The sequence below is a fragment of the Streptomyces sp. NPDC043861 genome, assembly GCF_056435905.1.
Genome location: NZ_JBWKDP010000011.1, coordinates 211,651 through 269,321, shown reverse-complemented (window position 1 = coordinate 269,321; position 57,671 = coordinate 211,651). Strand labels below are relative to the sequence as shown.

The 57,671-nt window shown below is 70.1% G+C and carries 45 protein-coding genes; 14 read left to right on the top strand and 31 right to left on the bottom strand.

Annotation, left to right across the window (positions count from 1 at the left end; translation table 11 throughout):
• Positions 1 to 124: 124 nt before the first annotated feature.
• Both AC068D_RS25075 and AC068D_RS25070 read right to left on the bottom strand, forming a co-directional pair.
• Positions 125 to 1,225, bottom strand: coding sequence for a branched-chain amino acid aminotransferase (locus AC068D_RS25075; protein ID WP_478825286.1), 1,101 nt, complete (start codon positions 1,223 to 1,225; stop codon positions 125 to 127).
• A gap of 269 nt (positions 1,226 to 1,494) precedes the next feature.
• Positions 1,495 to 2,553: a 3-isopropylmalate dehydrogenase gene (locus AC068D_RS25070; RefSeq protein WP_478825285.1), complete on the bottom strand. Its 1,059-nt coding sequence runs from the start codon at positions 2,551 to 2,553 to the stop codon at positions 1,495 to 1,497.
• Between the two features lie 168 nt (positions 2,554 to 2,721).
• Between AC068D_RS25070 and AC068D_RS25065 the strand changes: the two genes are divergently transcribed.
• Positions 2,722 to 4,326 carry a purple acid phosphatase family protein gene (locus tag AC068D_RS25065; protein ID WP_478825284.1) on the top strand — a complete coding sequence of 535 codons (1,605 nt, stop codon included), beginning with the start codon at positions 2,722 to 2,724 and terminating at the stop codon, positions 4,324 to 4,326.
• A gap of 348 nt (positions 4,327 to 4,674) precedes the next feature.
• Here the strand turns inward: AC068D_RS25065 and AC068D_RS25060 are convergent, their stop codons facing one another.
• Complete coding sequence (locus tag AC068D_RS25060) at positions 4,675 to 4,806, bottom strand: hypothetical protein (RefSeq protein ID WP_478825283.1); 132 nt, start codon at positions 4,804 to 4,806, stop codon at positions 4,675 to 4,677.
• Positions 4,807 to 5,002: 196 nt separating this feature from the next.
• On the bottom strand, positions 5,003 to 5,962 hold the full coding sequence (locus AC068D_RS25055) for a LysR family transcriptional regulator (RefSeq protein ID WP_478825282.1): 960 nt from the start codon (positions 5,960 to 5,962) through the stop codon (positions 5,003 to 5,005).
• Positions 5,963 to 6,063: 101 nt separating this feature from the next.
• Between AC068D_RS25055 and AC068D_RS25050 the strand changes: the two genes are divergently transcribed.
• Genes AC068D_RS25050 through AC068D_RS25040 form a run of 3 tightly spaced genes read left to right on the top strand, consistent with a single transcriptional unit; the run spans position 6,064 to position 8,187 of the window.
• A complete protein-coding gene (locus tag AC068D_RS25050; RefSeq protein ID WP_478825281.1) occupies positions 6,064 to 7,068 on the top strand; it encodes an NADP-dependent oxidoreductase in 1,005 nt (334 codons plus the stop codon).
• Positions 7,069 to 7,117: 49 nt separating this feature from the next.
• Entirely contained in the window at positions 7,118 to 7,456 is a 339-nt protein-coding gene (locus AC068D_RS25045; protein WP_478825280.1) for a PadR family transcriptional regulator, read from the top strand.
• On the top strand, positions 7,453 to 8,187 hold the full coding sequence (locus tag AC068D_RS25040; RefSeq protein WP_478825279.1) for a hypothetical protein: 735 nt from the start codon (positions 7,453 to 7,455) through the stop codon (positions 8,185 to 8,187). The genes AC068D_RS25045 and AC068D_RS25040 overlap by 4 nt, the downstream gene beginning before the upstream one ends.
• A 232-nt stretch (positions 8,188 to 8,419) precedes the next feature.
• On the opposite strand, the gene AC068D_RS25035 is transcribed toward AC068D_RS25040, so the two are convergent.
• From AC068D_RS25035 to AC068D_RS25025, 3 genes are all read right to left on the bottom strand, one after another.
• The gene (locus AC068D_RS25035) at positions 8,420 to 8,659 is read right to left on the bottom strand and encodes a hypothetical protein (RefSeq protein ID WP_478825278.1); all 240 of its coding nucleotides are present in this window, start codon (positions 8,657 to 8,659) and stop codon (positions 8,420 to 8,422) included.
• A gap of 148 nt (positions 8,660 to 8,807) precedes the next feature.
• Entirely contained in the window at positions 8,808 to 10,439 is a 1,632-nt protein-coding gene (pruA, locus tag AC068D_RS25030) for an L-glutamate gamma-semialdehyde dehydrogenase (protein ID WP_478825277.1), read from the bottom strand.
• 56 nt (positions 10,440 to 10,495) lie between these two features.
• Complete coding sequence (locus AC068D_RS25025) at positions 10,496 to 11,422, bottom strand: proline dehydrogenase family protein (RefSeq protein ID WP_478825323.1); 927 nt, start codon at positions 11,420 to 11,422, stop codon at positions 10,496 to 10,498.
• A gap of 183 nt (positions 11,423 to 11,605) precedes the next feature.
• Between AC068D_RS25025 and AC068D_RS25020 the strand changes: the two genes are divergently transcribed.
• Positions 11,606 to 12,787, top strand: a complete 1,182-nt coding sequence (locus AC068D_RS25020; RefSeq protein ID WP_478825276.1) for a PucR family transcriptional regulator — start codon at positions 11,606 to 11,608, stop codon at positions 12,785 to 12,787.
• Positions 12,788 to 12,907: 120 nt separating this feature from the next.
• On the opposite strand, the gene AC068D_RS25015 is transcribed toward AC068D_RS25020, so the two are convergent.
• The gene (locus tag AC068D_RS25015) at positions 12,908 to 13,753 is read right to left on the bottom strand and encodes a GNAT family N-acetyltransferase (protein ID WP_478825275.1); all 846 of its coding nucleotides are present in this window, start codon (positions 13,751 to 13,753) and stop codon (positions 12,908 to 12,910) included.
• A gap of 36 nt (positions 13,754 to 13,789) precedes the next feature.
• A complete protein-coding gene (locus AC068D_RS25010; RefSeq protein ID WP_478825274.1) occupies positions 13,790 to 14,395 on the bottom strand; it encodes a TetR/AcrR family transcriptional regulator in 606 nt (201 codons plus the stop codon).
• A gap of 96 nt (positions 14,396 to 14,491) precedes the next feature.
• On the opposite strand from AC068D_RS25010, the gene AC068D_RS25005 reads away from it, so the two are divergent.
• Complete coding sequence (locus AC068D_RS25005; protein ID WP_478825273.1) at positions 14,492 to 16,060, top strand: MFS transporter; 1,569 nt, start codon at positions 14,492 to 14,494, stop codon at positions 16,058 to 16,060.
• A gap of 66 nt (positions 16,061 to 16,126) precedes the next feature.
• On the opposite strand, the gene serA is transcribed toward AC068D_RS25005, so the two are convergent.
• The 6 genes from serA to AC068D_RS24975 all read right to left on the bottom strand — a co-directional run bounded on the left by serA (position 16,127) and on the right by AC068D_RS24975 (position 25,911).
• A complete protein-coding gene (serA, locus tag AC068D_RS25000; RefSeq protein WP_478825272.1) occupies positions 16,127 to 17,728 on the bottom strand; it encodes a phosphoglycerate dehydrogenase in 1,602 nt (533 codons plus the stop codon).
• Positions 17,729 to 17,962: 234 nt separating this feature from the next.
• Positions 17,963 to 18,964 carry a ketol-acid reductoisomerase gene (gene ilvC / locus AC068D_RS24995; RefSeq protein WP_478825271.1) on the bottom strand — a complete coding sequence of 334 codons (1,002 nt, stop codon included), beginning with the start codon at positions 18,962 to 18,964 and terminating at the stop codon, positions 17,963 to 17,965.
• A 109-nt stretch (positions 18,965 to 19,073) separates the two neighbouring features.
• On the bottom strand, positions 19,074 to 19,598 hold the full coding sequence (gene ilvN / locus AC068D_RS24990) for an acetolactate synthase small subunit (RefSeq protein ID WP_019889675.1): 525 nt from the start codon (positions 19,596 to 19,598) through the stop codon (positions 19,074 to 19,076).
• A 35-nt stretch (positions 19,599 to 19,633) separates the two neighbouring features.
• Entirely contained in the window at positions 19,634 to 21,520 is a 1,887-nt protein-coding gene (locus AC068D_RS24985) for an acetolactate synthase large subunit (RefSeq protein ID WP_478825270.1), read from the bottom strand.
• Between the two features lie 214 nt (positions 21,521 to 21,734).
• Positions 21,735 to 24,614 carry a putative bifunctional diguanylate cyclase/phosphodiesterase gene (locus AC068D_RS24980; protein WP_478825269.1) on the bottom strand — a complete coding sequence of 960 codons (2,880 nt, stop codon included), beginning with the start codon at positions 24,612 to 24,614 and terminating at the stop codon, positions 21,735 to 21,737.
• A 358-nt stretch (positions 24,615 to 24,972) separates the two neighbouring features.
• Positions 24,973 to 25,911, bottom strand: a complete 939-nt coding sequence (locus AC068D_RS24975) for a 2-hydroxyacid dehydrogenase (RefSeq protein ID WP_478825322.1) — start codon at positions 25,909 to 25,911, stop codon at positions 24,973 to 24,975.
• Positions 25,912 to 26,001: 90 nt separating this feature from the next.
• Between AC068D_RS24975 and AC068D_RS24970 the strand changes: the two genes are divergently transcribed.
• The 3 genes from AC068D_RS24970 to AC068D_RS24960 all read left to right on the top strand — a co-directional run bounded on the left by AC068D_RS24970 (position 26,002) and on the right by AC068D_RS24960 (position 28,752).
• Positions 26,002 to 27,018 carry an aldo/keto reductase gene (locus tag AC068D_RS24970; RefSeq protein ID WP_478825268.1) on the top strand — a complete coding sequence of 339 codons (1,017 nt, stop codon included), beginning with the start codon at positions 26,002 to 26,004 and terminating at the stop codon, positions 27,016 to 27,018.
• 382 nt (positions 27,019 to 27,400) lie between these two features.
• Positions 27,401 to 28,561: a PQQ-dependent sugar dehydrogenase gene (locus AC068D_RS24965; protein WP_478825267.1), complete on the top strand. Its 1,161-nt coding sequence runs from the start codon at positions 27,401 to 27,403 to the stop codon at positions 28,559 to 28,561.
• A 14-nt stretch (positions 28,562 to 28,575) separates the two neighbouring features.
• Positions 28,576 to 28,752 carry a DUF6191 domain-containing protein gene (locus tag AC068D_RS24960; protein WP_478825266.1) on the top strand — a complete coding sequence of 59 codons (177 nt, stop codon included), beginning with the start codon at positions 28,576 to 28,578 and terminating at the stop codon, positions 28,750 to 28,752.
• Positions 28,753 to 28,822: 70 nt separating this feature from the next.
• Here AC068D_RS24960 and AC068D_RS24955 read toward each other — a convergent pair whose 3' ends face one another.
• The 5 genes from AC068D_RS24955 to AC068D_RS24935 form a co-directional block, all read right to left on the bottom strand.
• Entirely contained in the window at positions 28,823 to 31,906 is a 3,084-nt protein-coding gene (locus AC068D_RS24955; protein WP_478825321.1) for a helix-turn-helix transcriptional regulator, read from the bottom strand.
• 133 nt (positions 31,907 to 32,039) lie between these two features.
• Complete coding sequence (locus AC068D_RS24950) at positions 32,040 to 32,201, bottom strand: hypothetical protein (protein ID WP_478825265.1); 162 nt, start codon at positions 32,199 to 32,201, stop codon at positions 32,040 to 32,042.
• 180 nt (positions 32,202 to 32,381) lie between these two features.
• Positions 32,382 to 32,945 carry a GNAT family N-acetyltransferase gene (locus AC068D_RS24945; protein ID WP_478825264.1) on the bottom strand — a complete coding sequence of 188 codons (564 nt, stop codon included), beginning with the start codon at positions 32,943 to 32,945 and terminating at the stop codon, positions 32,382 to 32,384.
• 56 nt (positions 32,946 to 33,001) lie between these two features.
• On the bottom strand, positions 33,002 to 35,536 hold the full coding sequence (locus AC068D_RS24940) for an MMPL family transporter (protein ID WP_478825263.1): 2,535 nt from the start codon (positions 35,534 to 35,536) through the stop codon (positions 33,002 to 33,004).
• Positions 35,537 to 35,739: 203 nt separating this feature from the next.
• On the bottom strand, positions 35,740 to 37,836 hold the full coding sequence (locus tag AC068D_RS24935) for a phosphocholine-specific phospholipase C (RefSeq protein ID WP_478825262.1): 2,097 nt from the start codon (positions 37,834 to 37,836) through the stop codon (positions 35,740 to 35,742).
• A gap of 304 nt (positions 37,837 to 38,140) precedes the next feature.
• On the opposite strand from AC068D_RS24935, the gene AC068D_RS24930 reads away from it, so the two are divergent.
• Positions 38,141 to 38,953 carry a TY-Chap domain-containing protein gene (locus AC068D_RS24930; protein ID WP_478825261.1) on the top strand — a complete coding sequence of 271 codons (813 nt, stop codon included), beginning with the start codon at positions 38,141 to 38,143 and terminating at the stop codon, positions 38,951 to 38,953.
• Between the two features lie 229 nt (positions 38,954 to 39,182).
• Here AC068D_RS24930 and AC068D_RS24925 read toward each other — a convergent pair whose 3' ends face one another.
• A complete protein-coding gene (locus tag AC068D_RS24925) occupies positions 39,183 to 39,590 on the bottom strand; it encodes a hypothetical protein (RefSeq protein WP_478825260.1) in 408 nt (135 codons plus the stop codon).
• Positions 39,591 to 40,340: 750 nt separating this feature from the next.
• Here AC068D_RS24925 and AC068D_RS24920 point away from each other — a divergent pair.
• From AC068D_RS24920 to AC068D_RS24910, 3 genes are all read left to right on the top strand, one after another.
• On the top strand, positions 40,341 to 41,663 hold the full coding sequence (locus AC068D_RS24920) for an MFS transporter (protein WP_478825259.1): 1,323 nt from the start codon (positions 40,341 to 40,343) through the stop codon (positions 41,661 to 41,663).
• Positions 41,660 to 42,622 (top strand): ATP-grasp domain-containing protein, encoded by a 963-nt coding sequence (locus AC068D_RS24915; protein WP_478825258.1) that lies wholly within the window; start codon positions 41,660 to 41,662, stop codon positions 42,620 to 42,622. Before AC068D_RS24920 ends, AC068D_RS24915 begins: the two co-directional genes overlap by 4 nt.
• 201 nt (positions 42,623 to 42,823) lie before the next feature.
• Entirely contained in the window at positions 42,824 to 43,183 is a 360-nt protein-coding gene (locus AC068D_RS24910) for a peptidase inhibitor family I36 protein (protein ID WP_478825257.1), read from the top strand.
• Between the two features lie 218 nt (positions 43,184 to 43,401).
• Here the strand turns inward: AC068D_RS24910 and gatB are convergent, their stop codons facing one another.
• From gatB to mnmA, 10 genes are all read right to left on the bottom strand, one after another.
• A complete protein-coding gene (gene gatB, locus AC068D_RS24905) occupies positions 43,402 to 44,916 on the bottom strand; it encodes an Asp-tRNA(Asn)/Glu-tRNA(Gln) amidotransferase subunit GatB (RefSeq protein WP_478825256.1) in 1,515 nt (504 codons plus the stop codon).
• 15 nt (positions 44,917 to 44,931) lie between these two features.
• The gene (locus AC068D_RS24900) at positions 44,932 to 45,171 is read right to left on the bottom strand and encodes a hypothetical protein (protein ID WP_478825255.1); all 240 of its coding nucleotides are present in this window, start codon (positions 45,169 to 45,171) and stop codon (positions 44,932 to 44,934) included.
• The gene (gene gatA / locus AC068D_RS24895; protein ID WP_478825254.1) at positions 45,168 to 46,667 is read right to left on the bottom strand and encodes an Asp-tRNA(Asn)/Glu-tRNA(Gln) amidotransferase subunit GatA; all 1,500 of its coding nucleotides are present in this window, start codon (positions 46,665 to 46,667) and stop codon (positions 45,168 to 45,170) included. The genes AC068D_RS24900 and gatA overlap by 4 nt, the downstream gene beginning before the upstream one ends.
• Positions 46,668 to 46,674: 7 nt before the next feature.
• On the bottom strand, positions 46,675 to 46,971 hold the full coding sequence (gatC, locus tag AC068D_RS24890; protein WP_478825253.1) for an Asp-tRNA(Asn)/Glu-tRNA(Gln) amidotransferase subunit GatC: 297 nt from the start codon (positions 46,969 to 46,971) through the stop codon (positions 46,675 to 46,677).
• A gap of 1,126 nt (positions 46,972 to 48,097) precedes the next feature.
• Entirely contained in the window at positions 48,098 to 50,218 is a 2,121-nt protein-coding gene (locus tag AC068D_RS24885) for a putative bifunctional diguanylate cyclase/phosphodiesterase (RefSeq protein WP_478825252.1), read from the bottom strand.
• Between the two features lie 242 nt (positions 50,219 to 50,460).
• Positions 50,461 to 52,644, bottom strand: coding sequence for an NAD-dependent DNA ligase LigA (ligA, locus tag AC068D_RS24880; RefSeq protein WP_478825251.1), 2,184 nt, complete (start codon positions 52,642 to 52,644; stop codon positions 50,461 to 50,463).
• Positions 52,645 to 52,679: 35 nt separating this feature from the next.
• Positions 52,680 to 53,672: a methionine synthase gene (locus tag AC068D_RS24875; protein WP_478825250.1), complete on the bottom strand. Its 993-nt coding sequence runs from the start codon at positions 53,670 to 53,672 to the stop codon at positions 52,680 to 52,682.
• Positions 53,669 to 54,358 (bottom strand): SDR family oxidoreductase, encoded by a 690-nt coding sequence (locus tag AC068D_RS24870; protein WP_478825249.1) that lies wholly within the window; start codon positions 54,356 to 54,358, stop codon positions 53,669 to 53,671. Before AC068D_RS24870 ends, AC068D_RS24875 begins: the two co-directional genes overlap by 4 nt.
• A gap of 16 nt (positions 54,359 to 54,374) precedes the next feature.
• Positions 54,375 to 54,914, bottom strand: coding sequence for an LOG family protein (locus AC068D_RS24865; protein WP_478825248.1), 540 nt, complete (start codon positions 54,912 to 54,914; stop codon positions 54,375 to 54,377).
• A gap of 569 nt (positions 54,915 to 55,483) precedes the next feature.
• Positions 55,484 to 56,608, bottom strand: a complete 1,125-nt coding sequence (gene mnmA, locus AC068D_RS24860) for a tRNA 2-thiouridine(34) synthase MnmA (RefSeq protein WP_478825247.1) — start codon at positions 56,606 to 56,608, stop codon at positions 55,484 to 55,486.
• Between the two features lie 93 nt (positions 56,609 to 56,701).
• Between mnmA and AC068D_RS24855 the strand changes: the two genes are divergently transcribed.
• Entirely contained in the window at positions 56,702 to 57,424 is a 723-nt protein-coding gene (locus AC068D_RS24855; protein ID WP_478825246.1) for an N-acetylmuramoyl-L-alanine amidase, read from the top strand.
• Positions 57,425 to 57,671: the final 247 nt, after the last annotated feature.

Below are 57,671 nucleotides of genomic sequence, written 5' to 3'. Positions count from 1 at the left end.
CACAGCCTGTCGCAGTCAACCGGGTGGGGCGCCCGTACGGGGGCGATCCCGGGATTCCTCGGCCCGGCGGGCCTTGGGGAGACCCCGCGCACCGGACGCCACGGGCCTCCGGCAGACCCTCCGGTCAGTGCAGGGGCATGCCGAGCTCACGCATCCAGCCGTGGACGTCGTCGGCCTTGCCCGTCTGGATGTCCAGCAGCGCCTTGCGCAGCTCCATGGTGACCTTGCCGGGCTGTCCGTCCGCCTGGGTCCACTCGGCGCCGGCGGACTTGACCGTACCGATCGGGGTGATGACGGCCGCGGTGCCGCAGGCGAAGACCTCGTGCAGCGTGCCGTTCTCGGTGTCGCGCTTCCAGTCATCGATGGAGACCCGGCCCTCCTCGGCCTCGTAGCCGAGGTCGCGGGCGAGCTTCAGCAGCGAGTCACGGGTGATACCGGCGAGGAGCGAGCCGGTGAGCTCGGGCGTGATGATCTTGTTGCCGTACACGAAGTACAGGTTCATGCCACCCAGTTCCTCGACCCACTTGTGCTCCACGGCGTCGAGGTAGGCAACCTGGGCGCAGCCCTGCTCCGCCGCCTCGGCCTGGGCGAGCAGGGACGCGGCGTAGTTGCCGCCCGTCTTGGCGAAGCCGATGCCGCCGGGCACGGCACGCACGTAGTTCTCGGAGAGCCAGATCGAGACGGGCTTCACGCCGCCCGGGAAGTAGGGTCCGGCGGGCGACGCGATGACCAGGAACAGGTACTCGTTGGCCGGCTTCACACCCAGACCGACCTCGGTCGCGATCATGAACGGACGCAGATAGAGCGACGCCTCGCCGCCGTGCGCCGGGACCCAGTCCTTGTCCTGCTGGACCAGGGCGTCACAGGCCGCGATGAAGGTCTCGACAGGGAGCTCCGGCATGGCCAGGCGGCGGGCGGAGATCTGGAAGCGCTTGGCGTTGGCGTCGGGCCGGAAGGTCGCGACCGAGCCGTCGGGCATGCGGTAGGCCTTAAGCCCCTCGAAGATCTCCTGCGCGTAGTGGAGCGTCATGTTCGCCGGGTCGATGGAGAGCGGCGCGTAAGGCGTGAGCTGGGCGTCGTGCCAGCCACGGCCCTCGGTCCATTTGATCGTCACCATGTGGTCGGTGAAGTGGCGGCCGAATCCGGGGTTGGCCAGGATCGCCTCGCGCTCCGCGGTGGCCAGCGGGTTCGAGGAGGGCTTGAGCTCGATCGTGGTCGTCGTCATGTCTGCGTGTCCTTCACCGTGTGTTTGTGACGGACCGCTTTCACGTCTGCTTCCGGAACACCAGTACGTCCATACGTCAATACGTCTGTACTAGGACGTCCGAGCTTCCCCGCAAGGTGCGGCCCCACGCTCGATTATCGCAGTGCGTGGGGACCGGAGCAGAACAGCGTGAGTGCGGCCCATGGCTTGATGGTGGCACCCGGAGGCCGCACAGGTGAAGCCGCCGGGTCGTGTGGCCCGGCGGCTTCGAGGTTTCGAGAGTCGACGGGTCAGCCCGCTACTCGTACGGCGAGTGCATCGCCGATCTCGTCGGTGGTACGGGTGGCGCCTCCCGCCGAGCCCGGCGCACCGCGCTCCGCCAGGTCGGCGGCGACGGCGTCCTCGATCCGGGCGGCCTCGGCCTCGTAGCCGAGATGCCGCAGCAGGAGCGCGACGGACAGGATCGTCGCCGTCGGGTCGGCCTTGCCCTGGCCCGCGATGTCGGGCGCGGAACCGTGGACGGGCTCGAACATGGACGGGAACTCTCCCGTCGGGTTGATGTTGCCGGAAGCGGCCAGACCGATGCCGCCGGTCACGGCAGCGGCGAGGTCGGTGAGGATGTCACCGAAGAGGTTGTCGGTGACGATCACGTCGAAGCGCTCCGGCTGGGTGACGAAGAAGATCGTCGCGGCATCGACGTGCAGATAGTCGGTGGTCACCTCGGGGTACTCCTGGCCGACCCTGTCGAAGATGCCCTTCCACAGGTGGCCCGCGTACACGAGGACGTTGTTCTTGTGCACCAGCGTCAGCTTCTTGCGGGAGCGGGAGTTGGCCCGCTCGAACGCGTCACGGACGACACGCTCGACGCCGTACGCGGTGTTCACGCTGACCTCGGTGGCGACCTCGGCGGGCGTTCCGGTGCGCAGCGAACCGCCGTTGCCGGTGTACGGACCCTCGGTGCCCTCGCGGACGACGACAAAGTCGATGTCCGGACGACCGGCCAGCGGGGTCGCGGTGTTCGGGAAGAGCTTCGACGGACGCAGATTGACGTAGTGGTCGAAGGCGAAGCGGAGCTTGAGCAGCAGTCCGCGCTCCAGGACACCGGACGGTACGGACGGATCGCCGATCGCGCCGAGCAGGATCGCGTCATGGTTCTTGAGGGAGTCGAGCTCCGCATCCGGGAGGGTCTCTCCGGTGCGGTGCCAGCGCCTGGCGCCGAGGTCGTACTCCTTGGTCTCCAGCTTCACATCCTCAGGAAGCACGGCCGAGAGGACCTTGAGGCCCTGTGCCACGACCTCCTGACCGATGCCGTCACCGGGAATCACTGCGAGATCAATGCTGCGAGACATACCGGAACCGTACTCCGCGTCCCAGCGCCTGACACGCACCGTCCACCATACGGACGGCGCCAGCACGGGCGTACGGACGGAATGTGCGGAGGCCTGCACTCAATTTCGTTGAAATCTGTTCATCCGAAGTCTGGCCGGGGGCCGTAAGTTACTGGCAAGTTTCCCCGCATGACCGAAGACACCCCACGGGTCGGGATCCCCGAGCGGCTCGCGCATGGCATGAGCATGCCCGAACAGCACGAGTATCTGCGTGCCCGGCACGCCCGCCCCAGGGTCTCCCGGCGCGGCGCGCTGACCGGCGGGCTGGCGGGCGGCCTCGCCGCTGCCGGCGGCGGGCTGCTCGCCGGCCGGGCGAGCGCGGCCACGGCCTCCCCCACACTCGTCACCGCGACCGCCACGGCCGAGGTCGACGGCTCGTTCGTCGCCCCGTTCGGCCGCCATCTGGCCTTCGGCGCCGACCCGAGGACCCAGATGCGGATCTCCTGGCAGGTGCCGTTCGCGGTGCAGCGGCCGTATGTGCGCATCGGACTGAAGCCATGGGAGCTCAGCAGGAAGATCGAGGCCGAGGTGCGCCCGCTGCACACGCCGTCGCTCTCGCGGAAACTGCCGGCGGTCGACCAGTACTACCTGCATGCGGGCCTGGACGGACTGAAGCCGGGAACGACGTACTACTACGGCGTCGGCCACGACGGCTTCGACCCGGCGGACGCCTCCCGGATGTCGACGATCGGCTCGTTCCGCACGGCGCCGGCAACGCCGGAGAGGTTCGTCTTCACCGCCTTCGGCGACCAGGGCGTGAGCTATGACGCCCTGGCGAACGACCAGTTGATCCTCGGTCAGAACCCTTCCTTCCATCTGCACGCGGGCGACATCTGCTACGCCGACACCAGCGGGCACGGCAAGGAATCGGACACCTACGACGCGCGAGTGTGGGACCAGTTCCTCGCCCAGACGGAGAGCGTCGCCTCACGAGTGCCGTGGATGGTCACCACCGGCAACCACGACATGGAGGCCTGGTACTCACCGAACGGTTACGGCGGCCAGTCCGCGCGCTGGTCGCTCCCCGGGAACGGCCCGGATGCCAGGAGCGCTCCGGGGATCTACTCGTTCGTGTACGGCAATGTGGGCGTCGTCGCGCTGGACGCCAACGACGTCTCGTACGAGATCCCCGCCAACAAGGGCTACACGGACGGCGCGCAGACCGCATGGCTGGACAAGCGCCTCGGTGAGCTGCGCACCCGGCCCGAGGTCGACTTCGTGGTCGTCTTCTTCCACCACTGCATGTACTCGACGTCGACGCACGCCTCGGACGGCGGTCCGCGGGACGCATGGCTGCCGCTCTTCACCAAGCATCAGGTGGACCTGGTGATCAACGGACACAACCATGTCTACGAGCGAACGGACGCCATCAAGGGCGGCGAGGTCGGCAAGCCGGTGCCGGTCGGGGCGACGACCGACCCGACACGGGACGGCATCGTGTACGTCACGGCGGGCGGCGCCGGCGCAGGCCTGTACGGCTTCGGGCTCGGGGTGAAGGACAGCTACGAGGGCAACGTCCACGACCACGACCACATCGTGACGTTCCACTGGACCAAGCTGCGGCTGCCCGACCCGGACACGGTCGAATGGTCGCGCGTCCGGTACACCGGCTTCTCCTTCCTCGCAGTGGAGGTGGAGACCGGCGCGACTCCGAAGCTGAAGGTCTCAGCGCTCGCCGAGAGCGGCCAACGCATCGACTGCTTCGAGGTCACACGCTCCGCCCAGGGGCGGTGACCGGCGAGCACTGCCGAGAAACCCGCCTGCGCCGGTGCGGTGGATCGTCTCCGGAGGGGCCGGCGAGCACCGGAGCACCCGGGTGACCCGACAGCGCGGCGAGGTGCGGTGCTCGTAGCGCGGTCGGGTCGGGCGAGATCCGGTGGAGACGGCCCGGGGTCTTTCGTTCGGATCGGGCCGGATCGGTGAGCCGGGTCCGGTGCGTGCGATCGCGAGGCGGAGGAAGGAGCCCACGCGGGGCGACTCACGACAACGCTGCGAGCGTGCGTGCCGGGGCACACGAGCCCGGCAAGATCCAGAGAGAGGCCCTGTAGCTGTCCGGGCGATGTTCTCGGGCCCGGACAGGACCTAGTGGCCGGTCTCGCCGCCGTTGTCCCTGCGGTCGAGGGCTCGCTGCAGTGCGGCGGCGGCGTTCTTGCGGTCGGACTCAGTCGTGCGGGGCGTATGACGGACGCGGCGGCGGAGGGTCGTCTCGGACATGGTGTCGACTCCTTGAGATGAGGTGCCACGCGGCCGTTCGGCCGCATGACGTATCTGCGAGGGGCCGGAAGGGGCGGGGAGCGGGCCGCAGGGGTTGCCTGCCTGGGGGCACCGGCTCACGACCGCCATTCGCTTGATCGAGCGAGACGTTCGGCTTCTACAACGCTAAGGGAGCCCGGCCGCTCTGTCTCTACAATTAGTCGGACTTCCTACTATCTGAGACGCGATCTTGAAGCGTCATCGGCGACAACGCCCTGAGCTCACGGATCAGCGCGCGCACGGCGAGGGTTCTGCCCTGCTCCGGTGTGGTGACGTAGCCCACCGAGCGGGTCGGACGCTCCGGTCCGAGATCGGTGATCCCCACGGTGTCCGGTGCTCCGATCAGCGACAGCCGAGGCATGATCGCCATGCCGAATCCCCTGCTGACCATCGAGAGCACTGCTCCGTCGTCCTCGGCCACGACGGTGGCCTTCGGCAGCCATTCCTGCTCCGCCCACCACGCGCGCGTGTACGAGCTGCAGTTCTCCATCCAGTCGACGAGCGGCAGCGAGCGCGGAGCCGGATGCCCGGCCGGGTGCACCAGGGCGTATCCCTCCTCCACCAGCACTCCCCCGACCAGCTCCGGTGGTACCGGCGAGCTCGTCCCGATGGTCGCGATGCCGAGGTCGGCACGTCCGTCCGCGACCTCACCCGCCGTGCCGCGACCCACCTCGCGTACCACCCGCACTTCGGGCACGACGCCGGGATGCCTGCGTGTGAGCCGCTCCAGCGCGGGCGGCAGCAGATGCAGAGCCGCACTGCGGAAGGCCGCGATCCGCAGCGGCCCGGCCACTTCGTTCCCCGCCGTGCCCCGCACCTCGGCCGCCATGCTGTCCAGCAGCCGGAGGATGCGCCGGGCGTGTGCCACGGCGCGCAGTCCCGCGGCGGTCGGGCGTGCGCCGTGCCGCCCGCGCTCGAACAGCACGGCCCCCAGCTTGCGTTCGCTGCCGCGGACCGAGTGGGAGACCGCCGACTGGGTCATGCCGAGCGCGGCCCCGGCGGCCGAGAAGCCACGTTCACCCTCGACGGCGACCAGGATCCGCAGCGCACGGACGTCCACGTCCACGTCGACGGGTGCGGCTGCGGCTGCGGCTGCGGGCGGCGCCTGTTCGGACATCGGGTCTCTCACCTCGTTGTATGCGGGCCGTTCATGGATACGGCCGTTCCATCGACGCAACGCACTGCCCGGTGTTCCGGTTCCGTCCTACGGTCCCGATCATGACGAACGAGACCTCGCTCACCGTGCAGCAGACCGCCCGCCCGACCGGCTTTCCGACCGCCGGTCAGTTCACCTTCGTGGAGGGCCCCGTACCGCAGCCCGCCCCCGGCACCGCACTGGTGGAGAACCTCCACTGGTCCGTGGACCCGTACCACCGCGGAATGATGAACGGGGATTTCGCGCTGCACACCCCGCTGGAGGGACGCAGCATCGGCCGCGTCCTCGCCTCTCGCGCCCCCGGCCTGAAGGACGGCGATCTGGTCTTCCATCGCAAGGGCTGGCGCACGCACGCGCTGGTGACACTCGGCGAGGACGGCACAAGGAAGATCCGCTCGTACGAAGGTGTCCCGCTCGCCGCCCACTTGGGCATCCTCGGCGGAACGGGTCTCACCGCCTACGCCGCCCTCACCAGGACCCTGCGGCTGCAGGAGGGCGACGACCTGTTCGTCTCGGCGGCCGCGGGCGGCGTCGGCACCGCTGCCGGCCGGATCGCGCGGCTGCTGGGCGCCAGCCGGATCGTGGGCAGTGCGGGCTCCGCGGCCAAGGTCGGGTACCTCACCGAGCAGGTGGGTTACGACGCCGCCTTCGACTACCACCAGGGACCGGTCGCCGACCTGCTGGCGAAGGCGGCCCCGGACGGCATCGACGCCTACGTGGACAACGTCGGCGGGGACCACCTGGAAGGGGCGATCGGTTCGCTGCGGGAATTCGGGCGGATCGCCTGGGTGGGCGCCGTGGCCCAGTACAACAGCACCGAGCCGCCGTCGGCACCGCGCAATCTCTTCGACGTGGTCCGGAAGTCGCTGCGACTGGAGGGCGTGCTGGTACGCCACCACATCGATGTGCAGGAGGAGTTCGAGGACTTCCTCGTCCCGCATCTGCAGAGCGGGCGGATCGGGAGCGACACGACGGTGGTGGAGGGCTTCGAACGGATCGTGGACGCGTTCCTCGGGATGCTCCGAGGAGAGAACACCGGAAAGATGCTGGTGTCCCTACCCAGCTAGTTTAGCTAGATAGGTTGCATTCCTATCTAGGTGGTGCTGGAATACAGACATGGCCACAGACCGCAGATCCAGCTGGCTCAAAGGCGTCCTCGACCTGCTCGTCCTGTCCTGCCTGACGGGGGGCGAGAGCTACGGCTACGAAATCTCCAAGGCTCTCGCCGAGGCAGGACTCGGACAGATCAAGGGCGGGACGCTCTATCCCGTGCTCAACCGGCTCGAGGAAGCCGGGCTGGTGGTGGGCGAGTTCAGGGCCGCGGAGCGCGGACCGGGGCGCCGTTACTACCGGCTGACCGCGCACGGGCAAGAGCACCTCGCCGCCGAGAGCGAGGCCTGGCTGGGCTTCCACACCACCGTCAGAACCATGCTGTCCACAGGGGGAACACGATGACCACCACCGAAGGCTCGACCTACTTCGCCGAGCTGGCCGGCGCCCTGCGGGCCGCAGGGGTGCCGGAGGGCCAGACCGATGCCACCGTCGCCGAGCTCAGGGCCCATCTGGACGAGACGGGGGCCACCGCCGAGGAGGAGTTCGGCCCCGTGGCCGAGTTCGCCGCGCAGCTGGGCGGGCGGGCGACGCAGGGCGCCGCGACGGAGCCGGCGGAGGAGGCGGAGACCTGGATCTGGACCGCCGACATCAACAATGACCTCCGGCTTCTCGCGATCCACGGCGACCAGGGCTGGGAGGTGGAACGACTCGACGGCATCGGCCGGTTCGTGTGCCGCCGAGAGCCGGGTTCCGCACTCCGCTGGGAGTACCGCCGGGAGATCGTGGGCGGCAGGAGACGTGCCCAGGTGCTCGCACGGCTGTCCCCGGAGGGTTGGGAGCTGTGCGGCCAGTGGATGTTCTACGCGTATTTCAAGCGCACGAAGGCGGCCAGCACGGGACCGGCGGCGGCTCTGGACACGCTGCCCCCGGCACCTCGGCGCACCTACTTCTTCAGCCGCGGGATGCAGGCGCTGCTCGGCGTCTGGGCGCTGAGCGTGGTCGCCCTCCTGGTCATGGTTCTCACCGGGACGTACGACGTCCCCTGGTACGCCTCCGTGGCCTGCGCGGCGACCGGGGGAGCTGCTGCGGGCTTCGGGCTGAAGCGTGACCTCGCCAGGGGAAGCGAGGACTGAGGCCCAGGCGTGCGAGGCCCGGGATCAGGGCTCGACCGGGCCGGGCCGGGCAGCGGGCTGCGGCCCCCGGCTCCCTCGGAGCACGTCCCGTCGCGCCGGTCGAAGAGCAGCGCGACGGCGACGGATCGGGAAGGACGTGACGTCAACCGGGCGGAGGTACGGGGAAGCCTTTTCGTACGGGAGGCGGCCCGGGCCGCCCGTGCTCAGCGCCTCGGTCCGGCGTCGCCGGCCCTCAGGCCTTGGTGGTCTTCTCGAGCTGCCGGGTAACTCGCCCCACCCACTCGGTGAACTCCTCCCGGTGGTGCCCCTCGCCTCCGCACAATGCGGCGACCTGCGGATCCGTGATCCGGTCCGGTCCCCCCTTGTCCAGCAGCCGGTGCAGCTCCTTCATGACCGAAGCGAGCCGCTGCGCATCGGGGTGGTCGATCGCGTCGACCCCGTGGCCGGGGCCGAGTGTCGTGGAACCAGGCATGTTGTCCCTCCTCGGCGCGGGCCCCCCTTCCCCAGCAGCGTAAGCCCGGCCGGCGGCACCCGCCGGACGTGAGCCGCCCCCGGCCGGAAGTGGGGGTACCGGCGGGGGGCGGGGTTCACGGGACGGGCCCTCGGGCCCGGGGCGGGCGTCAGCCCATGTGCGGGTAGCCGTAGTCCGTCGGCGCGACCAGCGTCTCCTTGATCGCGCGGGTCAGCGTCCAGCGCATCAGGTTCTGCGGGGCACCGGCCTTGTCGTTCGTGCCGGAGGCGCGGCCCCCGCCGAAGGGCTGCTGGCCGACGACGGCGCCGGTCGACTTGTCGTTGATGTAGAAGTTGCCCGCGGCGTAGCGGAGCTTGTCCATCGCGTCGGCCGCGGCGGCACGGTCACCGGCGATGATCGAGCCGGTCAGGGCGTATGCCGACACGGACTCCATCTGCGCCAGCATCTCGTCGTACTTGTCGTCCTCGTAGACGTGGACGGCGAGGATCGGGCCGAAGTACTCGGTCGTGAAGACCTCGTTCTCCGCGTCGGTGCACTCGATGACGGTCGGACGGACGAAGTAGCCGACCGAGTCGTCGTAGCTACCACCTGCGACGATCGTGCAGGTCGAGTCCTCCTTCGCACGGTCGATCGCGGCCTTGTTCTTGGCGAAGGCACGCTCGTCGATGACGGCGCCGATGAAGTTCGTCAGGTCGGTGACATCACCCATCCTGATGCCGTCGACCTCGGCGGCGAACTCCTCCTTGAAGCCCGAGTTCCAGATGGAGGCCGGGATGTACGCACGCGAGGACGCGGAGCACTTCTGGCCCTGGAACTCGAAGGAGCCGCGGGTCAGCGCGGTCTTCAGAACGGCACGGTCGGCGCTCGGGTGGGCGACGACGAAGTCCTTGCCACCGGTCTCGCCGACGATGCGCGGGTAGGAACGGTACTTCTCGATGTTGTTGCCGACCGTCTTCCACAGGTGCTGGAAGGTCCTGGTCGAGCCGGTGAAGTGGATACCGGCCAGGTCGGGGTGGTTCAGGGCCACCTCGGAGACGGCGATGCCGTCGCCGGTCACCAGGTTGATGACGCCCTTGGGCAGACCGGCCTCCTCCAGCAGCTGCATGAGCAGCACGGCGGCGTGGGTCTGCGTAGGGGACGGCTTCCAGACCACCACGTTGCCCATGAGGGCGGGGGCGGTGGGCAGGTTGCCGGCGATCGCGGTGAAGTTGAACGGCGTGATCGCGTAGACGAAGCCCTCCAGCGGGCGGTGGTCCAGTCGGTTCCACACACCCGGGGAGTTGGCCGGCGGCTGCTCGGCCAGGATCTGGCGGGCGTAGGCGACATTGAAGCGCCAGAAGTCGACGAGCTCGCACGGGGTGTCGATCTCGGCCTGCTGGGCGGTCTTGGACTGGCCCAGCATGGTGGAGGCCGCGAGCGTCTCGCGCCACGGGCCGGCCAGCAGCTCGGCGGCGCGCAGGATGATCGCGGCGCGGTCGTCGAAGGACATCGCGCGCCATGCGGGAGCGGCGGCCAGGGCGGCGTCGACCGCGTCCTGCGCGTCCTGACGGGTGGCGCCGGCGAAGGTGCCGATGACGGCCCGGTGGTTGTGCGGCTGCACGACGTCGACGCGCTCGCCGCCGCCCATGCGCTTCACACCGTTGATGGTCATCGGGAGGTCGATGGGGTTCTCGGCCAGCTCCTTGAGCTTGGCCTCGAGACGGGCGCGCTCGGCCGAACCGGGGGCGTAGCTCTGCACCGGCTCGTTGACCGGGGTGGGGACCTGGGTCACAGCGTCCATGAGTTCCTTGACTCCTTTTGAGAGGGGTGGGAGGGCTCAGTCCTGGGGCCCTGGGGTCAGTTCTTGGTGATCATCGACCGGACGAAGAACAGCAGGTTGGCCGGCTTCTCGGCCAGGCGGCGCATGAAGTAGCCGTACCAGTCGGTGCCGTACGCCGTGTAGACGCGCATCCGGTGGCCCTCGGCCGCCAGCCGGAGGTGCTCGTCGCTGCGGATGCCGTACAGCATCTGGAACTCGTACTCGTCCATTTTGCGCCCGGCGCGGCGCGCGAGCTCCTGTGTGATGGCGATGAGTCGCGGGTCGTGGGACCCGATCATCGGGTACCCCTCGCCCTCCATCAGAATCTTCAGAATGCGGACGTACGCCCTGTCGATCTCGGCCTTGTCCTGGTGGGCGACGGACGCGGGCTCCTTGTAGGCGCCCTTCACGATGCGTACGCGGCTGCCGTTCGCGGCGAGGCGGCGGGCGTCGTCCTCGGTGCGGAAGAGATACGCCTGGATGACGCAGCCGGTCTGCGGGAAGTCCTTCCGCAGCTCCTCGTGGATGGCGAACATCGAGTCGAGGGTGGTGTGGTCCTCGGCGTCCAGGGTGACCGTGGTGCCGATGGCGGCGGCCGCCTCGACGACCGGCCGCACATTGGCGAGTGCCAGCTCATGACCGCCCTCGAGGGACTGGCCGAACATCGAGAGCTTCACCGACATCTCGGCCCTGGTGCCCAGGCCCAGGCCGGCGAGGTGCTCGATCAGCTCCAGATAGGCGTCGCGGGCGGCGGCGGCCTGCTCGCGCGTGGTGATGTCCTCACCCACGACGTCCAGGGTGACCTCGAGCCCGTCGCCGGTCAGGTCCACGACGATCGGGATGACCTGGTCGACCGTTTCGCCGGGGATGAACCGGTTGACCACGGGCTTGGTCACCGGGGCTGCCGACACGAGGCGGCGCATCTTGTCGCTGCGCGACGCGGCGAGGATCACGGGACCCAGCACGGGTACCTCCACGGAACGGGGATCGAGGGTGGCCGGAACCGGGCGGTCCGGGTACGGCACGGAGAACCACCGTGAAACCTAAATATCGCTCCGATGCTGGGCCATCGACAGCTGTCACGCATCCGGACCGATCTCTTCAGACATATGTCTGAAGAGCGGTCCGTCCGGTGCGAGAATGTCCGGGTGAAGGGCGATTACCAAGAGCTGGTGGACGAGATCTCGGGGCTGCTGGGCGCCCCGGCAACCCTGGAGAACCGGGACTTCGGACTGATCGCCTTCGGCGCGCACGACAGCGACGACGACAGCGCGATGGACCCGGTGCGTACGCGCTCGATCCTGACCAGAAAGTCCACACCGGCGGTGCGCGCCTGGTTCGAGGGCTTCGGTATCGCCCGCGCGACCCAGCCGGTGCGGATCCCGGCCGCGCCCGAGGCCGGGGTCTTCCGTGACCGGATCTGCCTGCCCGTCCGGCATCACGGCATCGTCCTCGGCTATGTCTGGCTCCTCGACGCCGAGCCGGGCCCGACGCACGACCGGCTGGCCGCTGCCATGGCCGTGACGGAGCGGATCGGGGGACTGCTCGCGGACGAGGAGCGGGTGGGGTCGGATCTGTCGCGGGAGTTCCGCGCCGTACTCACGGCCGAGCGGGGCTGGCAGTACGACATGGCCCTCGCCGCCCTGCGCACGGCGCTGGGGCCGGCCGCGGACGGGCTCCATGCGGTGGTGTGCGTGGCCCCTTGGCAATCGGCACAAGCCCCTTCGCCGCATACGGTCCCCGGTACGTCGGCACTGTGTACCGTCCCCTGGACCGGTCCGCGGGGCGAGGGCCGGACGCCCAGGGAGGCGGCACCCGGGGACGGCTCGCCCGGCGACGGAACGCATGCGCTCGCCGCGCTCGTGCGCCTCCGCTCGGCCGACGCCCCCGGCCCCGCCCACGCCGCGGCGGCACGGCTCGGCAGCACTGCGGGGGTGGCGCTCCCCCGCCGTGGCATCGGCGAACTCGACGTCTCCTGGCGGGAGGCCACCGCCACGGTCCGCGCCGTGCTCGCCCAGCCCGGTCTCGGCCCGGTGGCCGACTGGTCCTCGATCGGTCCGTACCGGCTGCTGGGCATGCTGCCCCCGTCCCCTTCCCCGGACCCGGCGGCGGCTCCGCTGCTCGCCCCGGCGCACGCCGAACTGGCCCGTACGGCAGAGGTGTTCCTCGACTGCGCCGGCCAGGCGGGGCGTGCGGCGTCGGCGCTCGGCATCCACCGGCAGACGCTCTACTACCGGCTTTCGCGGGTGGAGCAGCTGACCGGCCTCGACCTGGACGCGGGCGAGGACCGTCTGCTGCTCCACATGGCCCTCAAGGCCGCGCGGCTGTAGCGGTGCCGCGCCGTCGCGGGAACGTCGCCCGTGGAGCGGCCCCCACGCGGGCCCATGACCGGACGCTTCGCCGTGCAGCGGTGACGCCGGCCGATGGCCGGGGGACCGTACCGGCGCGGTCTACTGACCGCGGGCCGGCTGATTGGCGATCAGCAGGGTGGTGCCGGCGGGCCGGAAGCCCAGGCCGGCGTAGATCCGGGCGACGACGTCGTGCGCGTACGCGAGGAAGACGGTGTGCACACCGTGGTCACGGGCATGTGCGGCCAAGGCCGCCGTGACAGCGGCGCCGAGGCCCTGACGCCGGGCGGCGGGAAGGGTGCCGACACCGCCGATCTCGGTGACGCCGTCCGCCGGATGACCATGGCCCGCAGCAAGCGGGGTGCCGTCCGCGGCGAAGGCCGCGACGAGAGTCTTGTGACCGGCACGGAGGCAGGGGCGGACCGTTGCCACCGTGCCGTCCTCGGTGAGTTCGCGGGTCGCCGCGGCCAGCTCCGCGGGACCCACCGGGCCCACCGCCGTGCCCTCCGCGGCGAAGGCCAGTCCGGGTAGGGCGAGAACAGCGGGCAGAGCCGGGTCGTCGGCGTCCACGGCCCGGATCGTGACGCCCTGCGGCAGAGACGGCCGGGACAGCGGCCGGTGCGCATCCAGGGTCATCAGCGAACGCTCGGCCACCGGGAGACCCGCCGCTTCGATCCGGGCGCGCAGTGAAGGGGTCACCTCGGCGAGCCACTCGAAGGCCTCCGGCACGCCGAGTTCGTGCTGCCGGGCGCGCACCCGGGCGATGTCGTCGGCGGTGACGGGGCTCGCCGAGGTGGGCCGGGCGTGGTAGGGGCCCCCGTAGTAGGGGGCGCCCGCCGCCCTTCGCACGAACAGGCTCAAGGAGCCGAAGTCCTCGGCCTCCGCGAACCCCAGGGGCACGGTGGCGAAGTACTGCTCGATGCGGTCACGCAGGGGCCCGGCACTCATGCGCCCCATCCCATCACGGGCCCGGCGGCGCTCCGTTCAGCGGGTGCCGGCCGTCCGGCCCGTCTCTGCCGCGGCATCGATGACGCGTCGCAGCCCCTCCGTCAGTTCGTCCGCCCGGGTCGCCGACTGGGGGTCGAACCGCCACTGGGCGATGAGTCCCATCATCAGGGTCATGTAGAACTTGCCGACCGTGTCGATGTCGCCGTCAACGACCTCGCTCTCCTCGCCACCCAGGAACGCCGGGATCAGGCCCCGCGCCCCCTCCCGCTGCGCCTTCGCCAAGTGGTCGCGCACCTCGGGCATCTGATCGCCCAGAACCACGATCTCCATACTGAGGCGCCACAGTGAGTCGGGCCCCTGCATGGTGCCGATGATGTTCCCCCAGATCTCCTCGAACCGCTCCAGTGAGCCGGGCCGCGACGTGGGCGTCGTCGGCTCCGTGCCGGCGAAGTCGTCGCCGATGCCCTCGACCAGGTCGACATAGGCCTGCGCGAGCAGCGCGTCCTTCGAGCCGTAGTGGTAGCCGATCGACGCCAGGTTCGTCCCCGACTCCTTGACGATGTCGCGCGCGGTGGTGCGCGCGAAGCCCTTGTGCAGCAGGCAGCGCTTCGCGCCTTCGAGCAGATCCTCACGATGTCCCATGGCGGCAGCGTACTCCCGGGCCATACGACCGTCCCATACCGCCGTATTACACAAACGTACTAGACGCTCGTTTAATACATGCGTACATTACCTTGCATGACGAACCCCACCACATGCCGAGCAGGCCGTAAGGAATGGATCGCCTTCGCCGTCCTCCTCCTGCCTCTCCTCCTGGTTTCGATGGACGTCTCCGTCCTCTACTTCGCAATACCGGCCATCAGCCGAGAGCTCGGCCCCAGCAGCACGCAGCAACTGTGGATCTTCGACGTCTACGCCTTCGCACTCGCCGGGCTGCTGATCACCATGGGCTCGCTCGGCGACCGCATCGGCCGACGCAGGCTGCTGCTTCTCGGGGCGGTCGCGTTCTCGGTCGCCTCGATCGGAGCCGCGTACGCGCAGAGTGCCGAAATGCTCATCGCCGCACGGGCGTTGCTCGGCATCGGCGGGGCCACCCTGATGCCCTCGACGGTGGCGCTGGTGCGCAGCATGTTCCACGACGACAAGCAGCGCAGCCAGGCGATCGGCATCTGGAGCGGGGCGATGGCGGGCGGAATCGCGCTCGGCTCGGTGATGGGCGGCCTGTTGCTGAACCACTTCTGGTGGGGCTCGGTCTTCCTGGTCAATGTGCCCGCCATGGTGCTTCTGCTGGTGCTGGCGCCCGTGCTGGTGCCGGAGTCCAAGGACCCGGCGCCCGGCCGGTTCGACCTGCTGAGCGTCCCGCTGTCGATGGGCGCGGTCCTGCCCGTGGTGTACGGCCTGAAGGAGATGGCCGCCGAGGGTTACAACCCGTCCAGGGCCCTGTGCATCACCGGCGGTCTCCTCGTCTGCTGTGTCTTCGTACGGCGTCAGCGCCGCCGCGACGACGCCATGATCAGCCGGGATCTGTTCACCAGCCGCAGCTTCGGCACGGGCATCTCCCTCAATGCCGTGGCCACCTTCACCCTGATGGGCTCGGCCTACTTCACCACCCAGTACCTGCAGTCGGTGCTCGGAATGGGGACCCTGGAGGCCGCGCTGTGGAGTCTCGCACCCTCGCTCGCGGTCGGCGCCGCAGGGCCGCTCGCCGGCTCCGTCGCCCAGAAGGTCCATCGCGCCTACGTGGTCTCGGCCGGATTCCTGCTCACCGCAGCCGGGTTCGCGACCCTGATGCTCACGGACACCGACTCGTTGTGGATCCTGCTGACCGGTGCGGCCGTCATCGGTTGCGGTGCGGTCACCGTGATGGTCCTGGTCTCGGACCTGGCGATGTCCACGGCTCCGGTCGAGAAGGCAGGTTCGGCGGCCTCGCTCCTGGAAACGGGCCAGGAGTTCGGCGGTGCGCTGGGCATGGCCGTCCTGGGCAGCCTCGGCATGGCGGTCTATCGCGACGACATCGCGGGCTCCGCCCCGGCCGGTCTGCCTGGCGGGGCCATGGAGGCCGCACGCGAGTCACTCGGCGGTGCCGCCGCGGCCGCGGAGATGCTGCCCGGACGGACGGGGGACGTACTGCTGGAAGCGGCCCGTGCCGCCTTCGTCCACGGGATGCAGACCGCAGCGGTCTGCGGTGCGGTGGTGCTGGTCGGGGCCGCGGTACTCGCCGCCCTGCTCCTCCGTGCCGCGGGCCCGGCCGGGCCGGCCGGCAAGCGGGACGAGGAACCGGCCCTCGATCCGGTGGCCGCCCACTGACCCGCCCCCGCACATGGCGAAGGGCCCGGTCTCCCGGGCCCTTCGGCAGGCGTCGCAGTGCGGAACTCAGTCGGTCAGGTTCACCGAACGGGCCGACGTCGCGCCGATCTCCTCGGCGATCTCGTTCAGCACGGTCTGCGGAACCGTGTCGTCGACGGTCAGCACGACCAGCGCCTCGCCGCCCTCCTCGGTACGCGAGACCTGCATGCCCGCGATGTTCAGCCCGGCCTCACCGAGGATCCGGCCGACCGTGCCGACGACACCCGGACGGTCCTCGTAGCGCGCCACGACCATGTGATCGGCCAGCGCCAGGTCGATGTCGTAGTCACCGACCGCAACGATCTTCTGGAGATGCTTCGGGCCCGCGAGCGTACCGGAGACCGCGACCTCCTCACCGCCGGACAGTGTGCCGCGCACGGTCACCACATTGCGGTGGTCCGGGGACTCCGAGCTGGTGGTGAGGCGGACCTCGACACCGCGCTCCTGCGCGAACAGCGGCGCGTTCACATACGACACGGTCTCGTCGACCACGTCCTCGAACACACCCTTCAGCGCGGACAGTTCGAGCACCTTCACATCGTGCTGGGTGATCTCGCCGTACACCTCGACATCGAGTCGGACCGCGACCTCGCCCGCCAGGGCGGTGAAGATCCGGCCGAGCTTCTCGGCGAGCGGCAGACCCGGGCGCACGTCCTCGGCGATGACGCCGCCCTGGACGTTGACCGCGTCCGGCACCAGCTCACCGGCGAGCGCGAGGCGCACCGACTTGGCGACCGCGATGCCGGCCTTCTCCTGCGCCTCGTCCGTGGACGCACCCAGGTGCGGGGTGCAGACGACCTGGTCGAACTGGAACAGCGGGGAGTCGGTGCAGGGCTCCTTCGCGTACACATCGAGGCCCGCGCCCGCGACCCTGCCCTCCTTGAGCGCGCTGGCCAGCGCCTCCTCGTCGACGATCCCGCCGCGTGCGGCATTGACGATCCGGACGGTCGGCTTGACCTTGTGCAGTGCCTCGTCCCCGATGAGTCCGAGCGTCTCGGGGGTCTTGGGCAGGTGGACGGTGATGAAGTCCGACACCTCGAGCAGCTCGTCCAGCGTCAGCAGCTTGACGCCCATCTGGGCGGCGCGCGCGGGCTGTACGTAGGGGTCGTAGGCGACGATCTTCATGCCGAAGGCGGACATCCGCTGGGCGACCAGCACACCGATACGGCCGAGGCCGACGACGCCCAGGACCTTCTCGCTCAGCTCCACACCCGTGTACTTGGAGCGCTTCCACTCGCCGTTCTTCAGCGCCGTGTTGGCCTGCGGGATGTTCCGTGCGGTGGCGACGAGCAGTCCGCAGGCGAGCTCTGCGGCGGTCACGATGTTGGACGTCGGGGCGTTGACGACCATCACGCCGGCCTTGGTGGCGGCGGAGACGTCCACGTTGTCCAGGCCGACACCGGCACGGGCAACGACCCTCAGCCTGCTCGCGGCCGCGATCGCCTCGGCGTCCACCTTGGTGGCGGAGCGGACGAGGATCGCATCCGCGTCCGTGACGGCAGGGAGCAGCTCGGCGCGGTCCGCGCCGTTGCAGTGCCGGATCTCAAAATCCGGACCGAGCGCGTCCACCGTCGCGGGAGACAGCTCTTCGGCAATGAGTACAACCGGTTTACGGGGCGCAGTGCTCACGTGAGTCCTCACTGATCCAATGCGGACGGCCGTCCCGACGGCCGCAGGCGGTGGAGGGGGCTAGCCGCGTGGAAGACGCACGACGCTGTGGGCCTGACCTGACGCGTTTGTATTGACCACTCTAGTGGTGCGGAGGTGCTGGTTTTCCGCCTTGGCGGAAGGATCACCCATCCGTGGTTGGACTTGCTGTCCAACGGAGTGCGGCGGGCCCGCAGGGGCCCGCCGCACCGAGGCCTACGCCTCCTCGTTGTCCACCCAGCTCATGAGCTTGCGCAGCTCCTTGCCGGTGGTCTCCAGGAGGTGGTTCTCGTCCTGGGTCTTGTACTCGTTGTACTTCTTCAGTCCGCCGTGGTACTCGTCCATCCAGTTCTTGGCGAATGTGCCGTCCTGGATCTCGGCGAGGACCTTCTTCATCTCGGCCTTCGTCTGGTCCGTGATGATGCGCGGCCCGGTGACGTAGTCGCCCCACTCGGCGGTCTCGGAGACCGACCAGCGCATCTTCTCCAGGCCGCCCTCGTACATGAGGTCCACGATCAGCTTCAGCTCGTGGAGGCACTCGAAGTAGGCGATCTCCGGCTGGTAGCCGGCCTCGACCAGGGTCTCGAAGCCCGCCTTGACCAGGGCTGCGGTGCCACCGCAGAGGACGGCCTGCTCACCGAACAGGTCGGTCTCGGTCTCCTCGGTGAAGGTCGTCTTGATGACGCCGGCGCGGGTGCCGCCGATGCCCTTGGCGTACGAGAGCGCCAGGGCGAAGGCATTGCCGGTCGCGTCCTGCTCGACACCGGCGATGCACGGAACGCCGCGGCCCTCCTCGTACTGGCGGCGGACCAGGTGGCCCGGGCCCTTGGGGGCGACGAGCGCGACGTCGACGCCCGCCGGCGGCTTGATGAAGCCGTAGCGGATGTTCAGGCCGTGGCCGAAGAACAGCGCGTCTCCGTCGTTCAGGTTGGCCTTGATGGACTCCTCGTACACCTGGGCCTGGATCGGGTCCGGGACCAGGATCATGATGACGTCGGCCTCGGCGGCGGCCTCCGACGGCGTCACCACGCGCAGGCCCTGCTCCTCGGCCTTGGCCTTGGACTTGGACCCCTCGTGCAGACCGACGCGGACGTCCACACCGGAGTCACGGAGCGACAGCGCGTGGGCGTGACCCTGGCTGCCGTAGCCGATGACCGCGACCTTGCGGCCCTGGATGATGGACAGGTCGGCGTCGTCGTCGTAGAACAGCTCGGCCACTGGGTTTCTCCTTGGGTGTTCCGGTGTTGCGTCCCACCGTACGGCGGGGAGGGATGAGGGAGTCGGACGGTCTCGGTATCCGGGCGGGCCCGGACCGGGGCGGCGCGGGCTAGGCGCTGCGGTCGAGTGCCCGCAGACTGCGGTCGGTGATCGACCGCGCACCGCGTCCTATGGCGATCGTGCCGGACTGGACGAGCTCCTTGATGCCGAACTGCTCCAGCATCTTCAGCATGGCGTCGAGCTTGTCACTCGATCCGGTGGCCTCGATGGTGACGGCCTCGGGCGAGACATCCACGGTCTTGGCACGGAACAGCTGGACGATCTCGACGATCTGCGAGCGGGTCTCGTTGTCGGCGCGGACCTTCACCAGGACGAGCTCGCGCTGGATCGCGGCGCTGGGCTCGAGTTCGACGATCTTCAGCACGTTGACCAGCTTGTTGAGCTGCTTGGTCACCTGCTCCAGCGGCAGGTCCTCGACATTCACCACGATCGTGATGCGGGAGATGTCGGGGTGCTCGGTGACGCCGACGGCCAGCGAGTCGATGTTGAAGCCGCGGCGGGAGAACAGTGCGGCGATCCTGGCCAGGATGCCCGGGGTGTTCTCCACCAGGACGGAGAGCGTGTGCTTGGACATGATGGGTGACGTCTCTCTCTACTCTCGCTGGTCGCTCAGTCGTCTTCGTTGTCGCCGAAGTCGGGGCGGACGCCACGCGCGGCCATGACCTCGTCGTTGGAGGTGCCGGCGGCGACCATCGGCCACACCATGGCGTCCTCGTGGACGATGAAGTCGACCACGACGGGGCGGTCGGTGATCGCGTTGGCCTCGGCGATGACCTTGTCGAGGTCGGCCGGGTCCTCACAGCGCAGCGCGACACAGCCCATGGCCTCGGACAGCTTGACGAAGTCCGGGACACGGGTGCCCTTGCGGGGCGAGGTGGACGCCCCCAGCTGGGAGCCCGTGGTGTGGTGACCGGTCTCGTCGGAGTGCAGGACGGTGCTGGAGTAGCGCTCGTTGTAGAACAGGGTCTGCCACTGGCGGACCATGCCCAGTGCGCCGTTGTTGATGATCGCGACCTTGATCGGGATGCCGTTCAGCGCACAGGTGACCAGCTCCTGGTTGGTCATCTGGAAGCAGCCGTCGCCGTCGATCGCCCAGACGGTGCGGTCCGGCCGGCCGGCCTTGGCGCCCATCGCCGCCGGGACGGCATAGCCCATGGTCCCGGCGCCTCCGGAGTTCAGCCAGGTGGCGGGCTTCTCGTAGTCGATGAAGTGGGCCGCCCACATCTGGTGCTGACCGACGCCCGCCGCGAAGATGGTGCCCTCCGGGGCGAGCTGGCCGATCCGCTGGATGACCTGCTGCGGGGCGAGGCTGCCGTCCTCCGGCGTCTCGTAACCGAGCGGGTAGGTCTCGCGCCAGCGGTTGAGGTCCTGCCACCAGGCGCTGTAGTCGCCGGCGTTGCCCTCGCTGTGCTCTGCCTGGACGGCCTGGACGAGATCGGCGATGACCTCGCGTGCGTCACCGACGATCGGAACGTCGGCGGCGCGGTTCTTGCCGATCTCGGCCGGGTCGATGTCGGCGTGGACGATCTTGGCGTACGGGGCGAAGCTGTCCAGCTTTCCGGTGACGCGGTCGTCGAAACGGGCACCGAGGGCGACGATCAGGTCGGCCTTCTGCAGCGCGGTGACGGCGGTGACCGCACCGTGCATGCCCGGCATTCCCACGTGCAGCGGGTGGCTGTCGGGGAACGCGCCCAGCGCCATCAGGGTGGTGGTGACGGGGGCGTTGGTGAGCTCTGCGAGGACCTTCAGCTCGGCGGTGGCGTGTGCCTTGAGGACACCGCCGCCGACGTACAGGATGGGGCGCCTGGCCTGGGTGATCAGCTTGGCTGCCTCACGGATCTGCTTGGCGTGCGGCTTGGTGACAGGCCGGTATCCGGGCAGATCGGTGTGCGGCGGCCAGCTGAAGGTGGTCTGCGCCTGCAGCGCGTCCTTGGCGATGTCCACCAGGACCGGTCCCGGACGGCCGGTGGAGGCGATGTGGAAGGCCTCCGCGATCGTCTTCGGGATGTCCTCGGCCTTGGTGACCAGGAAATTGTGCTTGGTGATCGGCATCGTGATGCCGCAGATGTCCGCCTCCTGGAAGGCGTCCGTGCCGATGGCCCTGCTGGCCACCTGACCGGTGATCGCGACCAGCGGGACGGAGTCCATGTGGGCGTCGGCGATCGGTGTGACCAGGTTGGTGGCACCCGGACCCGAGGTGGCCATGCACACGCCGACCTTGCCGGTGGCCTGGGCGTATCCGGTCGCTGCGTGGCCCGCCCCCTGCTCGTGTCGGACCAGGATGTGGCGGACCCGGGAGGAGTCCATCAGCGGGTCGTAGGCCGGGAGGATGGCACCGCCGGGGATACCGAACACCGTGTCGGCCCCGACCTCCTCGAGAGAGCGAATGAGGGACTGCGCACCCGTGACGTGTTCAACGGTGACGGAGGGCTGTCCGCCGGAACGGGCCCGCGGCTGCGGATGGTGGGCCCCGGTGGCCTGGTCGGTCATCGGCATTCTCTTCTCAAAGCTGAGGGTTTTTGCAGGGATTTTGCGGTGATTTGGCCAGTGTCAATGCAACAAAAAACCCCTCGTGCCGATAGGCAAGCGAGGGGAGCGCGCCGGTGCGTTGTGCAGAGCCCGTGCAGGGCCCGCTTCAGCCGACGCGCTTTCCAAGTACGAGAATTCGAGTGCGCATGGCATTGACCCTCCCCCCGGCGCACTGTCACTGTCAAGTGGGTGGGACGGGCGTCTCATTATTTGAGCGGATCGGCCCACTCCCGACGATCCCCGGGGCCGTCGTGCCGGCGCGTGCGGCGGGCAGAGATCCTCCGGTGAGGACCGGAAGCGCACCCGGAGCCGCTTTCCCGGGCACCGGGTACTCGGCACGGACCAGCGCACGGCGCAGCCGGTACTCGTCCAGTGGTCCCGAGAATGCCATCCCCTGCCCATGGCTGCAGCCCATTGCGCGAAGAGCCACGACCTGCTCGGGGGTGTCCACCCCGTCCGCCACGGACTGCATCCCGAGATCGCAGGCGATCCTCAGCAGACCCGCCGTGATCTTGTGCAGCCGGGCGGACTCGACGACGCCCTCGACCAGGCCGCGATCGAGCTTCAGCACGTCGATGGGGAGCCGGCGCAGCGCGTTGATCGCGGCGTAGCCGCTCCCGAAGCCGTCGAGTGCGATCCGTACGCCCAGCCTGCGGAGCACGACCAGGCGCTGCTCCAGCTCGTCGAAGGAGATCCTCGGGTCGCTGTCGGCGAGCTCGAGCACCAGGGAGCCGGACGGCAGGCTGTACCGGGTGAGCAGGGCCTCGATGGAGCCGAGTGGCAGGGACCGGTCCAGCAGCCGGCGCGCGGAGAGCCGGACCGAGACGGGCGCGGTGTGGCCGAGACGGCCGCGCTCGGCGGCCTGCTCGACGGCCTCCTCCAGGAGCCAGCGGCCGAGCTCGGCGGTGCGATCGCTGTCCTCGGCGCCCCGGAGGAACTCGGCCGGCGTGAACAGGATGCCCTGGGCGGATCTCCAGCGGGCCTGCGCGGCGACGGAGGTGATCCGGCCCGTGGTGAGACTGACCACGGGCTGATGGAGGAGGGCGAACTCGCCGTCATGGAGGGCCGCGCGCAGCCGGGTGGCCAGTTCGGTGCGGCGGACGACCTCCGCCTGCATCTGTGGGGCGTACAGTTCGACACGGTCCTTGCCCCCCGCCTTGGCCCGGTACATGGCCAGATCGGCGTTGCGCAGCAGATCGCCCGCGCTGATGCCCGGCTCGGCGAAGGCGACGCCGATGGACGCGGCGACCCTCACCTCGCTTCCCTCGACGCGGTAGGGCTGCGAGAGCATGAGGCGCAGCCGGTCGGCGATCTCGCGCACCTGGTACTCGCGGGCGGACCGGTCGCGGGTGCCGTCACCGAGGATCAGGGCGGCGAACTCGTCGCCGCCGAGCCTGGCGGCGGTGTCCCCCGCTCGCACGGACTCCTGGAGCCGGCGTGCGGCGGCCTGGATGAGCAGCTCGTCACCGGCCTGGTGGCCCAGGCGGTCGTTCACGCCCTTGAAGCCGTCGAGGTCGATGAAGAGCACGGCCGTACCGGGATCGCCCGCACGACGGCCGCCCAGGGCCCTGCGGACCCGCTCGGTGAACAGGGCACGGTTGGGCAGATCGGTGAGCGGGTCGTGCTCGGCGTTGTGCTGCAACTGGGCCTGGAGGCGGACCCGTTCCGTGACGTCCCGGCTGTTGAAGATCAGCCCGCCCTGGTGGCGGTTGACCGTGGACTCGACGTTCAGCCACTGGCCGGTGCCGGATCTGAAGCGGCACTCGATGCGGGTCGTCGGCTCCTCCGAAGGAGGAGCGGCCAGGAAGCGGCGCACCTCGTGGACGACGCGCCCGAGGTCCTCGGGGTGGATCAGGGAGGCCAGTTCGGATCCGATGAGCTCGTCCGCGTCCCGGCCGTAGACGCCTGCGGCCGCCGGGCTGACATAGCGGAGCACGCCGGTCGGTGCGGCGATCATGATGACGTCGCTCGAGCCCTGGACCAGGGAGCGGAAGTGGTTCTCCTTCTGGGCCAGTTCATGGGTCAGGGCGATGTTGTCGAGCAGCATGATGCCCTGCCGGACCACCAGCGCCATGACGACCGTGCAGCCGGTGAACACCACCACCCGGTCGACCCTACGGCCGTCGATGACGTTGTAGAGGATCCCGAGGGTGCAGACGGCGGCGGCCAGATACGGGGTGAGGGCGGCGAGGGAGCCGGTGATGGGACGGCTGAACGCCGGATGACCTGCAGGCCGGGGTCCGCGCGCGCAGGCGGCGCTCGCCTCCAGCCGGCGTACCCCCCAGGGCGCGTACGCGAGGAGGAGTGAGCCGGCGAACCAGCCGGCGTCGAGAAGCTGGCCCGAGCGGTAGTTCTCCCGCAGCAGCGGCGAGGTGAACAGGGCGTCACAGAGGACGGTCAGGGCGAGGGCCGCGATGGCGGTGTTGATCGCAGGCCGGTTGGCGTTCGACCGCCGGAAGTGCAGTGCGAGGACCATGCTCACCAGGACGATGTCCAGCAGCGGATAGGCGAGCGAGAGCGCCACCTCGGCTACGCTCTCCCCCTGGAAGTGCGCGGTGTGGGCGAGCGCGAGACTCCAGGAGAGGGTCAGCAGGGAGCCGCCGATCAGCCAGGAGTCGAGAGCGAGGCAGACCCATCCCGCCCGCGTGACGGGCCGCTTGGCGAGGACGAGCAGTCCCACGATGGCGGGCGGCGCGAAGCAGAGGAAGAACAGATCGGCGAGGGACGGGCTCGGCACAGGCCGCCCGAGCACCACCTCGTACCAGCCCCAGACCGCGTTGCCGCAGGCGGCCATGGCGGAGGAGACCGCGAACAGCATCCAGGCGGGGCGAAAGCGGACGCCCCGTGTGCGGGCGAAGAGGAAGCAGGACACCGCGGCAAGCAGAGCGGCGAAACTGAGCCCGAAGTCACCCATGATCAGGGCCAGTTGCTCGGAACCCCAGCCAAAGGCGGCGCCCGTCGCATAGCCGCCGCTGGCCAGCGCGAGAAGGGCCTGGGGCAGCCGTCCCGTACTGCCCTCGGAGACGGGCGGACGTGTGAGGACGGCTCCCGGGGCGCTCACCGCGCAGCCCCTGACAGTACTTTCAGCCGGCTCCGTCCTCGGCGACGGCGCTTCAGGGCGCGTTTCGGGGCGCGCTGCGGAACGCGCGGAACTGGTCGGCGGCACTCCTGCCGCGTCGGATCGTTGGTCCATTGGCCGTGCATCGCCCGTCGCCCCCCTCGAACTCTGATCACTCCGCGGCGCCGCCCCGTGCACGACGCAGCCCCCAACTCGGGACGATACACCAGTCTCGTCACTCAGGGACAGGGGTTCTCTACTCTCAGTGACGATCACCGGCATCGTCGACACGCGACGCATCCGGATGACTCCACTGAGTGTCCAACTGCCGGGGTGGGGGCGTCCACCCGGTGCTGAACGGCTACTCGGTCGTGAGGACCACGTTGTCCAGGGGCCGGCCCTCGGCGAACCGGGTGAGCTGGCCTGCCAGCAGGCGTTTGGCACGCGGCATGAACGCCGAGGTGGAACCGCCGACATGAGGGCTGATCAGTACACCCTGCGCGTGCCAGAGGGGATGCCCGGCGGGCAGCGGTTCGGGGTCGGTGACGTCGAGAGCTGCGGTGATACGGCCGCTCTCGGTCTCCACCAGCAGCGCCTTGGTGTCGACGACGGGCCCGCGGGCGACGTTCACCAGCAGCGCACCGTCCTTCATCCGGGACAGGAAGGCGGCGTTCACGAGATGGTGCGTCGCCGCAGTGAGCGGGGTGGAGAGGATCACCACGTCGGCACCCGGGAGCAGGGCCGGGAGTTCGGAGAGTGGGTGCACTTCGCCGCGCTCCGTGGTGCGGGCCGAGCGCGCGACGCGCGCCACCCGCGCGCATTCGAAGGGCGCGAGCCGGTCCTCGATGGCGGCTCCGATCGAGCCGTAGCCGACGATGAGCACCGACTTGTCGGCCAGCGCCGGATAGAAGCCGCCCAGCCACTCCTCCTGGCGCTGGCCCTCCACGAAACGGGGGATTCCGCGCAGGGACGCCAGGATGAGGGCGAGGGCAAGTTCGGCGGTGCTCGCCTCGTGGACTCCCCTGGCGTTGCAGAGGCGTACCCCGGCGCGCAGCGAACCGAGACCCGGCTGCACATGGTCGATTCCGGCCGACAGCGTCTGGACCACCCGCACGGACGTCATGGCGCTCAGCGGACGCACCGCGGTCTCCGTGCCCTTCATGTACGGCACGACGTAGAAGGCGCAGTCGGCGGGATCGGCGGGAAAGTCGCGGCCCCCGTCCCAGTAGCGGTAGTGGAGCCCCGAACCGGCGGGAGCGGGGAGTCCGTCGATCTCTTCGGCCGGGATGGGGAGCCACACGTCTGCTGCAGTCATGGTCAGGAGGCTATGCGAAGCCGGGTGGGAGTCAGACGTTAGTTTTGGGTGCGGCACAAGGAGGGGTACGAGCAGGTGGAGCGCAGGACAATCGGCGCGGCGGCGCTCGAGGTGGGCGCGATCGGCCTCGGCTGTATGCCGATGAGCTGGGCGTACACCGGTTCGCAGCAGCATGGAGACCGTTCGCTGCGCACGGTGCATGCCGCGCTGGACGCCGGTGTGAGCCTGCTCGACACCGCGGACATGTACGGCCCGTTCACCAATGAGCTGCTGCTCGGCCGCGCACTGAAGGAGCGGCGTGCGGACGCCTTCGTGTCCACGAAGGTCGGCCTGCTGGTCGGCGACCAGCACATCGTGGCCAACGGGCGGCCGGGGTACGTGCGGCGGGCGTGCGACGCGTCGCTGCGCCGCCTGGGGACCGAGGTGATCGACCTCTATCAGCTCCACCGCGCGGACCCGGAGGTCCCCGTGGAGGAGACCTGGGGCGCGATGGCGGAGCTGGTGTCCGCGGGGAAGGTACGGGCACTCGGTCTCTGCGCGGTGGGGGCGCAGGCATCGCGCAGAGCGGCTGCGTCGTCCGGGGTACCGGCCGGAATCCACGCAGGAACGATCCGCCAACTGGAACGGGTGCAGCAGGTGTTCCCTGTCAGTGCGGTGGAGGCGGAGCTCTCGGTGTGGTCGCCCGAGGCGCTGACGGAGCTGCTGCCCTGGTGCGAGGCGCGTGGGGTGGGCTTTCTCGCCGCGATGCCGCTGGGCAACGGCTTTCTGACGGGGACGCTGACGCCCGGCGGGGGCTTCGAGCCGGACGACCTGAGGGCCCGGCATCCACGGTTCACCGCGGAGATGATGGCGGCGAACCAGTCACTCGTGGCGGGGCTGCGCCGGGTAGCCGCGCGGCACGCTCCCGGGACGACTCCCGCGCAGGTCGCGCTGGCGTGGGTGCTGGGTCAGGGGCGGCATGTGGTGCCGGTGCCGGGGGCCAAGCGGGAACGGTGGGCCGTGGAGAACGCGGCTGCCGCGGGGCTCGAGCTCACCGCTCGGGATGTCGCCGAGATCGCCGGACTGCCGCCGGCCAGGGGATCCTGGGACTAGCAGTCGTCGTCCCACCCGGGTCCTTTCGGGGTCCGTTCGGGGTCGTGTCGGGTCACTCGGGTCGCTCGGGTCGTTGTCGGGTCGCTGTGCGGGTTGGGAGCGCTCGGGTCGCCGCCCGATGCGCGCCGGTCGCTCGGTCGGGTTGCTCGGCTCGCTGTCGGGTCGCTGTGCGGCGGGCCCGTCGGCGGATCACGAACGGATGCGGTCCGGTTCGCCGGTCGGCCCGTCCGCCGGTCGCTGCCGGGTCCCGTCCTCGTGATCCTGCACGGAGATCGGGAACCCCGGGCGGCGCTGCGGTGTATGAACAGTAGACATACAGCTCATGGAGCGCGCACCGGCCGCTCACCCGGCGAAGGGACAAAGAACAGTGCAACGTCCATCTGTGACGGCCGTGCTGGCCGCTGCCGCCCTGCTGCTCACCGCCGGGTGTTCGTCCGACGGCGGCGCGGATCCGACCGGTGGCCGCAACGGCACCTCCTCGGCCCCCGCGTCCTCCCCCGCCACGGACGGCACGGCCACTCCGGACGCCCCGCCGCCGAAGGGCTCGGTGAAGGTGAAGGCGACCCTGACGGAGGACCTGAAGTCACCTTGGGGCCTGGCCGCACTGCCGGACGGTGATCTGCTCGTCTCGTCACGTGACGAAGGGACGATCACGCGCATCGACGTCAGGAGCGGCCGCAAGACCGAGATCGGCTCGGTGCCCGGCGTCGCACCGGCGGGTGAGGGCGGCCTGATGGGGCTCGCCGTCTCCCCGTCGTTCGCCTCGGACCGTCTGGTCTATGCGTATTTCACGACGGCGTCGGACAACCGCATCGCCCGCATGCTGTACGACGAGAGGAAGCCGGCCGGGCAGCAGCTCGGCGCCCCTGACACGGTGCTCAGGGGCATCCCGAAGGGCATCGTCCACAACGGCGGACGGATTGCGTTCGGCCCGGACAAGATGCTGTATGCAGGCACCGGCGAGACAGGTGAGACGGGCCTGGCACAGGACAAGGAGTCACTCGGCGGCAAGATCCTCCGCATGACGCCGGACGGGCAGCCGGTGCATGGCAACCCCTCGCCGGATTCGGTGGTGTATTCGTACGGACACCGCAATGTGCAGGGGATCGCCTGGGACTCCCGGAAGCGGCTGTGGGCAGCCGAGTTCGGCCAGGACACCTGGGACGAACTCAATGTCATCGAGCCCGGCAAGAACTACGGCTGGCCCGAGGTGGAGGGCAAAGGCGGCAGGGCCGGCTTTGTGGACCCGGTGGCCCAGTGGCGGACGGACGATGCATCGCCCAGTGGGATCGCCTACGCCAAGGGATCGATATGGATGGCCGGGCTGAGGGGCGAGCGTCTGTGGCGGATTCCGCTGGCCGGTGCGGAACCTTCGGCGGCGCCCCAGTCGTTCCTGCAGGGAGAGTACGGCCGTCTGCGCACCGTCCTGCCGGTCGGCGGGCCAGGTGGCGGCTCGGCCGTCTGGCTGGTCACCAGCGAGACGGACAACAGGGGCACGCCCGAGGCCGGGGACGACCGGATCCTGCGCCTCGAAGTGGAGTGAGAGGTGGGCGGCTTGTGTTCAACATGTTCGAGGAGCTCTTCGCGCCCGGCCGCAAGCACACCGAGGACGAGCGCAACCGGCTCAGCCTGACGCGGGTGGATGTCGGCGACGGCGATCCGGGGCACGGCGAGATAGACCTGGCCTCCGGCAAGGTTGTCATACGCGTCCGGCACGAAGCTCCGGAGACCTGACCGTCCCGGCACCGGCACCGGCACCGGCACGCCTCGAATCGCGACGAGTTCCGACGAGTTCCGACGAGTCTCAGACGGTCGCGGGGAAGAGGCGGAGGCGATGGGCCAGGGCGGCAGCCTCACCGCGCCCGGTCACGCCCAGCTTGGCCAGGATGTTGGAGACATGCACGCTCGCAGTCTTGGGTGAGATGTAGAGCTCATCGGCAATCTGGCGATTGGTGCGGCCGGCCGCGACCAGGCGCAGCACGTCCTGCTCCCGCGGGGTGAGACCGAGCTCGTCCACCGGGGCGAGCGCAGCAACAGGGGCGGCGGTCCGTTGGCCCGGCTCGATGAGCCGGATACGGCCACGCTGGGCGAGCAGGGCGACGGCCTCGGCGAGCGGGCGTGCTCCCAGACCCTCCGCGGTCTCCTGGGCCTGGCGCAGGAGTTCGATCGCGCACTCCCGCTCCCCGGCGGCCAGCAGTGACTCGGCCGCGCGGTGGCGGACCCGCGCCACGTCGTAGGGGCGGTTCACCGTGGTGAAGGCGTCCAACACCTCGGCCCAGACGTCCGGGGTGTCCCGGCCCTCGGCGCGGAGCAGCTCGGCGCGGACCCAGCGGTCGTACGCGTTCCAGAGCGGGACGATGGCGGGCAGCGCCTTGGCGGCGCCGCGGATACGGGCAAGTGCATCGGCTCGGCCCGCCTCGGCGGCCGGCAGCCCTCGGGCGTCGGCCTCGGCGCCGGCCGCGGCGAGCAGCAGAGGCCAGGCGTAGCGCTGGGTTCCGGGCCGGAAGCCCGAGGCCACAGCACGGTCCAGTTCGTCCCGGGCGTCGAGAATGCGGCCCTCACCGACCGCGATTCCGACCGCGATGCGGGCCAGGGGTATCGACTGTTGCGGCATGGGGTCGTGGGTGCCGTAGTGGTCGCAGGCGGCGGCGAATCGACGAGTCGCCTCGGCCAAGTCTCCCCGGACCAGGGCGAGATGGGAGAGCCGGGCGGCACCGAGTCCCCGCGACTTGGCGCTCTGGGCGACCCGCTCGGCATTGCCAGCGGCCTCGATGGCTTCGTCCCACCGGCCGAGCGCATAGAGGGATTCGGACAGATTGCCCCACACCCAGGCCTCGGCGTCCAGGAGACCGTACTTCCGGGACAGCACAAGGCCTTCTTCGAGGATGTGCACGGCTTCCTCGGAGCGGCCGACGCCTTCAAGGACGGAGGGGAGGTTCACATGACTGCGGCCCACCATGGCGGCGAAGCCCGGCTCGGCGGCCTTGTCCTTGACCGCGTACATCTCGGCGAGTCCGGCCTCGATGTCGCCCGCGTCGACCATCAGGCCGCCGAGGGTGATCCGGGCGTTCATCTCGATCTCGTCCGCCCCGACCATTCGGGCGTATTCGACGGCACGTTCGGCGGCGGCGAAGGCATCGGGGCCGGGTTGATGGAGCATGGACCAGCCCGCCACGGCGGCAAGGACCTCGGCGTGAACCTCGGACGGCGGAAGGCCGTGCACCAGCTCCTGTGCCCTGGCGAGTTCCTTCCAGCCGTCGCCGCGGGACTGGCTCTGCACCAGCCGGGAACGCTGCGCCCAGAACCAGGCGGCACGCTGGGGGTCGTTTCCCCCGGAGCCGGGGGTGCGGTCGCTCTCCTCCAGCAGCCGCAGTGCCCGCTTGATGACCTTCAGGGCACGGTCCCGTTCGCCACTGAGCCGGCCCGCGACCGCCGCCTCGGCCATGAGGTCCAGATAGCGCAGCGGGGTGGAAGCCGGGTCGCAGCCGCAAGGAGGGTAGACCTCGGCGTGGTCGACGGGCCGCAGTTCGGCCCGTACCGCTTCGGGAGTCTCGTCCCACAGCTCCATCGCCCGTTCGAGCAGCTCCAGTTGCTCGGCGTAGGCATGCCGGCGGCGCGCCTCCACCGAGGCGAGGAGCACGGCGGGGAGCGCCTTGGCGGCGTCGTGGGCGTAGTACCAGTAGCTGGCGAGCCGTGCGGCACGCTGGTCGGCCGAGACGTGGGCCGGGCATGCCTCCAGGGCTTCCGCGTAACGGCGGTTGAGCCGGGAGCGTTCCCCGGGCAGCAGGTCGTCGCTGACGGCTTCACGCACCAGCGAATGGCGGAAGCGGTAGCCGTCGCCGTCGGGGGTGGCCAGCAGGATGTTGGCGCCGACGGCTGCGCGCAGTGCCTCTATCAGCTCGTCCTCACTGAGACCGACGACGGCGGCGAGCAGCGGGTACTCGACGGTGGAGCCGCCCTCGGCGACGACCCTCGCGGTCCGCTGGGCGTGCTCGGGCAGGCTCTCGACACGGACCAGAAGGAGGTCGCGGAGGGAGTCGGTCAGCGCCGAGCAGCATCCCCCGTCGGCGGCGACGGCCAGCTCCTCGACGAAGAAGGCATTGCCGTCGGAGCGTTCGAAGGTGTCGTCGACGAAGTAGGGCGCCGGCTCGCTGGCGAGGATTCCGGCCATCTGGCGGGCGACCTCGTCACGGCTGAACCGGGGTACCTCGATGCGCTGGACGGTGCGCAGCCGGTCCAGTTCGGCGAGGAAGGGTCTCATGGGGTGGCGCCGGTGGATGTCGTCGCTGCGGTAGGTGGCGATGACGACCAGGCGCCCGCGGCGCAGGGTGCGGAAGAGATAGGCGAGGAGATGGCGGGTGGAGGCGTCCGCCCAGTGGAGGTCCTCCAGCACCAGGACGACCGTGCGCTCGGCGGCCAGACGTTCCAGGACCCGCAGGGTGAGTTCGAAGAGCCGGGCCATGCTGTCTTCGTCGTGCCGTGCCTGCCGGGCGGGTGTTTCGCCCAGCTCGGGCAGCAGCCTGGCCAGTTCCTCCTCGCGGCCGACCGCGGCGGCGGCGAGCTCGTCCGGCAGTTGTCGGCGCAGGCTCCGCAGGGCGGTGGAGAACGGGGCGAAGGGCAGTCCGTCTGCCCCGATCTCGACACAGCCGCCGATGGCGAAGACCGCGCCTCTGCGGCAGGCCTCGTCGCGGAACTCCTCGATGAGCCGCGTCTTGCCGACGCCGGCCTCTCCACCGACGAGAAACGCCTGCGGCTCGCCGCCGGAACCTCCGGGCAGGGAGGGGCCCTCAGCGGTGACGCGGGTGAGCGCACCGGTGAGGGCCGCCAGTTCGCCGGTGCGACCGACGAAGACGGGGCTGACGGACCTGTTCTCCACGCCGCCGAGCATCGCACAGCCGCCGTGCTCGACGGCACCGGATATCGGCGGGACGGCCACCGGAACGTGCATGGTCCGGAGTTCGCCCGCCGTGACACGCCTCTTCGGGACGCCGGTCATGGGGAAGTCCGTCATGACGCGGGCTTCAGGCCGCCCGTTGGAACCGACTCCGGCTGCTCACCCGCCCCTCGGGGGCATCCTTGGCGTTCCGCCGAGCGGTCCGGCGCACCTGGCGGACCAGTCGCTCGTTGTCGGCCCGACGGATCAGCTCGGCCTCGTTCAGCTGGTGCATGGTGTAGTCGAGCATGGTGTTCTCCTGGTGACGAGGTGTCGGTGGCTCCTGCGAGCCTCGCTCTCTGCGATGTCTCGACTCTCGTCTCCCAGGCGGTGCGGCCGCATCGGGAGAGTGCCGCATCTTCGCGGTGCGGGGGCCTTAGGCGTCGGACGGTGGCCCACCGGTCCGCCCTAAGGCACCCCCGTCCGGGACTCAGGAAGGGCGGTCCGCGCGCCGTTCGCGCCACTCGGGGGCGAGAACGGACCAGACCTCCATGTCATGGCGTACGCCCTGCCAGGGGAAGCTCTCCCGCAGGACTCCGTCGCGGCTGAAGCCGAGCCGCTCGGCGACGCCGATGGAGCGGTGGTTGGCGGAGGAGGCGAGCCATTCGACACGGTGCATGCCGCGCTCGTCCACGGCCCAGTCGATGACATGGCCAGCGGCCCGGGTGATCAGCCCCCGGCCGGCCGCGGACGGCTCCAGCCAGACACCCACCTCGCAGGATTCGCACTCGGTGTCGAAGATCCGGAAGAGAATGCCGCCGACGACTGTGCCGTCGAGCCGGATCACCCAGAGGTGGCCGGTGTCCGCGGCATGCCTGTCGGCGAAGGACTGGAGGAAGGAACGCGCGGAATCGCTGTCGGTGACCTTGACCGTGAACGGCACCCACGGCCCGGCGTACTCACGCGCACGGTCCACATGGGCGAGGAACTCCTCGCTCTGCCAGGGTTCGATGGGCTGGAGTTCCGCACCGTCTCCCAGGGGTATGGAGAACATCCCACTCCTTGTCGGCGTTCGATGTGTGCAAAGTGCCGGGACATCGAGGTATGGAGTCACCGCGCGAGCGGACCGTCCTCGCTCACACGCACTTCCGTGATCTTCGCATGTGCACGGATCCGGGTCTCGGGAGTTTCGATGCTGATCCGCGGCAGCCGGCGGTCCAGCCAGCCGGGCAGCCACCAGTTGGCGCTGCCCAGCAGATGCATGAGGGCGGGCACCAGGAGCGTGCGGAGCACAAAGGCGTCCAGCGCGACGGCCGCGGCGAGACCGATGCCGAACATGGCGATGACCCGGTCGCCGCTGAGGACGAAGGCGAGGAAGACCGAGATCATGATGAACGCCGCGGAGTTGATCACGCGGCTGGTCTCAGCGAGGCCGACCCGGACGGCCCGCCGGTTGTCCCCGGTCTCGAGCCACTCCTCGTACATCCGGCTGACCAGGAAGACCTGATAGTCCATGGAGAGCCCGAAGAGCACCGAGACCATGATCACGGGCAGGAAGGGCTCGATCGGCCCGGCGCTGCCCAGACCGAGCAGCTCGCTCCCCCAGCCCCACTGGAACATCGCGACGACGACGCCGAAGGCCGAGGCGACGGCGGCCACATTCATGAGGGCGGCCTTGAGCGGGATTCCGAAGGAGCGGAAGGCGAGCAGCAGAAGCAGACAGCCCAGCGCGATGACGACGCCGACGAACAGGGGCAGTTTGCCGACGATGATCCCGGCGAAGTCGTCGTAGCCGGCGGTCACACCGCCGACGTGGACCTCGAGGGACGTGCCGCTCTCGGCTGCGGGCACGACATCGGTCCGGAGCCGGTCGACGAGTGCGCTGGTCCGCTCCGACTGCGGCGATGTCTCCGGCACCACGGTGAGTACGGCGGTGTCGGCGCTGCCGTTGTAGGTGACGGGCCCGACGGAGGCCACGCCCGGTGTGTCCCGGAGCAGGTCGGGGAGCCCCTCGAGCGCCAGCCGGTCATCGGCACCGTCGAGCTCGGCGACCAGGGCGAGCGGTCCGTTGACGCCGGGCCCGAAGCCCTCGGCGATCAGGTCGTACGCCTGGCGGGTGGTGCTGGATGCCGGGTTGTTGCCCTGGTCGGACGTGCCGAGGTGGAGTGAGAACGCGGGCAGGGCGAGGACGAGCATCACCACGGCGGCAATCGAGCCGAGCAGCTTCGGGTGACGTTCCACGAAGGCGGACCAGCGTGCGGCGAAGCCCGTCGGGAGTTCGGGCCGGGGGCCACGTCTGGCAAGCCTGCGGCGCTCCGGCCGGCTCAGCGCGCACATCCCGATGAAGGACAGCAGCGCAGGCAGCAGGGTCACGGAGGCCGCGACGGTCAGCAGAACCGTCAGACAGGCCGCGATCGCCACACCATTGAGGAAGGACAGACGCAGGACCAGCATGCCGAGAAGAGCGATGCAGACGGTTGCACCGGCGAAGACGACGGCACGGCCGGTGGTGGCCACGGCACTCTCCGCGGCCTTGGCCACGGAGAGTCCGCGTCTGAGCCCCTTGCGGTGCCTGGTCACGATGAACAGCGCGTAGTCGATGCCGACACCGAGGCCGATCAGCAGCCCCAGCATGGGCGCGAAGTCCGCGACGTCCATGACATGGCCGAGCAGCACGATTCCCGCGTACGCGGCACCGACGCCGACGAGCGCGGTGGCAATCGGGAGCAGGCTGGCCGCCACGGAGCCGAAGGCGAGGAACAGGACGACTGCGGCCACCGCAACACCGACGATCTCGGCGGTGTGTGCGGACGGCGCTTCGGTCAGCGCGGTGACGCTGCCGCCGAGTTCGACCTGCAGTCCGTAGTCCTCGGCGGCCTTGGCCGTCCGGATGACGGCGCGGGCCCGGGCCTCGGGTATCTCGTCGGCCTCCTTGTCGAAGGTGACGGTGGCGTACGCGATGCGTCCGTCCTCGCTGATCTGCCCGGGGGCGGACGAACGAGTGGCACTCCCGGCGTTTCCGTCCCCCCTCGCGCGCTTCGTGCTCACGCCTCCGCCGGGGGCAGCGTCGCCGTTCTTGCCTGCGGTGCCCACACTCTCCGACTGCCGCTTCCGGCCCGGACCACCCGAGTCGGATGCACCGGCAGCATTCGGCGGGTTCGACGCTTTCGGGGTTCTGGGAGCGTCCACAGCATCGACCGAATGCCCCGACTTGACCGCTTCGCCGGTTCTCTTCGCCGACGCCTCTTCGGAGGCCTTGTCTGCCTTCTTCGTGCCACCGGATCCGCCACGCGCATCGCCGCGAGCACCGGTTTCCGTCGCGTCATAGGGACCCGTGACGGAGACGACCCCGTCGAGTGCAGCGATGTCGTCGAGCGCTTTCGTCATGCGCTGCTCGACGGCCTCGGCCCGGACGCTTCCGCGCGGCGTGTGCCAGACGACGGTGTCGCTCGCCCCGCTCTGCCCGGGGAACCCCGCCCGCATCAGCTCGGTCGCACGGCCCGACTCGGTGCCGGGGACCTCGTAGTCGTTGGAGTAGGCGGCGCCTGCAAGAACGGCCGCGGCCGTGACGCCACCGAGGGTGAGCAGCCAGAGAAGTACGGCGACGAGGCGGTGCCTGACGCACCACCGTGCAATGGCTGCCAACGGACGAGCTCCCTGTTGATTCCTGGATCTTCACTGGGAACTGCCCGCAAAGAACGCACGACCTTCAGGAGGCACTCTGTCAGGAGAGGGCGATCGTTTGATGATCGTTTGCCCTGTTCGTGGGAATACTCACATTCGTGGCGATCGTCACAGGAGTGCGCGGAAGCCGGAGCCGGGGTCCCCGCTCCCGCGCGCCCCGCAGGTCAGCCGGAGACGCTCGGGCGCCCGTTCTCGATATGGCCCATGAGCCGGCGTCGGAAGCCGCTGTCGCCCTCCGCCGTCACCTCGACGTCGTACCACCCCTGTGCGTCGGCGGCCGAGTGGACGACGGTGCGGCTTCGGCCGGGCTTCACGACGAGCTTCCTGGTCCAGTCCCGCAGGTCCTCGTCGTCGACGTAGCCGAGCGGCCGGACGGTGAACGTGATGGCCCGGTCGCCGTTGTTGCGCAGCGTCAGGTGAAGATCGCGGTCGTGGTGGTCGATCCGCGAGGCGACCTCGGCGCCGGTACCCCCGGCCCGTCCGGCGAACTCGCGACGGAAGCCGTTCGGCCCGGTGACCGTGAAGCGGTAGGCATCCCCGTCGAGGGGCACGCGCCATCGCTCCCTGCCCCTGACGTCCTTGTGCTGCGGGACGGGAAACTCACCGGCGTACGGGTAGAGCGCGAAATGTGCACTCGCGCTCCCGGTATTGCTGAGCTCGACGTTCAGTGCCCCCTCGCCGTGCCTCGCACAGGCGTCGGGCTGATACGGCAGCGGACGGGCCCGCCGCGTTCCGGGCTCCTGTACCGGCATGTGCTGCACCACCGGGGGTTCCGGCCGCCAGCGTCCGGTGAACGGCGGGATCGCGCCCGGCGGGTCCACCTCCGGCTGCCGGTACCCGCGCCGGAAGTCGAAGGCCGAGGTCAGATCGCCGGTGACGGTGCGCCGCCAGGCGGTGATGTTCGGCTCCTCGATTCCGGTCCACTTCTCCAGGAAGCGGATCACCGAGCTGTGGTCGAAGACCTCGGAGCACACGTAGCCGCCCACGGTCCACGGCGACACGACGAGCAGCGGCACTCGGATGCCGAGACCGGTGGGCCTATCCTGCCAGCGCTCCTCCGTGCTGCCGGCGGGCGGAACCGGTGGAGGCACATGGTCGAAGAAGCCGTCGTTCTCGTCGTAGTTGATCAGGACGACGGTGTGCCGCCACACGTCCGGGTGGGCGCCGAGAGCGTCCAGCACCTTGTAGACGAGAGTGGCGGACGCGACCGGTGAGGACGAGCCGGGATGCTCCGAGTCGATCGCGGACGGCACCAGGTACGACACCTCGGGCAGCGTGCCGGCGGCCACGTCCGCGCGGAACCGCTCGGCGAGCGAGCCGGTCTCAGTGCGGCGCAGCCCGCGCTCGAACAGCGAGCGCTCCTCCTCGTCGAGCGCGGCCAGGCCCTCCTCCAGGGCCGCGAGCAGCCTGGCCCGTTCGGCGGTGTCGGAGGTCTCACGGACCTTCGCGTAGAAGGCCTCCATGAAGGTGAAGTCGCCGGCCTTGGCGAGAGCCTTCCGCGCGATCTCCTTGAAGGTGGTGAAGAACTCGATGTTGTTGTCGGTGAAGTTCTCCCACTCCTGGTAGGTCTTCCAGGTGCGGCCGGCCCTCTCCAGCCGTTCGGCGTACGTCGGCCACGGGTAGCCGGGATGGGTGCCCTCGGCGTACGCGGCGTTGGTCACGGCGCGGCTGCCGTCGGCCTCGAAGCCCGTCCAGCCGCTCCACAGATGGTTGCGGTTGGGGCTCGTCGACGTATGGATCGAGGAATGGTAGGCGTCACAGATGGTGAACGTGTCCGCGAGTTCGTAGTGCAGGGGGATGTCCCGGCGGTCGTAGTACGCCATGGTCGCGGCCGTCTTGGCCGAGACCCAGCCGTCCATCCAGCCGTCGCGCCAGGCCTTGGCCCCGCCGCCCCAGGAGTGATCGAGGTCGCCTATGTACTGCAGGTCCTTCTTCTGCGTCTCGGCGGCGTCGCGCACCGGAAAGGGCAGCACGGTGCGCAGGGGACCCGGCTGCTCGAACACCGATGCCCCGGAGGGAAGTTCGACGGCGTTGCGGTCACCGAAGCCGCGAACGCCGCGCAGAGTGCCGAAGTAGTGGTCGAAGGAACGGTTCTCCTGCATAAGGATCACCACGTGCCTGATCGCGCGCAGGCCGCCGGGCGGCGGCTCATGGGCAAGCGCGGTCCGCAGGGAGGGCGGCAGCAGGGACCCGGCCGCTGCGGCACCGATGGCGCCTCCGCCGAGGGCGAACAGCCGTCGCCGTGAGATGTCCGTGGCCAAGTGATCCTCCCGGGTCGCGTGTTACCGCCCGGAAGTTAGTGAGCGCAGGTGGCGGCGGAAAGACCCGGGGACGACAGCCGCATGAACGTCCAAGCGGACGGGTGGGGAGTCCAAGCGAGATTGCGCCATTCCTGTCCAAGGGGTGAGAAGATCCGGAATTGGCAGCGTTGTCACCACAGCCTGGCAGCATGGACACATGACCAATACGGGGGCATCAACGGGGGTAACGAGGACCATCGCTGTCAGCTCGCCGACGGAGGCGGCGTGGCTCGCGCAGCAGCTTCACGGAGCGCCGGAGGACCACATGGGACGCCCGCCGGTCACGGTCGTGTCGTACGGCCAGGGGGCAGGCACGGTGGAGCGTCGCGAGACGTTCCGCGAGGTGTACGACGCGATCGCCGCGCGGATCGGCGAGCCGACGCTCTACGGCGGATCGGCACAGGGGCCCAGCATCCGCTGGCGCAACGACAGCCGGCTGCTGCTGCTGTCCGGCGACCGGCTCGGCGCCCGCCTGTCGGCGCACCGGCCGGAGACTCTGGAGGCCGAGGAGTACCGCAGCTTCGAATGGGCCGGCGCCGGATCGGCGGCCGAGCCGCACGACTTCGATCTTCTGCCGTACAGCTGGCAGTTGTACCGCAACGGGCCGGGTGAGCGTCCGGTGGCCCGGCCCGGCGCCCGGCTCGCGGGCTGCTGGGAGCACCTGGAGAGCGCACTCGCACTGATGCTCGCGGCCTGGGCCGAGCAGCTCCCGGTGCAGGTGCCGGGCGACTGGGCGGGCTTCACGATTCTCTCCGGCCGGGACCGGGGACGCGATGTGGTCGTCTCCTACGGCCCGGACGACGGGCTGGGGGTGGCCGTCGACGACCGGGACGCGGAGCAGGGACCCGAGCGGGAGCGGGAGATGGTGATGCGCGGCTGGCAGACCCGGGACCGAGGCTGGTGGCAGTCGGTCTTCCTGGAGGCGGACGAGAGCTCGGCGGCCGCTGTCGCGCGTCTGACCGTGTCCGAGCTGCGGGCCCGTGGAGCGGCCTCGCCCGATGAGCTGATGGCACGGGATGTGGGTGTCAACGACCGGGGAGAGCTGTGGCTCCCGGGGCTCGGCATGCGGACCTGCTGAAGGTCAAGAACCCGGTGACGGCCGGTGGTACGCGCTGGGTGATGGACGCCGTGGCGCCGGCTTGCGCCCCGGTCACAGCCGCGACGGCCGTCCGGGCATGTCATGGCCGAGGAGGGGTCCGCCCCCGAGGGAAACGGCCCCGACCGATCCGGCCGGGGCCGAAGCCGTCATGCCTTTCTTCCGCGCGGTGAGATGGATCCACCCGTACTCACGCAGCCGACGGCGGAGATCAGAAGGCGCGGTCGGAGCAGTAGTTCAGGCGGGTCCCGTTCTCGAACCTGGCGACCTCGACCCTGACCACGCCGATCGAATAGCCGGGGTGGGCCTCCGTCACCCAGCCCTTGCTGGTGTTGGCCCCGTCCGTGTTGGCATGCCACGGGAAGGTGGTGGTGAAGCCCCCGAGGCTTTCCGTCACCAGGCGGACCCGCATGTGATGTCCGTCCTTTGACGAGTCGTAGGCGGTGAGGCTGACGTAGGGGATGACCCGGTCGCCATGGCTCCAGCCCTGGATCACCACGCTTCCGTTCCCGCCGGTGGTGGAGCAGTACCCGGTGTAGGTGGCGGCGCTCGCCGGGGTGATCCCGATGGTCAGGAAAGTGGCCGCGCCGAGCGCGAGCAGCCCCGCCCTGGTCTTCATCTTCATATCGTTCCTCGCTGGATGTTCCGTTGTGTCTGTCTCCATCAACACGGAAGGCAGGCCCCCGCTTCAGGAAGGGCGCGGAAGGCCATTCCCCGACTGGTCCCGCGCTGCCCGCTCCGGCGCCGCCGGCCAGTGGCCGGCAGAAGCGACGCGCCGGCGGTGGCACCTGAACGCAGCCGGGTGGGGAAGGGCAACTTCTGCACCACCGGCACGCTATGAGGCGCTCCCAGGCTCCGGCCACCGTGCACAGTGATCAGCTCGCAGGCTCCGACCGTGCACGATGAACAAACGCCACGCCCACGGCCGATCAGCAACTCACCGACCCGCCCAGCGGTGCGGATCCACAGTCGCCGGAGCAGTTGGCCACCTGCCGGCGTGCGGGACTGATTCCGGGCAATCTCCGGACGGAGGGCATCCGTACCGGAGACCACAGGGCGGGCCGCCTTCCGCGCCGCAGTGGACACCGTCATCGTCCCCCGGGCAAAGGCGAGAGCCCGGGTGGGGACCCGGACGAGCGCCTCGGCAACGTCGCCGACCGTCTCGCACGGGTCCGGTCGGCGCCCGGTCGGTGCCGACCGGCGAAGCGGGATCTCTCAGTCCGCTCTCACCGGCCCCGGTCTGCCTTGTGCGGCCGTTTCCGCGGCCGTTACATTCTGCTGGCCCTTGACCCCCCAAACGTGATCGCCTTGCGCGCCCGTGATTCGGCGCGCCCCGGCGCGTCCTCGATGCACGGTGGTGAGCACCGCGATGCAGACGCACATGAAGTCCGGCGGCAAGGGGTTGCGCCGGCTGCTGCTCGCGCAGTCGCTCAGCCAGCTTGGCTTCTGGCTGATGAGCCTGGCCATGCCGCTGCTCGCCGCGACCACCCTGCACGCGTCGCCGTTCGAGGTGAGTGCGGTGGCGGCCAGTCAGACCGCCGCGTTCCTGCTGGTCGGCCTGCCCGCCGGGGCGTGGGTGGACCGGATGCGCAAGCGACCGGTGATGATCGTCGCCGACCTCGGGCGTGCTCTGGTGCTGGGCAGCGTGCCGGTCGTGTGGGCCCTGGGCGGGCTGTCGATCGGCTACCTGTGTGCCGTCGCGCTCGCGGCCGGTGTGCTGACCGTGTTCTTCGACATAGCCGACCAGAGCTTTCTGCCCCGTCTCGTCGCACCCCAGGAACTCGTCTCCGCCAACGCCAAGCTGGTCGGCGTCGAACAGGTGGCGGCGGTGGCCGGCCCGGGCGCCGGCGGCCTCGTCATCCAACTCGCCACCGCACCCCTGGCGTTGATCGGCACGGCCGTCGGCTACCTCTGGTCCGCGCTGTGCCTGACGTTCATCAAGGACCGTGAGCCGCCTCCCGTCCGAGGCAAGGGCGCGCACCTCCACCGGGATGTCATGGACGGGGTGCGATACGTGTTCGCCGACCGGTTCCTACGCCCGCTGGTCTGCTGCTCGACGACGATGACGCTGTTCTGGAGCATGGGGTACGCAATGCTCCTCGTTCTGCTGGCCCAGGATCTGGCCGTACCTGCGGGGACCATCGGGCTGTTGTTCACGCTCGGCGGTCTCGGAGGCCTCGCCGCCACCTCCGTGGCCCGCCGGGTCATCGACGCGCTGGGCGACAGCACCACGATCAAGCTCAGTGTTGCCGTGGCCGCCCCCTTCACCCTGCTGTCGGCCCTGGCCGAGCCCGGTTGGCGGCTGTGGCTCGTCAGCATCTCCAGCTTCGCCTTCGGAGCCGGTCTCGTCCTCTACAACGTCGCCCAGGTCAGCTTCCGGCAGCGCGCTGTCCCTGCCGCCCTGCTCGGGCGGGTCAATGCCACCGTGCGTTTCTGCGCCTGGGGGGCCCGGCCGCTGGGAGCGCTCTGCGGCGGCGCGATCGCCGAACTCGCGGGCGTGCGCCAGGCCGTGTGGATCGGCGCGGCCGGAACGTCGCTGGCGATCGTCTGGCTTCTCCTCTCCCCGCTGCGCGGCCTGCGCACACTGCCGGCCCGCCCGGACCCCGCGAACGGCGATCCGGCCTTCCCCGGTGCCGCGGACGCCGGCCCGGTCCCCGCCGAGGCCGACATCACCGACAAGGAGCGAACATGACCGAGCTCGTCTGGATCACCTGCCCCGACAACTACGATCCCGTCGTCCAGGCACGGCTCCGGCGCGAGGGTTCCGAGCGCGTCGACCTCCTCAGGTCACGGGGCTTCGACCTCACCGTGGTGCACGCCAACGACATCGTCCCCGCCTGGAACGACGGCCCCCGCCTGTGGCAGGGCGAGGCCGATCTCCTCGGCAAGGGCCGCGGCTTCATCATGTCCTCCTGGACCTGGGACGCGGGCGCCGGACGTCATCTCCAGGCGATCGCCCGTACGATCCGGGCCTCCGACAGCGTTCTGCTCAATGACGGGATCAAGGACCCCGAGGCACTCGGCAACGACAAGCTGGCCATGGTCCACCATGCCGGGGCCCTCGGGATACCCGTGCTGCCGAGCGTGTGCGTCCCCTTCGGCCGGTACGCCCGCCGTGCCCTGGCTGCGGTCTCCGCCCAACTCGACGGCTCGGACGGCTACCTCGTGAAGCCGCGTGACATGGCCATGGGGTACGGCGTCCTCAAGGCGGAGTCCTTCGAGCAGCTGACCGCCGCCGTCGATCTGCTGACCCCGGGCGCGCTGGGGTGCATCATCCAGCCCTTCCGTCGCAACTCCGGGGACGTGCGGGTCTACGTCCACAACGGAGCGTTCGTGGCCGCACTGCTGCGCGAGCCGACCGGGGGCAGCTATCTGGCCAATGTCAGTGAGGGCGGTACCGGTTCGGCTCTGTCGGGAGAGGTACCGGCGGAAGTCGCCGGGATGAGCGAGCGGCTCGCACGCAGCCTCGACGCGCCGTATCTGTGCGTGGACTGGCTGCTCTCACCGGCCGGGCCGGTGTTCAACGAGTGGATGACAATTTCGGCCGCCTACGAGGATCTGCCCGAACCCGAGCGTTCCCGGGTCGAGGATGCGCTCATCGCCTGTATCTCCGACCGGTTGAAGGAACTCGGCCCCGCGTCGGGCCACTGATCCGGGACCAATTCGCGGTACCGGGCCCGCGGCGTGCCCACCGGAGACGAGGTGGCGGCGGGGACGGACTCCTTCGATCGGGTGGCGTCGGGGCGCCGCTCCGGGATGTCCGCCGGCCTGGACAGGATCATGATCACGTCTGGGACATCTGTCGCTGCCGCCCCACCCCGGAGGTCTCCGGGAAATCATGGAGGACATTCCGTGAAGCTGCGTTTCTGGCCGGCTGTCGCTGCCTTCTCGCTCGCTCCCCTGCTGATGCCCGCCGCGAACGCGGCGGCCGAGGCCCCCGCCGCCGTGCCTCCGTGCCCCAACGGCTCGGTGTGCTTCTTCTCCGGAACGGACTTCGGGGGCTCCGGCTGGGAGTGGACGTCCGCCGGCGGATACCGCGACATGCCGCCCTCACTCCACGACAACGTGGGATCGTTCGTGGCGAGCACCGACGCCTGCTTCATCAACTGGGACCCGAAAGAGACGCGCCAGGTCCGTGACGGCGACTGGCGACGGACGTACAAGGGCGACTTCGGCGGCCGTATCGACGGTGTCAATGGCGGCAACTGCTGATCCCCACCACCGAACTGGCCCCGCCGTTCCGATGTCCCGGGCCCGTGCGGCGACACTGCTGCGGACGGTGACGCCGACGGCTCCGGCGTCCTCCCGGTGGCCCTGCGGCTGTCGGTGGGGCGCGCCCGACCGCCGGCCACGGCAGCGGGCCACGACCGAGAACGCCACTGGGGCGGGACACCCGTCGGTGTCCCGCCCCAGCGCGCATACAGCGGTGGTCAGCCCTCGGTCACGCCGAGCTTCTCCAGGATCAGCTCCTTGACCCGGGCGGCGTCGGCCTGGCCGCGCGTGGCCTTCATGACCGCGCCGACCAGGGCGCCGACCGCGGCGACCTTGCCCCCGCGGATCTTGTCCGCGACGGCCGCATTGCCCGCGATGGCCTCGTCGACGGCGGCGCCCAGCGCGCCCTCGTCGGAAACGACCTTCAGGCCGCGCTTCTCGACGACGGAGTCCGGGTCGCCCTCGCCCGCGAGGACGCCTTCGATGACCTGACGCGCCAGCTTGTCGTTCAGATCACCGGCGGCGACGAGCGCGGTCACCCGGGCGACCTGCGCCGGGGTGATGGCCAGTTCGTCCAGCGCCGTGCCCGACTCGTTGGCGTTACGGGCCAGTTCACCCATCCACCACTTGCGGGCGGAAACGGAGTCCGCACCCTCGTCGATCGTCGCAACGATCAGATCGACCGCACCCGCGTTGAGGATCGACTGCATGTCGTGCTCCGAGATGCCCCACTCCTCGCGGAGCCGGTTGCGGCGCACCCGCGGCAGTTCGGGCAGCGTGGCCCGCAGCTCCTCGACCCACTCGCGCGAGGGAGCCACCGGGACGAGGTCGGGCTCCGGGAAGTACCGGTAGTCCTCGGCCTCCTCCTTGACCCGGCCCGATGTCGTCGAGCCGTCCTCCTCGTGGAAGTGACGGGTCTCCTGGATGATCGTCCCGCCGCTGTTCAGCACTGCGGCGTGCCGCTGGATCTCGAAGCGGGCCGCGCGCTCGACGGAACGCAGCGAGTTGACGTTCTTCGTCTCGCTGCGCGTACCGAACGTAGGACTGCCCTTGGGCATCAGCGACAGGTTCACGTCGCAGCGCATCTGGCCCATTTCCATCCGGGCCTCGGAGACACCGAGCGCACGGATGAGCTCGCGCAGCTCGGCGACGTACGCCTTCGCGACCTCGGGAGCACGGTCACCGGCGCCCTCGATGGGCTTGGTGACGATCTCGATCAGCGGGATGCCGGCGCGGTTGTAGTCCAGCAGGGAGTGGGACGCACCGTGGATACGGCCGGTGGCACCGCCGACGTGCGTCGACTTGCCGGTGTCCTCCTCCATGTGGGCGCGCTCGATCTCCACGCGGAAGATCTCGCCGTCCTCCAGCTGGACGTCCAGATAGCCGTTGAAGGCGATCGGCTCGTCGTACTGCGAGGTCTGGAAGTTCTTCGGCATGTCCGGATAGAAGTAGTTCTTCCGGGCGAAACGGCACCACTCGGCGATCTCGCAGTTGAGTGCAAGACCGATCTTGATTGCGGACTCGACGCCCACGGCGTTCATGACCGGCAGGGAGCCGGGCAGGCCGAGACAGGTGGGGCAGGTCTGCGAGTTGGGCTCGGCACCCAGCTCGGTCGAGCAGCCGCAGAACATCTTGGTCCTGGTGCCGAGTTCGACATGGACCTCCAGGCCCATGACGGGGTCGTACGACGCAAGAGCGTCCTCGTACGACACCAGGTCAGTCGTGACGGTCACGGTGAAACTTCCCTCTCAGCCGAACAGGACGTCGTCGTCGCCCAGGCGCTTCAGCTCCCGGTAGAGGATCGCGAGTCCGGTGACGATGGCGGCGGCGGACACTGCGGCGTCGATCAGCCGGAGCGTGTCGTGCTCCAGGCGGGCCTTCTTGGCCTGCTTCGCGACGCTCAGCGCTCCGAACGCGGTGGTGGCCATGGACACATACGTGCCGGTCCTGGACTTCTTGAAACCCTTGGCCTTCTGCAACGTGCTCACAGTGACGGTGCCTCCTCCAGCAGCGGGTGGCCCCAGCGTGCCACGAAGGCGGCCTCGACGGCCGCACCCACCTTGTAGAGGCGGTCGTCCTTCATGGCGGGGGCGATGATCTGCAGACCGACCGGGAGGTTGTCCTCCGGGGCCAGGCCGCAGGGCAGCGACATCGCCGCGTTGCCGGCCAGGTTGGTCGGGATGGTGCACAGGTCGGCGAGGTACATCGCCATCGGGTCGTCGGCGCGCTCGCCGATCGGGAAGGCGGTGGTCGGGGTCGTCGGGGAGACGATCACGTCGACCTGCTCGAAGGCCTTCTCGAAGTCGCGGGTGATGAGCGTGCGGACCTTCTGGGCGCTGCCGTAGTACGCGTCGTAGTAGCCGGACGACAGTGCGTACGTGCCGAGCATGATGCGGCGCTTGACCTCGTCGCCGAAGCCCGCCTCACGGGTGAGGGCGGTGACGTCCTCGGCGGACTTCGTGCCGTCGTCGCCGACCCGCAGGCCGTAGCGCATGGCGTCGAAGCGGGCGAGGTTCGAGGAGCACTCGGACGGGGCGATCAGGTAGTACGCGGAGAGCGCCAGGTCGAAGGACGGGCAGTCCAGTTCGACGATCTCGGCGCCCAGCTCCCTCAGCAGCTCGACGGACTCGTCGAACCGCTGCACCACGCCGGCCTGGTAGCCCTCGCCGCGGAACTGCTTGACCACTCCGACGCGCATGCCGGCGACCGAGCCGTTCCTCGCGGCCTCGACGACCGGCGGGACCGGGGCGTCGATGGAGGTCGAGTCCAGCGGGTCGTGCCCGGCGATGGCCTCGTGCAGCAGCGCCGCGTCCAGGACCGTACGGGCGCACGGGCCGCCCTGGTCGAGGGACGACGAGAAGGCGACCATGCCGAAGCGCGAGACCGCGCCGTAGGTCGGCTTGACGCCGACGGTGCCGGTGACGGCAGCGGGCTGGCGGATCGAACCGCCGGTGTCCGTGCCGATGGCGAGGGGGGCCTCGTAGGAAGCGAGGGCCGCGGACGAGCCGCCGCCGGAACCGCCGGGAATCCTCGTCAGGTCCCACGGGTTGCCCGTCGGGCCGTAGGCGCTGTTCTCGGTCGACGACCCCATGGCGAACTCGTCCATGTTGGTCTTGCCGAGGATGACGATGTCGGCGGCCTTCAGACGCTTGGTGAGCGTGGCGTCGTAAGGCGGGATCCAGCCCTCGAGGATCTTGGACCCGACCGTGGTCGGGATGCCCTCGGTGGTGAAGATGTCCTTCAGCGCCAGCGGCACACCGGCCAGCGGGCCGAGCTTCTCGCCCCGCTCGCGCTTCTCGTCGACCGCGCGGGCCTGCGCGAGCGCACCCTCACGGTCGATGTGGAGGAAGGCATGGACCTTCTCGTCCACGGCGTCGATCCGGGCCAGGTGCGCCTCGGTGACCTCGACGGCCGTGAGCTCGCCGGAGGCGATCTTCGCGGCGATCTCGGCCGCGGTGAGCTTGATGATGGGAGTGTCCGTCATGACTGTCTTAGTCCTCCCCCAGGATCTGCGGCACCTTGAAACGCTGCTGCTCCTGTGCAGGGGCACCGGAGAGCGCCTGCTCGGGGGTGAGCGAAGGACGGACGTCGTCCGCGCGCATGACGTTGGTCAGCGGCAGCGGGTGGGAGGTCGGCGGTACGTCTTGGTCGGCGACCTCGGAGACGCGGGCGACCGCGCCGATGATGTCGTCGAGCTGTCCGGCGAAGTGGTCGAGCTCTTCGTCCTTCAGCTCCAGACGTGCCAGCCGGGCGAGGTGAGCGACCTCCTCGCGCGTGATGCCAGGCATGCAGCGATCCTCAGGGGTGAGTGCGATGGTTTTGGCCCAATCCTATGGGGCCGCCGCCCGTCCCCGCGAAACGCTTTGCCAGGGCACCCACCGGCCCTCCCTCCGGGCGGGTGCCCGGCCACCCGATCCGCCCCGTCCCGGGGCCGCCGCACTTCTGCCCTACGCCCCTTCGGGAAGCCGCATTCCGCCACTCTCCGACGACCTTGTTCTGTCCATGCCCAGGTCCTGTCCGGGCGATCTTCTCGGGCTGGGAGTCGCCCGAGTACGCCGAGTACGAGGCCGATCTCCCCCAGCCTCGGGCCGGGTCGGGGCACCCCCGGCGGAGCCAGGGCGGACCCGCGAGGCAAACGGGCCGGTAGCCGTGCTCGGGCTGCGGGCGCGAGCGTCACGGCCGCCCTCCGGGCGACGCCCCCTCGCCATCACCGGCCTCGGCGGGACCACATGAACCATCGGCCCCTCGCCCGAGGACGGGTACGACATCCCGGACCCCTTCGCCATCTCGGGCCGCTCACGCCCCCTGGCGTGGATCCGCCCCAGGTGGGTCCATCCGCCCCCGGTGGTTCAGGCGGCCGTGCCGGAACTCCCGGCCGGCCGTCCCGCCTGCGGCGGGACCGGCGGACCTTGCGCCCGACCGGCCGGGACGCAGGTGTGCGCGGGCCAGGTCCTGTCCGGGCGACCTTCGAGGATCGGCCCGTGGCGTCGGATGCACGGGTCTCCCCGGGCCCGCCAGGGACCGAGGGGAAGCATGCGAGGCGGTGGGGGCACTCCCCCTTGCTCCGCCGGGGGCACCCCAACCGGCCGGAGGCCGGTGGAGAGCGCCCCCGTACTGGGCGCACTCGGGCGACTCCGACAACGCAGCGTGGGGGTACTCCCCCTGGCTCCGCCGGGGGTGCCCCCACCCGGCGGTGGCCGGTGGAGTGCCACAGCTGTCGTCGCGGGCCCGAGAAGATCGCCCGGACAGGACCTGGGGTCTTTCGTCTGGATCGGGCTGGATCGGTGAGCGGGGTCCGGTGCGTGCGATCGCAAGGCAGAGGAAGGAGCCCACGCGGAGCGTGGGCGACCGACCACAACGCTGCGAGCCTGCGTGCCGTGGCACACGAGCCCGGCAAGATCCAAACGTGAGGCCCTAGTTGACGACGTGGCCCGACGGACGGTCCGCCTCGGCGGGTGCGGCGGGCAGTTCCCCCGCAGGGCGGCGCCAGCCGTGTTCGCCGCGGGCACGGAGCCAGGCCGTGGTCTCCTGCGGCGGCATCGCGGCCGCGACGAGCCAGCCCTGGACCGCGTCACACCCCAGATCACGCAGCCGCTCCCAGGTCTCGTCGTCCTCGACCCCCTCGGCGACCACGAGAAGGCCGAGTGAATGGGCGAGGTCGACCGTGCAGCGCACGATCTCGGCGTCCTCCGCGTCGAATGCCAGCCGGGCCACGAACGACCGGTCGATCTTCAGTTCGCTGACGGGCAGTTTGCGCAGATGGACCAGTGACGAGTACCCGGTGCCGAAATCGTCCAGCGACATCTTCACGCCGTGACCGGTCAGCCCGGCCAGGGTGTCCGCGGCGCGCTGCGGATCCTCGAGCAGCACATGCTCGGTGATCTCCAGTTGCAGCGCCCATGCCGGAACTCCGTGGCGAGCGAGCCGTGCCGCGACGGCACCCGCGAAACCCGGGGTGTGGACGTCACGCGGCGAGACATTGACGGCGACCGGCACATTGAGTCCCTGGGCTCGCCACTTGGCGACCTGGCCCAGTGCCGTCTCCAGGACGTACTCCGTCAGATGGGGCATCAGCCCGGAGGACTCGGCGATGGCGATGAACTCGTCGGGCGGGACCCGTCCACGGTCCGGATGCACCCAGCGCACCAGCGCCTCGAGACCCGCCACCTGACCGTCGAAGCGGACCTTGGGCTGGTAGTGCAGTTCCACGTCGCCCGCGTCCAGCGCCCGCCGCAGGTCGCCGAGAAGACCGAGCCGGTCCGGCGTGTTCGAATCCCGTTTGGACTCGTACACCTCGACACCCGTACGGTCGCGCTTGGCCTGGTACATCGCCACATCCGCGCGCCTGAGCAGCCCTTCGGCGTCGAGCGCGTGATCGGGGAACACGGCGAGCCCCGCGCTCGCCTCCAGGACGAGCGTGAGGCCGTCGAGGTCGAGGGGCGAGGAGAGCTGGCCCACCAGATGACGGGCGACGCGCTGCGCGCTGGTGGTGGAGTCGGCCGTCGGAAGGAGCACGGCGAACTCGTCGCCGCCGAGCCGTGCCGCCTCGGCACCGCGCGGCAGGGCGAGCCGCAGCCGTTCCGCTATCTGAAGCAGCAGCCGGTCACCCGCCAGATGCCCGAGGGTGTCATTGACCGAGCGGAAACGGTCGAGGTCGATCAGGACGAGCGCAGAGCGGGCCCCCACGCCCTCGGCCTCCTCCAACGCCGCCCAGGTGCGCTCCAGCAGCCATTGACGGTTGGGCAGGCCCGTGAGCGGATCGCGCAGTTGCTCCTCGGCCCGCGCCCGGGCGATCCACAGGGTCGAGTCGAGCGCGATCAGAGGCACGGCGAAGAGCGGCAGCAGGACCGGCAGCGCGGTCGCCACCACACAGATCAGCGGGGTGATACCGAGCAGGGCCACCGCGACAAGGCCCTGCCGCAGCAGGGCCGAACGGGCGACGGTGGGCAGCCCACCGCCCTGCGGTGCCAGTGCGTACCACAGCAGCACCCGGGTGACGGCCAGATACGTCCCCGCCGCGAGCAGCAGCTCGGGGACCGCTTCCAGGCCCCAGGCGAGCGGCTGCCAGGGCTCCTCCACGGTCGGCGTCTCCCCGAATCCGGCAAGGACCAGCGCGGCGGCGCCGATGCCCAGGATGTCCGCCGCGCCGTGCAGCACTCCCTGGCGCCAGCGGTGCCGGCGGGCCGCGCCGGCGAGCACCACGACGGCCAGGCTGACCAGAGCCGCCGGCACCCAGCCGTAGAGCAGCAGCACGGCGAGGGAGAGGGCGGCACCTGAACCGGTGCCGCTCCACCAGCGGTCGCGGCCGAGTGCGACCAGATGGGCGACGACGATGCCGGTGAGCACAGCGAGGGACCAGCCCTCGGTGTCGCCGGGGAACAGGGCGTGCCCGTCCCTGAGGGTGCTGACGAGACCCACCGTCAGCACAACGGCGGCGAGCCCTGCGACCGCGAAGGGCATCCTGACGGCGAAGCCTGCAAACCCCGCGAATCCGCGCGGCCGTGAGACCGGGGCGGCGCTCTCGGTCGGTTCCATTCCCGTCCCTCTCACAGCCGGCGGTGCCGATGCCACGCGATGGCCCCCTTGTCATGCCACCACGGCTGGAAGGCCACCACACGCAGCCGTGCACGACAGGCGCACACCTCAACAGTAGGCCGGTGAAGGCTCTGACGGGCAGCGCTCTACTGCTCTTGCCCGAATGCAGCCCAGCCACCCTTATCCATCTGATATGCGCCGAACGGGTGACCCTCCAAGGGAGTTCCTGTCGAGCGTATGTACTACTCCCCGGCCGGCACCGCAGCTTCGCGGGCGGCCTCGGGACCCTGCTCGAGCAGTACGCCGAAGCCGTCCTCGTCGAGCACGGGCACCTTCAGCTGCATGGCCTTGTCGTACTTCGAGCCGGGGTTGTCACCCACAATGACGAATCCGGTCTTCTTCGAAACGGAACCGGTCACTTTCGCGCCGAGGCTCTGAAGCGTCTCCTTTGCGCCATCCCGGGTGTAGTTCTGCAGAGTTCCGGTGACGACGACGGTGAGACCCTCCAGCGGACGCGGCCCCTCGTCCTCGCCCGCGCCCTCCTCCTCCATGCGGACCCCGGCGGCCCGCCACTTGCGCAGGATTTCGCGGTGCCAGTCCTCCTCGAACCACTGCTTGAGCGAGGCGGCGATCGTCGGCCCGACGCCCTCGACGGCCGCAAGCTCCTCCTCCGTGGCCTGCTCGATCCGGTCGACGGACCGGAATTCGCGGGCGAGCGCCTCGGCTGCGACCGGGCCCACATGACGGATCGAGAGACCGGTGATGACACGGGCCAGCGGCCGCTGCTTGGCCGCCGCGATGTTCTCCAGCATCGTGAGCGTGTTCTTCTTGGGCTCGCCGAGCTGGTTGGCGAAGACCGTGACGATCTTCTCCTCGCCGGTCTTCGGGTCCCGCTTGGGCAGACCGCTGTCCTGGTCCAGGACGTAGGCCTTGATGGGCAGCAGTTGCTCGACGGTCAGGTCGAACAGATCCCCTTCGTCGGCCAGCGGCGGATCGGACGGCTCGAGCGGCTTGGTGAGCGCCGCGGCGGCGACATAGCCGAACGCCTCGATGTCCAGGCACTTGCGCCCGGCGAGATAGAACAGACGCTCACGCAACTGAGCCGGGCAGGTGCGGCTGTTGGGGCAGCGGAGGTCGATGTCGCCCTCCTTCATCGGCCTCAGCGCCGTGCCGCACTCGGGGCACTCGGCCGGCATCACGAACTCCCGCTCGGTGCCGTCCCGCAGATCGACGACCGGTCCCAGGATCTCGGGAATGACATCGCCGGCCTTGCGCAGCACGACCGTGTCACCGATGAGGACACCCTTGGCCTTCACCACGTCCTGGTTGTGCAAAGTGGCGAACTCGACCTCCGAGCCCGCCACCTTGACCGGCTCCACCTGGGCGTACGGAGTGATCCGGCCGGTACGGCCGACACCCACACGGATGTTGACCAGCTTGGTGTTGACCTCTTCCGGTGCGTACTTCCAGGCGATGGCCCAGCGGGGCGCCCGCGAGGTCGAGCCGAGCCGGCCCTGGAGGGGGATCTCGTCGAGTTTGACCACGACTCCGTCGATCTCGTGCTCCACGGAGTGGCGGTTCTCCCCGTGGTACGCGATGAACTCGCGGACCTCGTCGAGGGAGTTCACCACCTTGTTGTGCCGGGCGGTCGGCAGGCCCCACTCGCGCAGCAGCTCGTAGGCCTCCGAGAGCCGCTCGATCACCAGTCCGTCCCGTGCGCCGATGCCGTGCACCACCATGTGCAGCGGGAGCGTCGCGGTGACCTTCGGATCCTTCTGGCGCAGCGAACCCGATGCGGAGTTGCGGGGATTGGCATACGGCTGCTCACCCGCGGCCACCCGACGGGCGTTGAGCTCCTCGAAGGCCTCCATCGGGAAATAGACCTCGCCGCGGATCTCGACGAGATCCGGGATGCGCTCACCGCGCAGCCGCTCGGGAATGTCCGCGATCGTCCGTACGTTCGGGGTGATGTCCTCACCGGTACGACCGTCACCGCGGGTCGCCGCACGGGTCAGGCGGCCCTTCTCGTACGTCAGATTGACCGCGAGACCGTCGACCTTCAGCTCACACAGGAAGTGGTACGTCGACGTCCCGACCTCCCTGGCGACCCGTTCCGCCCAGCCCGCCAGCTCCGCCTCGTCGAAGGCGTTGTCGAGCGAGAGCATCCGCTCCCGGTGCTCGACGGCCGTGAACTCCGTGGCATAGGCGCCCGCGACCTTCTGGGTCGGCGAGTCGGGCGTGCGCAGCTCCGGATACTCCTCCTCCAGTGCCTCCAGCGATCGCATGAGCTGGTCGAACTCGGCATCACTGACGACCGGCTGGTCCTTCACGTAGTACCGGAAGCGGTGCTCCTCGATCTGCTCCGCCAGCTGGGCGTGGCTCTCCCGTGCCTCCGCGGGCACCGTCCCCTGCTGTTCGACAGCCACCGTTACGTCCTCCCGTTACCTCAGCCCTCAGTCCATCACTCAGGGTTGTCCGCGAGCGATCGCGCCGCCCGGACGCAGTGCGCGAGCGCCGCGCGCGCATATGCGGGCGAAGCACCCGCCAGTCCGCACGCGGGAGTGACTACCACGGACTCCTCGAGAGTCCCCGGACTCAGCCCCAGCCTGCGCCACAGCGTCCTGACACCCATGACGCTACCGGCAGGGTCCGACAATGGACCGTCCGTGGACGCCACGACTCCCGCGAAGAGCTTCGTGCCCCCCTCCACGGCCTCACCGATCGCCTCTTCGTCACGCTCGGTGAGAAGACCGAAATCGAACGAGACGCCCGCCGCGCCCGCGCGCCGGAGCAGGGCGAACGGCACGTCCGGGGCGCAGGAGTGCACCACCACCGGCCCGTCCGTCGTGCCCATCACGTCCCGCAGCGCGCCCTCGACGATCTGGCGGTCCACCGCCCGGTGCGTCCGGTATCCGCTGGCCGTCCTGATCCGCCCCCGCAGAACGGCGGTGAGGGAGGGCTCGTCGAGCTGGAGCACCACCCGGGCTCCGGGGACCCGCCGCCGCACCTCCGCGAGATGCGTACGCAGCCCCTCGGCGAGCGAGGCCGCCAGGTCACGGCAGGCGCCGGGGTCGCCCAGCGCGGCTTCCCCGTTCCTGACCTCCAGGGCGGCCGCGAGGGTCCACGGCCCTACGGCCTGGACCTTGAGCGGGCCCTCGTACCCCTGGGTGAACTCCTCCAGCGCGTCGAGGTCCTCGCCGAGCCAGGACCTGGCGCGCCGGGTGTCCCGCCCCGGCCGGTCGCTGATCCGCCAGCCGCTCGGCTCGACGTGCGCATACATCTCGACGAGCAGACCGATGGTCCGCCCGATCATGTCGGCGCCGGGGCCGCGCGCGGGCAGCTCCGGCAGATACGGGAAGTCCTCGAACGACCCGGTCACGGTCTTGGCCGCCTCGCGCGCGTCGCCGCCCGGCATCGATCCGACCCCGGTGGCGGGGGCCCAGCGGAAGCTCATCGTCCGGGCCGCACGGTCAGATCGTTGACCTCGGCGTCGCGGGGCAGATCCAGGGACATGAGGATCGTGGTCGCGACCGACTCGGGGTCGATCCACTTCGAGGCGTCGTACTCCTTGCCCTCCTGCTGGTGCACCTTGGCCTGCATCGGGCTGGCGGTACGCCCCGGATAGACGGAGGTGACCCGGACACCGTTCGGCTTCTCCTCCTGGCGCAAGGAGTCCGCGAGCGCCTTGAGGCCGTGCTTGGAGGCGGCGTAGGCGCTCCATTCCGCATGGGCGTTGAGCCCGGCGCCCGAGTTCACGAAGATCACCGCGCCCTGGGAGACGCGGAGTTGGGGCAGCAGCAGCCGGGTCAGCTCCGCCGGGGCCACCAGGTTCACATTGAGCTGGGCCTGCCAGCTCTTCGGTGTGAGGTCGCCGACCCGGCCCAGGTCCACGACGCCCGCGATGTGCAGCAGCGAGTCGAGGCGTTCGGGCATCGTCTGGTGGGAGAAGGCCCAGGACAGCCGGTCGGGCGTGCCGAGGTCGCCGACGAGGGTGCGGGAGCCCGGATGGGCCGCGGCCAACTCCTTGGCGCGACCCGCGTCACGGGCGAGCAGTACCAGCTCGTCGCCGCGTTCGTGCAGCCGGCGCGCGACGGCAGCGCCGATGCCGGAGCCCGCCCCGGTGATCAGATGTGTAGCCATGCCAGCAATGCTCGCATCACCTGATGCCCGCGCACTCCTCGAGGTGGGCGAGCGCGCCGACGCCGTCCTCGGCGAAGAACACGAGGTCGGTGAGGGGTACGGGCAGGAAGCCCTCGTCCTCCATCCGCTGGAACTGCTGCTTCAGACCGTCGTAGAACCCGGCCGCGTTGAGCAGCACCACCGGTTTGGTGTGCTTCCCGTGCTTCTTCAGCTCCAGGATCTCGGTCGCCTCGTCCAGTGTGCCCGTACCTCCCACCATGATCACGACGGCGTCGGACTTGGCGAGCATCAGTGCCTTTCTCTCGGCGAGATCGCGGGCCACCACCATCTCGTCGGCGACGGGCCTGGCCTTGTGCTGCAGGAAGTCGACCGAGACACCGACAAGCCTGCCTCCGGCCTCCTGCACCCCGTCCGCGACGACCTTCATCAGGCCGACGTCCGAGCCTCCCCACACCAGGGTGTGGCCGCCCTTGCCGAGCAGTTCGGCGAATTCGCGGGCGGGCCGGGTGTAGCGCTCGTCGAGGTCGGCGGCGGAGAGGAAGACACAGATGTTCATGCGGTCCACCGTAAGGGGCTCCGAGGGAGGGTGACCCCGGAGGCCGGAGACGTCCGCCGGCCGGCTCCCCGTTCACGAACCGGCGATCCGGCCGGCTCCCGTTCACGAAGCCGTCGTTCCGGACCCACGCCGGTCGGGCGCCGGGCGAGCACGGCTCGCAGGGCGCGCCTGAACCGTTTCTGCTCGCCGGGGACCGCCGCAGCGACGCCCTGGAGTTCTGCCGGGGCGAGGGGATGCCGTCGGCGGTTCGGGCCGCGTGCAGCGCTCCCCGATGCGGGCCGTCCTCGAGGCGCCGTCCCACACCCTGGCGTACGACCAGCGGTACGGGCGACGGGCGAGTGCCGACGGACCGGCTCCGGGCGACCGGTGCGCGCGTGATGGCAGTGGAGGGCGGCGCCGGACCGGCAGCGCGAGAGGGTACGGGTGGTCGCCGAGGCCCTCGCCCGTGGCCGGCACCGCACTCGCACGCGTCGCACCCGTGGTGGCACCGCATGTCCTGGCGCCGGTGCCGGTCGGCTTTCCCCGGGGTTGGGTCCGGTGGACCCGGCCGACCGGGGCGGACCGACGGGTTATGCCACGGCGGTCGCGCTCCGCGTCGTCGTCGCGATCGTCGCCGAGCCGACCACGCGCGTGCCGTCGTAGAGCACGATCGCCTGGCCGGGTGCCACGCCGCGGACGGGCTCGGTGAACGTCACCCGCAGCTCGTCGTCCACCATTTCCGCCGCCACCTCGGTCTCACCCCCGTGGGCACGCAGCTGCGCCGTGTACGTACCGGGGCCGGCGGGGGCCGTACCGCACCAGCGGGGCTTGATCGCGGTGAGGGCGCTGACCTCGAGCGACTCGGCCGGACCCACCGTGACGGTGTTGTCGACCGGCGAGATGTCCAGCACGTACCGCGGCTTGCCGTCGGGTGCCGGGTGGCCGATGCGCAGGCCCTTGCGCTGTCCGATGGTGAACCCGAAGGCGCCCTCGTGGGTGCCCACCTTCGTGCCCGACTCGTCCACGATGTCGCCCTCGGCCTTGCCGAGGCGGGAGGCGAGGAAGCCCTGGGTGTCACCGTCGGCGATGAAGCAGATGTCGTGGCTGTCGGGCTTCTTCGCCACGGCCAGACCGCGCCGCTCGGCCTCGGCCCGGATCTCGTCCTTGGTGGTCAGGGTGTCGCCGAGCGGGAACATCGCGTGCGCGAGCTGCTTCTCGTCGAGCACGCCGAGGACGTACGACTGGTCCTTGGCCATGTCGCTCGCGCGGTGCAGCTCCCGGGTGCCGTCGTCCCGCACCACCACCGTCGCGTAGTGCCCCGTGCACACGGCGTCGAAGCCCAGAGCCAGCGCCTTGTCCAGCAGGGCGGCGAACTTGATCTTCTCGTTGCAGCGCAGACAGGGGTTCGGGGTGCGACCGGCCTCGTACTCCGCGATGAAGTCCTCGACCACGTCCTCGCGGAAGCGCTCGGCGAGGTCCCAGACGTAGAAGGGGATGCCGATGACGTCGGCGGCGCGGCGGGCGTCCCGGGAGTCCTCGATGGTGCAGCAGCCGCGCGCGCCGGTACGGAAGGACTGCGGATTCGCGGAGAGCGCCAGGTGCACCCCGGTGACATCGTGCCCCGCCTCGGCGGCGCGGGCGGCGGCGACGGCGGAGTCCACTCCGCCGGACATGGCGGCGAGCACACGGAGGGGGCGCTGGGGTGTCTGAGTCATAGCCCTACCAGAGTACGGGGCCGCGGGAACCCGGGACCCGCGAGTGGACGTTCGGGAGGTGACGAGGTCCTGGGAGGGCCGAGAAGGGGCGGCATGGGGAGCAGGAAGACGCGGACCGGCATCGGCCGGCGGGCGGTACTGATCGGTGGCGGAGCTGCGCTCGTCGGTGCCGGGGTGACGGCGCAGGACGAGCTGAGGCGTCTGTGGTGGCGGCTGCCCGGTATGGAGAAGAAACGCGTGGAGGGCGAGCTGGACCATGTCGGCGCGGTATGGACGGCCGCCGCATCGGCGAACTGGCGCCGGGCCGACCGTCCCGACGACTACACCATCGACCGGGTGGTGATCCATGTCGTCCAGGGCAGCTTCCTGACCGCCCTGAAGGTCTTCAGAAACCCGGGTCACCGCGCGGCGACGCACTATGTCGTGGGGAAGGACGGGCGGATCGCCCAGATGATCCGCGAGCTCGACGTCGGCTACCACGCCGGGAACAGGGACATGAACGAGCGGAGCATCGGCATCGAGCACGAGGGCTTCGTCGACCGGCCGCAGGACTTCACGGACGCGATGTACGCGTCATCGGCGCGGCTGACCGCCGGTATATGCAAGCGGTACGGAATCCCGGTCGACCGGGAGCACATCGTCGGCCATGTGGAGGTACAGGGAACGGACCACACCGACCCCGGCCCGCACTGGGACTGGGACCGGTATCTGAAGCTGGTGCGGCGGGAGATGACGGCGCCGTCGCCCAGCCAGGCGCAGCGGACGACCGCGGCCGGGCAGAGAACCCCGGCAGGCCCGTTCCGGTCAGAGCACTAGGGGTCTTTCGTTCGGATCTTGCCGGGCTCGCGTGCCCCGGCACACCGATCCAGCCCGATCCAAACGAAAGGTCCTACGTCCGGTCCGGGCAATCTTCGAGGATCGGCCCGCGGCGTCGGATGCATGGGGTCTCCCCGGGCCCGCCAGGGGCCGAGGGGAAACATCGCAAGGCGGTGGGGCACTCCCTGGCTCCGCCAGCGGTGCCCCCACCCGGCCGCAGGCCGGGGAAGAGCGCCCTCGTACCGCG

Excerpts from the sequence above, each read along its gene's own strand:
- AC068D_RS25075 (WP_478825286.1), bottom strand. The coding sequence starts at position 1,225 with ATGACGACGACCACGATCGAGCTCAAGCCCTCCTCGAACCCGCTGGCC.
- AC068D_RS25070 (WP_478825285.1), bottom strand. The coding sequence starts at position 2,553 with ATGTCTCGCAGCATTGATCTCGCAGTGATTCCCGGTGACGGCATCGGT.
- AC068D_RS25065 (WP_478825284.1), top strand. The coding sequence starts at position 2,722 with ATGACCGAAGACACCCCACGGGTCGGGATCCCCGAGCGGCTCGCGCAT.
- AC068D_RS25060 (WP_478825283.1), bottom strand. The coding sequence starts at position 4,806 with ATGTCCGAGACGACCCTCCGCCGCCGCGTCCGTCATACGCCCCGCACG.
- AC068D_RS25055 (WP_478825282.1), bottom strand. The coding sequence starts at position 5,962 with ATGTCCGAACAGGCGCCGCCCGCAGCCGCAGCCGCAGCCGCACCCGTC.
- AC068D_RS25050 (WP_478825281.1), top strand. The coding sequence starts at position 6,064 with ATGACGAACGAGACCTCGCTCACCGTGCAGCAGACCGCCCGCCCGACC.
- AC068D_RS25045 (WP_478825280.1), top strand. The coding sequence starts at position 7,118 with ATGGCCACAGACCGCAGATCCAGCTGGCTCAAAGGCGTCCTCGACCTG.
- AC068D_RS25040 (WP_478825279.1), top strand. The coding sequence starts at position 7,453 with ATGACCACCACCGAAGGCTCGACCTACTTCGCCGAGCTGGCCGGCGCC.
- AC068D_RS25035 (WP_478825278.1), bottom strand. The coding sequence starts at position 8,659 with ATGCCTGGTTCCACGACACTCGGCCCCGGCCACGGGGTCGACGCGATC.
- pruA (WP_478825277.1), bottom strand. The coding sequence starts at position 10,439 with ATGGACGCTGTGACCCAGGTCCCCACCCCGGTCAACGAGCCGGTGCAG.
- AC068D_RS25015 (WP_478825275.1), bottom strand. The coding sequence starts at position 13,753 with ATGAGTGCCGGGCCCCTGCGTGACCGCATCGAGCAGTACTTCGCCACC.
- AC068D_RS25010 (WP_478825274.1), bottom strand. The coding sequence starts at position 14,395 with ATGGGACATCGTGAGGATCTGCTCGAAGGCGCGAAGCGCTGCCTGCTG.
- AC068D_RS25005 (WP_478825273.1), top strand. The coding sequence starts at position 14,492 with ATGACGAACCCCACCACATGCCGAGCAGGCCGTAAGGAATGGATCGCC.
- ilvN (WP_019889675.1), bottom strand. The coding sequence starts at position 19,598 with ATGTCCAAGCACACGCTCTCCGTCCTGGTGGAGAACACCCCGGGCATC.
- AC068D_RS24985 (WP_478825270.1), bottom strand. The coding sequence starts at position 21,520 with ATGCCGATGACCGACCAGGCCACCGGGGCCCACCATCCGCAGCCGCGG.
- AC068D_RS24955 (WP_478825321.1), bottom strand. The coding sequence starts at position 31,906 with ATGCTCGGCGGCGTGGAGAACAGGTCCGTCAGCCCCGTCTTCGTCGGT.
- AC068D_RS24950 (WP_478825265.1), bottom strand. The coding sequence starts at position 32,201 with ATGCTCGACTACACCATGCACCAGCTGAACGAGGCCGAGCTGATCCGT.
- AC068D_RS24945 (WP_478825264.1), bottom strand. The coding sequence starts at position 32,945 with ATGTTCTCCATACCCCTGGGAGACGGTGCGGAACTCCAGCCCATCGAA.
- AC068D_RS24930 (WP_478825261.1), top strand. The coding sequence starts at position 38,141 with ATGGGACGCCCGCCGGTCACGGTCGTGTCGTACGGCCAGGGGGCAGGC.
- AC068D_RS24925 (WP_478825260.1), bottom strand. The coding sequence starts at position 39,590 with ATGAAGACCAGGGCGGGGCTGCTCGCGCTCGGCGCGGCCACTTTCCTG.
- AC068D_RS24920 (WP_478825259.1), top strand. The coding sequence starts at position 40,341 with ATGCAGACGCACATGAAGTCCGGCGGCAAGGGGTTGCGCCGGCTGCTG.
- AC068D_RS24915 (WP_478825258.1), top strand. The coding sequence starts at position 41,660 with ATGACCGAGCTCGTCTGGATCACCTGCCCCGACAACTACGATCCCGTC.
- gatA (WP_478825254.1), bottom strand. The coding sequence starts at position 46,667 with ATGACGGACACTCCCATCATCAAGCTCACCGCGGCCGAGATCGCCGCG.
- gatC (WP_478825253.1), bottom strand. The coding sequence starts at position 46,971 with ATGCCTGGCATCACGCGCGAGGAGGTCGCTCACCTCGCCCGGCTGGCA.
- AC068D_RS24885 (WP_478825252.1), bottom strand. The coding sequence starts at position 50,218 with ATGGAACCGACCGAGAGCGCCGCCCCGGTCTCACGGCCGCGCGGATTC.
- AC068D_RS24875 (WP_478825250.1), bottom strand. The coding sequence starts at position 53,672 with ATGAGCTTCCGCTGGGCCCCCGCCACCGGGGTCGGATCGATGCCGGGC.
- AC068D_RS24870 (WP_478825249.1), bottom strand. The coding sequence starts at position 54,358 with ATGGCTACACATCTGATCACCGGGGCGGGCTCCGGCATCGGCGCTGCC.
- AC068D_RS24865 (WP_478825248.1), bottom strand. The coding sequence starts at position 54,914 with ATGAACATCTGTGTCTTCCTCTCCGCCGCCGACCTCGACGAGCGCTAC.
- mnmA (WP_478825247.1), bottom strand. The coding sequence starts at position 56,608 with ATGACTCAGACACCCCAGCGCCCCCTCCGTGTGCTCGCCGCCATGTCC.
- AC068D_RS24855 (WP_478825246.1), top strand. The coding sequence starts at position 56,702 with ATGGGGAGCAGGAAGACGCGGACCGGCATCGGCCGGCGGGCGGTACTG.